The sequence below is a fragment of the Pseudomonas sp. FSL W5-0299 genome, assembly GCF_005930655.1.
Lineage (GTDB): Bacteria > Pseudomonadota > Gammaproteobacteria > Pseudomonadales > Pseudomonadaceae > Aquipseudomonas > Aquipseudomonas mandelii.
The window spans coordinates 1-54,925 of the sequence record NZ_RXHX01000032.1; the positions used below are offsets into that span (position 1 = coordinate 1).

Consider the following 54,925-nt stretch of genomic DNA (forward strand, 5'->3'; position numbering starts at 1 on the left):
CGGCCTGACAGCCGACCAATGACTTGCAGGTGAACACCTGACCCTGTGGGAGCTGGCCTGCCAGCGATGACGGCCAAGCTGCAGGCGAGCTAACGCTCGGCCTGATGAATGGTGAAGAGCGAAGCGTGTACAGCGAACCCCTTGTAGGAGCGCGGCTTGCCCGCGAAGGCAGCCTGACAGCCGACCTGTTCTTGCGGATGTACGCAAGCTTTCCAAAGGCAGTGATCCTTTTGGCTTTGGCTTTGGCTTTGGCTTTGGCTTTGGCTTTGGCTTTTGACGTTGATCTTGATCTTGATCTTGTTCTCTCGCCCCTTCGGCAGACCTTAGGCGATGCCCCCTGATGGACGCCGTAGCGAGGGATCGCGGAGCCTCAGCGAGGCGCCGTACGTCGGGGCGAAGCCTTTTGGTTCCCTTTTGGCGTTTGAAAAAAGGACTCGCTGTAAGAGCGAAACCATAAGTAGCCGTTACCGCAGAAACGGATATGTACACAACCAAAAACCCAGTCGGCCCCTAGGCCGCTGAGACCGCACAAACAAAAACGGCCTCTATATAAATAGAGGCCGTTCCCGGTACAGCTTAAGACGTTATCGCAAGACAGGTCTTATTTGCGGTCTTCCAGCTTGGTGATGTCACGCGACTCGTAGCCGGTGTACAGCTGGCGAGGACGGCCAATCTTGTACGGGCTGGAGAGCATTTCTTTCCAGTGGGAGATCCAGCCGACAGTCCGCGCCAGGGCGAAGATCACGGTGAACATGCTGGTTGGAATGCCGATCGCCTTGAGGATGATCCCCGAGTAGAAGTCGACGTTCGGGTACAGCGAGCGTTCGATGAAGTACGGGTCGGTCAGCGCGATCTCTTCCAGGCGCATGGCCAGTTCGAGTTGCTTGTCGTGCTTGATACCCAGTTCCTTCAGCACTTCGTCGCAAGTCTGCTTCATGACGGTAGCGCGTGGGTCGCGGTTTTTGTAAACCCGGTGACCGAAGCCCATCAGCTTGAACGGATCGTTCTTGTCCTTGGCCTTGGCAATGTACTTGTCGATGTTCGACACATCGCCAATTTCATCGAGCATGGTCAGAACAGCTTCGTTCGCGCCGCCGTGGGCAGGGCCCCACAGTGCAGCGATGCCGGCGGCGATACAGGCGAACGGGTTGGCACCCGAAGAACCGGCCAGGCGTACAGTGGAAGTCGATGCGTTCTGCTCGTGGTCGGCATGGAGGATGAAGATCCGGTCCATGGCCTTGGCGAGTACCGGGCTGATCGGTTTGATCTCGCACGGGGTGTTGAACATCATGTGCAGGAAGTTTTCCGCGTACGTCAGGTCGTTGCGCGGGTACATCATGGGTTGGCCCATGGAGTACTTGTAAACCATCGCTGCCAGGGTCGGCATCTTGGCAACCAGGCGGATCGCGGAAATTTCGCGATGCTGCGGGTTATTGATGTCGAGGGAGTCGTGGTAGAAGGCCGAGAGGGCGCCGACTACGCCGCACATGACGGCCATTGGGTGAGCGTCGCGACGGAAGCCGTTGAAGAAGGTCTTCAGCTGCTCGTGAACCATGGTGTGGTTCTTCACGGTGCTGACGAACTGGGCCTTCTGTTCTGCGGTCGGCAATTCGCCGTTGAGCAGCAGATAGCAGGTTTCCAGGTAGTCCGATTTTTCAGCGAGCTGTTCGATCGGGTAACCGCGGTGCAGCAGAATGCCGTTGTCGCCGTCGATATAGGTGATCTTCGACTCGCAGGAAGCTGTCGACATGAAACCAGGGTCAAAGGTGAAACGGCCCGTGGCCGTCAGGCCCCGAACGTCGATTACATCGGGACCAACGGTGCCGGTTAAAATGGGCAGCTCGACGGGGGCTGCGCCCTCGATGATCAACTGCGCTTTTTTGTCAGCCATGTGGCCTCCTATTTATGCTTGAAATCATCAGACAGACCCCCCACGCAGGGCCCGCACCACTATAGTGAGATAAATTCGAATGTCAATTTGCCTAAAGTCTTGCTCCAGAAGGCTTTAACCGGACTTTTTCCTCGAAATTGACTGCCATTTACGCCTTTTATCCAACTTGTGCAATGAGCTATTAGGGGAAGGTGAACGCGTTGTCATTAGTAGCCTAACTGTCTATACTCGGCCTCCGACCGCCAGGGGCTTTTGGGCCTGCTTTACTGGGGGTCGCACTCCCTGGGTGGTGGGTACCTGACCAGTGCACTCCCCAACAACTTTGCCCTGATTGTTAGGGGCTCTTCAGTGTGAAAAAAAGCCGTGAATAGCCAACGACCTGTAAACCTAGACCTAAGGACCATCAAACTCCCAGTCACTGCTTACACGTCCATTCTTCACCGAATCTCCGGAATCATCCTCTTTGTCAGCCTGGCCATCATGCTTTATGCATTGGACAAGTCGCTCGACTCGGAAGAAGGCTTCGGTCAGGTGAAAGCGTGTCTGACCAGTCCGCTAGCCAAGCTAGTGATTTGGGGCATCCTGTCCGCCTTGCTGTATCACCTGGTTGCCGGTGTGCGCCATTTGATCATGGACATGGGCATCGGCGAGTCGCTTGAAGGCGGCAAACTGGGCTCGAAAATCGTTATCGCCGTTTCCGTGGTGGTAATCGTTCTGGCAGGAGTTTGGATATGGTAACTAACGTCACGAACCTGTCCCGTTCGGGCCTCTATGACTGGATGGCACAACGTGTGTCTGCGGTCGTTCTCGCGGCTTATTTCATTTTCCTGATCGGATACGTCGTCGCCAACCCTGGCATCGGCTACGCCCAATGGCATGAACTGTTCGCAAGCAACTGGATGCGTATTTTCAGTCTCCTGGCCCTCGTTGCCCTCGGCGCTCACGCCTGGGTCGGCATGTGGACCATCGCGACCGACTACCTGACGCCAATGGCGTTCGGCAAGTCCGCAACTGCAATACGTTTCCTTTTTCAGGCGGTATGCGGCGTTGCGATGTTCGCTTACTTCGTCTGGGGTGTGCAGATTCTCTGGGGTATCTGATTCATGTCTACTACAGTTAATACGCTTTCGTTCGACGCCATCATCATTGGCGGCGGCGGTGCTGGCATGCGTGCTGCGCTGCAACTGGCACAAGGTGGTCACAAGACTGCCGTAGTTACCAAGGTTTTCCCGACTCGTTCGCACACCGTATCCGCCCAGGGTGGCATCACCTGCGCCATCGCCTCGGCAGATCCGAACGATGACTGGCGCTGGCACATGTACGATACCGTCAAGGGTTCCGACTACATCGGTGACCAGGACGCTATCGAATACATGTGTTCCGTAGGCCCGGAAGCCGTTTTCGAACTCGAGCACATGGGTTTGCCGTTCTCCCGTACCGAACAGGGCCGCATCTATCAGCGTCCGTTCGGCGGTCAGTCGAAAGACTTCGGTAAAGGTGGCCAGGCTGCACGTACATGCGCCGCTGCCGACCGTACCGGTCACGCACTGCTGCACACCCTGTACCAGGCCAACCTCAAGGCTGGCACCGTATTCCTCAACGAATACTACGGTGTGGATCTGGTGAAGAACGAAGACGGTGCCTTTGTCGGCATGATCGTCATCTGCATCGAAACCGGCGAAACTTCCTACGTACGCGCTAACGCCACCGTATTGGCGACTGGCGGTGCAGGTCGTATCTACTCGTCCACCACCAATGCCCTGATCAACACCGGTGACGGCGTCGGCATGGCTCTGCGTGCTGGCGTGCCGGTACAAGACATTGAAATGTGGCAGTTCCACCCGACCGGCATCGCCGGCGCCGGTGTATTGGTGACTGAAGGTTGCCGCGGTGAAGGCGGTTACCTGATCAACAAGCACGGCGAGCGTTTCATGGAGCGTTATGCTCCGAACGCCAAAGACCTTGCAGGTCGTGACGTTGTTGCCCGTTCGATGGTTAAAGAAATCATCGCCGGCAACGGTTGCGGTCCGGATGGCGACCACGTAATGCTGAAACTCGATCACCTCGGTGAAGAAGTTCTGCACAGTCGTCTGCCAGGCATCATGGAACTGTCCAAGACTTTCGCCCACGTCGATCCAGCCGTGGCGCCGATTCCGGTCGTTCCAACCTGCCACTATATGATGGGCGGCGTTGCCACCAACATTCATGGCCAGGCAATCACCCAGGACGCAGACGGCGTCGACCAGATCATTCCTGGTCTGTTCGCAGTGGGCGAAGTGGCCTGCGTATCGGTTCACGGTGCCAACCGTCTGGGTGGCAACTCGCTGCTCGACCTGGTGGTATTCGGCCGTGCGGCCGGTCTGTTCCTGGAGCAGACCCTGAAAGAAGGCGTTGATTACGCCCGTCCTCGCCAGTCCGACATCGACGCAGCCCTGGCTCGTCTCGATGGCCTGAACTCGCGTACAGAAGGCGAAGACGTCGCCACTCTGCGTAAAGAACTGCAAAGCTGCATGCAGAACTACTTCGGTGTATTCCGTACCGGTGAATACATGCAGAAGGGTATTGCCCAGCTGGCTGACCTGCGTGGCCGTATCGCCAACGTCAAGATCAACGACAAGAGCCAGGCGTTCAACACCGCTCGAATCGAAGCCCTGGAACTGCAAAACCTGCTGGAAGTGGCCGAAGCCACCGCCATCGCTGCAGAGATCCGCAAAGAGTCCCGCGGCGCTCACGCCCGTGAAGACTACGAAGATCGCGACGACGAAAACTGGCTGTGCCACACCCTGTACTTCCCGGGTGACAAGCGCGTGACCAAGCGTGCCGTGAACTTCTCGCCGAAAACTGTTCCGACTTTTGAACCTAAGATTCGGACTTATTAAGGGTGGCCGCCATGTTGCAAGTCAGTGTTTATCGCTACAACCCTGATCAGGACGCTGCGCCGTTCATGCAGGAATTCCAGGTCGACACCGGTGGTAAAGACCTGATGGTGCTGGACGTGCTGGCCCTGATCAAAGAGCAGGACGAAGGTTTCTCCTATCGTCGCTCTTGCCGTGAAGGTGTTTGCGGTTCCGACGGCATGAACATCAACGGCAAAAACGGCCTGGCCTGCGTCACGCCGCTGTCTTCTGTCGTAAAAGGTAACAAGCTGATTGTTCGTCCGCTGCCAGGTTTGCCGGTTATCCGTGACCTGGTCGTCGATATGAGCATCTTCTACAAGCAATACGAGAAGGTTAAGCCATACCTGCAGAACGACACGCCGGCTCCGGCCATCGAACGTCTGCAGACCCCGGAAGAGCGTGAAAAGCTCGACGGTCTGTACGAGTGCATCCTGTGCGCTTGCTGCTCGACCTCTTGCCCGTCCTTCTGGTGGAACCCGGACAAGTTCCTGGGCCCGGCTGCACTGCTGCAAGCGTACCGCTTCCTGGCAGACAGCCGCGACACCAAGACTGCCGAGCGTCTGGCTTCGCTGGATGACCCGTTCAGCGTATTCCGCTGCCGCGGGATCATGAACTGCGTCAACGTCTGTCCGAAAGGCCTGAACCCGACTAAGGCCATCGGTCACGTGCGTAACATGCTGCTGCAAAGCGGCGTGTGATTCAGCTGTAACTGCAAGACCGCTGTACCCGTAGATGCTACGGCGCAGGCTTCAACCGGCGCCGTAGTTTTAACCTGGGCAGCAGCTTACAAGGCTGCGGCTCTTATTTTGAAGAAATGAGACAAGCAGGGGCATCCGGGCTGGTACCCGGACTATCAGCGTGATCCTAAGTGGCTTGTTTTGGTCGCTGCATTCGGACTTCTGCAAGTTTGCTCGGTGTCGACGCCGGTGGTGTTCCCCTAACCGAGGGTGACCAAGCATGCAAGAAAGCGTGATGCAGCGCATGTGGAACAGCGCCTACCTTTCAGGTGGAAACGCTGCCTATGTGGAAGAGCTTTATGAGCTCTACCTGCACGACCCTAACGCTGTGCCAGAAGAGTGGCGCACCTACTTTCAGAAGCTGCCTATTGACGGCAGCTCTGCCACCGATGTTTCGCACTCCACAATTCGCGATCATTTCGTCTTGCTGGCAAAGAACCAGCGCCGCGCCCAACCGGTTTCCGCCGGCAGCGTGAGCAGTGAGCACGAGAAGAAGCAAGTTGAAGTGCTGCGATTGATCCAGGCCTACCGTATGCGTGGCCACCAGGCAGCCCAGCTTGACCCGCTGGGGCTGTGGCAGCGTCCTGCACCTGCAGACCTGTCGATCAATCATTACGGCTTGACCAATGCCGATCTTGATACGACCTTCCGTGCCGGCGACCTGTTCATCGGCAAAGAGGAGGCGAGCCTACGCGAAATTCACGAAGCGTTGCAGCAGACATATTGCCGCACCATCGGCGCTGAATTTACGCATATCACCGATTCCGAGCAGCGCCAGTGGTTCCAGCAGCGTCTGGAAAGCGTGCGTGGTCGTCCGACGTACTCCGCCGACATCAAGAGCCACCTGCTCGAGCGCGTCACCGCCGGCGAAGGCCTGGAAAAATACCTGGGCACCAAATACCCGGGTACCAAGCGTTTCGGCCTGGAAGGCGGCGAGAGCCTGATTCCGATGCTCGACGAGTTGATCCAGCGTTCCGGTTCCTACGGTACCAAGGAAATCGTTATCGGCATGGCCCACCGCGGCCGTCTGAACGTGCTGGTCAACACCTTCGGCAAGAACCCGCGCGAGCTGTTCGACGAGTTCGAAGGCAAGAAGAAGGTCGAGCTGGGTTCCGGTGACGTTAAGTATCACCAGGGCTTCTCGTCCAACGTCATGACCACCGGCGGTGAAGTTCACCTGGCGATGGCGTTCAACCCGTCCCACCTGGAAATCGTATCTCCAGTGGTCGAGGGTTCGGTTCGCGCCCGTCAGGATCGTCGTAACGACCCTACCGGCGAGAAGGTTCTGCCGATCTCCATCCACGGTGACGCGGCATTCGCCGGTCAGGGCGTGGTGATGGAAACCTTCCAGATGTCGCAGACCCGCGGTTTCAAGACCGGCGGCACCGTGCACATCGTGATCAACAACCAGGTCGGTTTCACCATCAGCAACCCGCTGGACTCGCGTTCCACCGAGTACGCGACCGACGTTGCGAAAATGATCCAGGCGCCGATCCTCCATGTGAATGGTGATGATCCGGAAGCCGTATTGTTCGTGACCCAGTTGGCCATCGACTACCGCATGCAGTTCAAGCGTGACGTGGTAATCGACCTGGTCTGCTACCGTCGTCGTGGCCACAACGAGGCCGACGAGCCAAGTGGCACCCAGCCGATCATGTATCAGCAGATCACCAAGCAGCGCACCACCCGTGAGCTGTACGCCGATCGTCTGACCCAGGGCGGTGTACTCGACGCAGAGCGTGTTCAGGCGAAAGTCGACGAATACCGCAACGCGCTGGACAACGGCCTGCATGTTGTAAAAAGCCTGGTCAAAGAGCCGAACAAAGAGTTGTTCGTGGACTGGCGTCCGTATCTGGGCCACGCCTGGACCGCGCGTCACGACACGCGTTTCGATCTGAAAACCTTGCAGGAACTGTCCGCCAAGCTGCTGGAAATCCCGGAAGGCTTCGTGGTTCAGCGCCAGGTCTCGAAAATCTACGAAGACCGTCAGAAGATGCAAGCCGGCGGCCTGCCGATCAACTGGGGTTACGCCGAAACCATGGCGTACGCGACCCTGGCGTTCGAAGGTCACCCGATTCGCATGACGGGTCAGGACATCGGTCGCGGCACGTTCTCGCACCGTCACGCTGTCTTGCACAACCAGAAAGACGCGGGGACCTACGTCCCGCTGCAAAACCTGTACAAGGGCCAGCCACGTTTCGACCTGTACGATTCGTTCCTGTCCGAAGAAGCCGTGCTGGCGTTCGAATACGGTTACTCGACCACCACGCCTGAGGCGCTGGTGATCTGGGAAGCCCAGTTCGGCGACTTCGCCAACGGTGCCCAGGTAGTTATCGACCAGTTCATCACCAGTGGCGAGCACAAGTGGGGCCGTCTTTGCGGTCTGACCATGCTGCTGCCGCACGGTTATGAAGGTCAGGGGCCGGAGCACTCGTCGGCGCGTCTGGAGCGTTACCTGCAACTGTGCGCCGAGCACAACATTCAGGTAGCCGTACCGACCACTCCGGCCCAGATCTACCACTTGCTGCGTCGTCAGGTGATTCGCCCGCTGCGCAAGCCATTGATCGTTCTGACTCCGAAGTCGCTGCTGCGTCACAAACTGGCCATATCGACCCTGGAGGATCTGGCCGAAGGTTCGTTCCAGACCGTGATCCCGGAAATCGATGCCCAAGACCCGAAAAAGGTCGAGCGCATTGTTCTGTGTAGCGGCAAGGTCTACTACGACCTGCTGGAAAAACGCCGTGCCGAAGGTCGTGATGACATCGCCATCGTGCGTATCGAGCAGCTGTACCCGTTCCCTGAGGACGACTTGAATGAAGTCCTGGCTCCGTACACCAACCTCAAACATATCGTTTGGTGTCAGGAAGAGCCGATGAACCAGGGTGCCTGGTACTGCAGCCAGCACCACATGCGCCGCATCGTGGGCAATCACAACAAGGCACTCGTTCTCGAGTACGCCGGCCGTGATGCTTCTGCTGCACCTGCTTGTGGTTATGCATCGATGCACGCTGAGCAGCAGGAAAAACTGCTGCAAGACGCCTTTACTGTTTAACGCCTTCGCGCACCTGAAACCGAATTTAAGGACCCACAGATAATGGCTATCGAAATCAAAGCCCCCACTTTCCCGGAATCGGTTGCCGATGGCACCGTTGCCACCTGGCACAAAAAACCGGGCGACGCTGTAAAGCGTGACGACCTGATCGTCGACATCGAAACCGACAAGGTTGTGCTGGAAGTGTTGGCTACCGCTGACGGCGTGCTGGGCGCTATCGTCAAGAACGAAGGCGACACCGTTCTGTCCGACGAAGTGCTGGGCTCCATCGAAGCGGGCGGCGCTGCTGCCGCTCCAGCTGCTGCCGCGGCTCCGGCTGCTGCACAAGCTGCTGCGCCAGCCGCCGAAGGCGAAGACGATCCTGTTGCTGCACCGGCTGCTCGCAAGCTGGCTGAAGAAAACGGCATCAACATCGCTTCCGTTGCCGGCACTGGCAAAGGCGGTCGTGTGACCAAGGAAGACGTGGTTGCAGCCGTTGCTGCCAAGAAAGCCGCTCCGGCTGCCGCGCCTGCCAAGGCTGCTGCTCCGGCTGCCGCTGCTCCTGTGTTCGCCGCTGGCGACCGCATCGAGAAGCGCGTTCCGATGACCCGCGTTCGCGCTACCGTGGCCAAGCGCCTGGTAGAAGCCCAGTCGAACATGGCGATGCTGACCACCTTCAACGAAGTCGACATGACTGAAGTCATGGCCCTGCGTTCGAAGTACAAAGACCTGTTCGAGAAGTCCCACAACGGCGTGCGCCTGGGCTTCATGTCGTTCTTCGTCAAGGCTGCCACTGAAGCGCTGAAACGCTTCCCGGCTGTCAACGCGTCGATCGACGGTGCCGACATCGTTTACCACGGTTATGCCGACGTCGGCGTGGCTGTTTCCAGCGACCGCGGCCTGGTTGTACCGGTTCTGCGTAACGCCGAACTGATGAGCCTGGCTGAAATCGAAGGCGGCATCGCCACCTTCGGCAAGAAGGCTCGCGACGGCAAACTGTCGATGGACGAAATGACCGGCGGTACGTTCACCATCACCAACGGTGGTACTTTCGGTTCGATGATGTCGACTCCGATCGTCAACCCGCCGCAAGCGGCCATCCTGGGCATGCACAACATTCTGCAGCGTCCTATGGCGATCAACGGTCAGGTCGTGATCCGTCCGATGATGTACCTCGCTCTGTCCTACGATCACCGTCTGATCGATGGCAAAGAAGCTGTGACCTTCCTGGTTACCATCAAGAACCTGCTGGAAGACCCGGCTCGTTTGCTGCTGGATATCTAAAAAGCAGCTGCAAGCTGCAAGCTGCAAGCCTCAAGCGCAAAACATGCGAATGGGCTTCAACTTGCAGCTCGCGGCTTGAAGCTTGCTGCTAAAAGGGAACCTTTTTTATGACTCAGAAATTCGACGTGGTAGTGATTGGCGCGGGCCCTGGCGGCTACGTGGCTGCCATTAAAGCAGCGCAACTGGGCCTCTCCACTGCCTGCATCGAGAAATACACCGACAAGGAAGGCAAACTGGCCCTCGGCGGTACTTGCCTGAACGTCGGCTGCATTCCATCCAAGGCGCTGCTGGACAGCTCCTGGAAGTACAAGGAAGCCAAAGAAGGCTTCGCGATCCACGGCATCAATCACGCTGGCGTGACCATGGACGTGGCGGCAATGGTTGGCCGTAAAGCCAACATCGTCAAAGGCCTGACCTCTGGCGTTGCCACCCTGTTCAAGGCGAACGGCGTCACTTCCCTGCAAGGCCACGGCAAGCTGCTGGCTGGCAAGAAAGTCGAGCTGACCAAGCCAGACGGCACCGTTGAAATCATCGAAGCCGAGAACGTGATTCTGGCTTCGGGCTCGCGTCCGATCGACATTCCACCGGCTCCGGTTGACCAGAACGTCATCGTCGATTCGACCGGCGCGCTGGAATTCCAATCCGTTCCCAAGCGTCTGGGCGTGATCGGCGCTGGCGTCATCGGTCTGGAACTGGGTTCGGTCTGGTCGCGTCTGGGTTCGCAAGTGGTTGTCCTGGAAGCGCTGGAAAAGTTCCTGCCAGCCGCTGACGAAGCCGTTTCCAAAGAAGCCTTCAAGACCCTGACCAAACAAGGTCTGGACATCAAGCTGGGCGCTCGCGTTACCGGTTCCAAAGTGAACGGCGACGAAGTCGTGGTGAACTACACCGATGCCAACGGCGAACAGAACATCACCTTCGACAAGCTGATCGTTGCCGTTGGTCGCCGTCCAGTGACCACCGAACTGTTGGCTGCCGACAGCGGTGTGAACATCGACGAGCGCGGTTTCGTATTCGTTGACGACCAGTGCGCCACCAGCGTACCGGGCGTTTACGCGATCGGTGACGTGGTTCGCGGCATGATGCTGGCGCACAAGGCGTCCGAAGAAGGCATCATGGTGGTTGAGCGCATCAAGGGCCACAAAGCCCAAATCAACTATGACCTGATCCCGTCTGTTATTTATACTCACCCGGAAATCGCGTGGGTCGGCAAGACCGAGCAGGTATTGAAGGCTGAAGGCGTTGAAGTTAACGTTGGCACCTTCCCGTTCGCAGCCAGTGGCCGTGCCATGGCAGCCAACGACACCGGCGGTTTCGTGAAAGTCATTGCTGATGCCAAGACTGACCGCGTATTGGGCGTCCACGTGATTGGCCCGAGCGCTGCAGAACTGGTTCAGCAGGGCGCGATCGGCATGGAGTTCGGCACCAGCGCTGAAGACCTGGGCATGATGGTTTTCTCCCATCCGACCTTGTCTGAAGCCTTGCACGAAGCTGCTCTGGCTGTGAATGGCGGCGCCATCCACATCGCCAACCGCAAGAAGCGTTAAGACAATAAGAAACCACGGCGGTATGGCCCGTCGTGAGCCTTGCATGCAAGACTCACCGCGGAATATCCGCTGGACGCAGTCTTGCGTAGCTGCACCGGTTGTCCGGAAAGACTACGCAAGCAGCAGTCACAGGTGGTGCGGCACTTGAACAAGTGCAGCACCGAATGCGCAGTACCTAACGAAGACGGTAATAAGCATGAATCTTCACGAGTATCAGGGTAAGCAGCTGTTCGCTGAGTACGGCCTGCCAGTATCCCAGGGTTTCGCAGTAGACACCCCGGAAGCAGCAGCAGAAGCTTGCGACAAAATCGGCGGCACCGAGTGGGTTGTCAAAGCCCAGGTCCACGCTGGTGGTCGCGGTAAAGCGGGCGGCGTAAAGCTGGTTCGCAGCAAAGAAGACGCCAAGGCATTCGCACAGCAGTGGCTGGGCAAGCGCCTGGTGACTTACCAGACTGACGCCAATGGCCAGCCAGTCACCAAGATCCTGGTTGAATCGTGCACTGATATCGCTAAAGAGCTGTACCTGGGCGCTGTCGTTGACCGTTCGAGCCGTCGCATCGTGTTCATGGCTTCCACCGAAGGTGGCGTGGACATCGAGAAAATCGCTCACGACACTCCAGAAAAAATTCTGAAAGCCACGATCGATCCACTGGTTGGCGCCCAGCCATTCCAGGGTCGCGAGCTGGCATTCCAGCTGGGTCTGGAAGGCAAGCAAGTTGCTCAGTTCGCCAAGATCTTCGTAGGTCTGGCCAAGCTGTTCAAGGATCACGACCTGGCTCTGCTGGAAGTGAACCCGCTGGTGATCAAGGCTGACGGCGATCTGCATTGCCTCGACGCCAAGATCAACATCGACGCCAACGCCATGTACCGTCAGCCTAAGCTGAAGACTTTCCACGATCCGTCGCAAGACGATCCGCGCGAAGCGCACGCTGCCAAGTTCGAACTGAACTACGTAGCGCTGGAAGGCAACATCGGTTGCATGGTCAACGGTGCTGGCCTGGCCATGGGTACCATGGACATCGTCAACCTGCATGGCGGCAAACCAGCCAACTTCCTCGACGTGGGCGGCGGTGCTACCAAAGAACGCGTTACCGAAGCGTTCAAGATCATCCTGTCCGACACTAACGTCGCTGCAGTATTGGTCAACATCTTCGGCGGCATCGTTCGTTGCGACATGATTGCCGAAGGCATCATCGGCGCTGTGAAAGAAGTCGGCGTGAAAATCCCGGTTGTTGTTCGCCTTGAAGGCAACAACGCTGAGCTGGGCGCTAAAGTACTGGCAGAAAGCGGTTTGAACATCATCGCTGCTACCAGCCTGACCGACGCTGCTCAACAAGTCGTTAAAGCTGCGGAGGGCAAATAATGAGCGTCCTGATCAATAAAGACACCAAAGTTATCTGCCAGGGTATTACCGGTTCGCAAGGTAGTTTCCACACCCAGCAAGCCATCGAATACGGCACCAAGATGGTTGGCGGCGTAACTCCAGGCAAAGGCGGCACCGAGCACCTGGGCCTGCCAGTGTTCAACACCGTGAAAGACGCTGTAGCTGCCACTGGCGCTACCGCCAGCGTGATCTACGTTCCGGCTCCTTTCTGCAAGGATTCGATCCTGGAAGCTGCTTTCGGCGGCATCAAGCTGATCGTCTGCATCACCGAAGGCATTCCTACCCTGGACATGCTGGACGCTAAAGTTAAGTGCGACGAGCTGGGCGTAGTCCTGATCGGTCCTAACTGCCCAGGCGTGATCACTCCAGGCGAATGCAAGATCGGCATCATGCCAGGTCACATTCACTTGCCAGGCAAGGTCGGTATCGTTTCCCGTTCCGGCACCCTGACCTACGAAGCTGTGAAGCAAACTACTGACGCCGGTTTCGGTCAGTCGACTTGCGTCGGCATCGGTGGTGACCCGATCCCGGGTTCGAACTTCATCGACATCCTGAAGCTGTTCCAGGAAGACCCGAAGACCGAAGCGATCGTCATGATCGGTGAGATCGGCGGTTCGGCTGAAGAAGAAGCGGCTGCCTACATCAAGGCACACGTGACCAAGCCGGTTGTTTCCTACATCGCTGGTGTGACTGCCCCTGCGGGCAAGCGCATGGGCCATGCTGGCGCAATCATCTCTGGCGGCAAAGGCACTGCAGACGAGAAGTTTGCTGCCCTGGAAGACGCAGGCGTTAAAACCGTGCGTTCGCTGGCAGACATCGGCAAGGCATTGTCCGAGCTGACCGGTTGGGCGATCAAATAAGCCTCGCGCTTAGCTGACGCTTCACCAAACAAAGGCCACCTTCGGGTGGCCTTTGTCGTTTCTGGTGTTTAGATATTTGCAGTGCTTTTTGTGGCGAGGGAGCTTGCGAAGCGGCCCCAAAACAGGCCGTCGAAGATTGTCCGGTACGCCGCATGCAATGGATTTACCACTGCTGCGCAGCCGAGCGGAAGCAAGTTCCCTCGCCACGGGGCTCTTCTTAGGTAAATTAGATATGTAAACGCGACACGGAAATGTCGCGTATCGGATAGATCGCCCCTTAACAGTGCGTTTGTCGGGCAAATTCGTTAGGCTAGCCGCCATTTTTGCGTTTGCGTCCCACAAGGAAGCGTCGCGCTAAACGGGTCAGTCCTATACGGACCGACAGCATTTCCCTCACCCCTCAGGGAAATCCCTCTCTAAATTCCGATTCAGTAGTGTGGTATTTCCTTAATGAAAGTCTTGAAAGGTCAGGACATCCTGGCACTTGGTTTTATGACGTTTGCCCTGTTTGTCGGGGCTGGCAACATCATCTTCCCGCCTATCGTCGGTTTGCAGTCCGGGCCCAATGTCTGGATGGCGGCGCTAGGCTTCTTGATCACGGCAGTCGGTTTGCCGGTGATCACCGTGGTTGCGTTGGCCAAGGTCGGTGGTGCGATGGATGCCTTGAGCAGCCCGATCGGCAAAATCGCCGGCGGCCTGCTGGCCGCTGCGTGCTACCTCGCGGTCGGCCCGCTGTTCGCCACGCCGCGTACCGCGACCGTATCGTTCGAAGTGGGTCTGGCGCCGCTGACCGGCGAGAGCCCGCTGGCGCTGTTCCTCTACAGCTCGGTGTACTTCCTGCTGGTGTTCTTCATTTCGCTCTATCCGGGCCGTTTGCTGGATACCGTAGGACGTTTCCTCGCCCCCCTGAAGATCATCGCCCTGGCCGCACTCGGCATCGCCGCATTCGCGCTGCCTGCCGGTGACATCGGCGTGGCGACGCCTGAGTATGTCGCGGCGCCGTTCTCCCAAGGGTTCATCAACGGTTACCTGACCATGGATACCCTTGGCGCGCTGGTGTTCGGCATTGTCATCGTCAACGCGATCCGCTCCCGTGGCGTCGAGTCACCAGCGCTGATCACCCGCTACGCGATCATTGCCGGGCTGATTGCCGGCGTGGGCCTGGCGCTGGTGTATGTCAGCCTGTTTCGTCTCGGTTCCGGCAGTCATGAAGTGGCGGCCGGTGCAGCCAACGGTGCCGCGGTGTTGCACGCCTATGTTCAGCACACCTTTGGTTCGCTGGGCAGCGGTTTCCTGGCGGTGCTGATCTCCCTGGCCTGTCTGGTCACCGCGGTCGGTCTGACGTGTGCATGCGCCGAATACTTCAGCCGTGTGCTGCCACTGTCCTACAAGACATTGGTCATCATCCTCGCCGTGTTCTCCCTGTTTGTGTCCAACCTGGGCCTCACCAAGCTGATTGCGTTCTCGATCCCGGTACTGACGGCGATTTACCCGCCGTGCATCGCCCTGGTAGCGCTGAGCTTCTGCAAAGACTTCTGGCATGAACAGGGCCGTATCGTTGGCCCCGTGATGTTGGTGTCGTTCATCTTCGGCATGATCGATGCGCTCAAGGGGGCGGGGCTGGCGGACTGGATGCCAGCTCAGCTGTCCCACCTGCCGTTGAGCGAGCAAGGTCTGGCGTGGCTGGTGCCGTCGGTGATGACCTTGGTGGTTGCGGTGGTTTGCGATCGTCTGCTGGGCAAGCGCGAAGAAGTGCTGGCTTAAGTTGCTTCATGGCCCGCCACAAGCGGGTCTTGAGTCGCTATAGAAATGCCCCGTATCAATCGATACCGGGCATTTTTTTATCACCAGTTACTACTCTCTGGTGGCTAGAAACCGCGCAACAGTCGCCCTGTCAAAAAAATACCGGCAGTCACCCGAAGCAATGATTTTTTGATCGGGTTGCACAACCACCGATTTCCAGAACTCGTAATCTTTTCCAAAGCGGGTATTCAGAAAGCCTTCGTCGCCGAACGTGATGTCGAGTTTTCCCGTAGCCTCATAACGGGCGATCAGCGTACTCTCTCTGCTTCTCGCGCCTGACAGGCCAACGACGACAATTCCATGTGCAGGGTCTCCGCCAATGTCGGACCATGCGTTGGCTGCGCTTGATGGCAACTCGGACACCACCGCTTTGCCACCGTTGAAAACAAGATTTGGCCAACCATTTCCATTAAACGCTGCAAGCACTCCCCGGCGGCCGTTGCCCCAAACATCGTTCGGGGTTCGGTCCAACGAGCCAGTCACGAACGTACTGCCATCTTCGCGCAGTAACAGGCCTGAAAATACTGTATCGGCTTCGTCGATGCGGATTTTCGTGATGCCGCTCGTCCCAAAGGAATTGTCTGGAGTTCCATCAGCTTTGAAGCGGGCGACGATACCTTCGTTCTGAGGGCTAAAGCCTACGGAGCTGGATCCGACGACAGTAATGGCGCCATCAGCGGACGCGCCGACTGCATGGATGACGAAATCGACATTGATGCTACCGCTTCCGTTAAATGACAGATCAAGTTTGCCGTCTGGGTCGTATCGAAAGATGCTCATCCAACCCGCCATTATGATCTCGCCATTTGGACCGATTGCAGTGTTGGAGGTTGGTTGAGTCATTGAAAGATGGGGTCTGGTTGAAACGGCCAGGTTACTCAAGTGGGTTGGGTAGGGATTCAGTACCAGACCTTCATCGCCAAACGTGTAATCAGGTTTGCCGTTTTCGAGAAAGCGCGCGAAAGCAAGATACTCAATATCGTCGCGGTGTGTACCAATGACCAGGATCTTCCCATCTTTGTAAAGTTGGGCGCCGTGTAGAGAGGCCCGAGATCCAACCTTAAACCCGCCCTTGAGTATTCCGTCATCCGCAAAATCAGGATCCCGGCTGCCATCTTCCAGCAGTTGTACAAGCTGGAAGTCTTGATGACCTTCCCAGTAGACGCCGCCTGCCAGAAGTAACTTCTCGTCGGGTCTTCTGGAAACAATTTGCAGTGGGTCACTTCCTGCAGAAAATTGATAGGCTACGCCAGCCTCCCCAAAAAACGGATCAAGCCATTGTTCATCAGGAGCCGCGGCTGATTTTTTTTGGGGGCTGAGCATAGGAATTCTCCAGGTGCCGATTGATAAAGTTCAAGAGGCTACGAGCGATACCTTGGAGGCTAACCGGTAAAAATAAGACTGAATAGCTGTCAAATATGACAGCTATTGATGATGTTCAATCGATAGAATTTAATGAAGTGCGCCCTTTTTCGACTTTGCATTGAACAAGCGCTTATGTAACGTTAAACGCGAGAGGTAGTGGTTGCCTTGCACAGCCAATTCGTATTGAAAACTCAGCTTCAGCCCACGTTTAAGGACCTGCATGTCGTTCATCCACGCCAATATCATCCACATCGTTGCCGCGCTGTGGTTTGTCATCTGCTGGGGCGGTTACACCCGCTATGCCTCATGGAAGGGCCGCGACACCGCATGCCTGGCCAGTGTGCTGCACCTGTACCGTGAAGACTGGATGCGCCGCATGCTCTTGCGCGACAACCGCATCGCCGACGCCAGCGTGGTCGGCAACCTGGAGCGTAACGCCTCGTTCTTTGCCTCCAGCACGCTGATTATCCTGGCTGGCATTCTCACCGTACTCGGTGCGTCGGAACGGGCCGTGTCGTTGCTGGCGGATATTCCAATGGTGCAACAGGCGTCGCAGGGGATGTCCGAGATCAAGTTACTGTGCCTGGCGCTGGTGTTTGTCTATGCGTTCTTCACCTTCAGCTGGTGCATGCGCCAGTACAACTTCGCCGCCATTTTGATCGGGTCGGCGCCGATGATTGGCGAACGTCACGTGTCCGAACAAGAGCGCAAAGCCTTCGCCGCCCGAGCCGCCCGGGTAATTTCCATGGCGGCCAACCAGTTCAACTTTGGCCTGCGTTCTTACTACTTTGGCATGACCATGCTGGCCTGGTTCGTCAGCCCATGGCTGTTCATGTTGATGAGTGCTGGCGTGGTGCTGGTGTTGTATCGCCGGGAGTTTCATTCCGACGTTCTCGATGTGATGGTCTATACCCCTACAGAGGCGCCATTGCCCGAAGCCAATAAAGAGGCCGCTTGATGAGTATTCCGTTCTGGTGCGTGTTTATCAGCGCCTTGCTGATCTACGTGGCCCGCATGCCCGTGACCAAGGCCATGAAAGAGCAGGGCGGTTACAACAATCACCTGCCGCGTCAGCAACAGGCGCAACTCACAGGTTTCGGCGCCCGTGCAGTGGCGGCGCATCAAAACAGCTTCGAGGCGTTCATATTGTTTGCGGTGGGGGTGTTGATGGCGCACACCACGCAGACGGCGGGGTGGCTGATCGATTCGCTGGCCATCATCTTTGTGATTTCCCGAATCATTTATTTACTGTGCTATTGGGCGGATCTTGCCTGGCAGCGCAGCCTGGTATGGATCGTCGGACTAGTGTGTTCGTTGCTGTTGATGATTAGTCCGACTTTTAGAACTGTTTTGCTCTAAAGGGTCGAATGACAGACAAAAGAAAACCCGCACTTGGCGGGTTTTCTTTTATCACGCTAAAAACTGTTTTAGTTTTTAGGTGCTTCAGCAGGAGCGGCTGGAGCCGACTCTTGAACAGCGGCTTTGTTCGATTCGGCCTGAGCTTTGGCAGCTTCGGCGTTTTCTTTCGCAGCTTCGTTCACTTTATCCTGAGCTTCGCCCATTTTTTCCTGAGCTTGCTCAGCATGTTGGTTAGCATCTTGAGCTTTGTCCTCGGATTTTTTATCGCAAGCAGCGAGACCGAGGGAAGCGGTCAACATCAAGGCAATAGCTAAAGTCTTACGCATGGGGTGTATCTCCTTATGGAAAATATCTACTGGCCTTTCGAGCACAGCCCCCAAGGTTAAGTTCCTCAAATCGTTCAGATATATAAGAATATTCCTGCGGGAACTTTTACGAATACGCCGAATACGATTTCCGACTATTAAGAAGAGTGTTTATCACATGGCCGAAAACCCCGTTTTTGAGCGCGCGACGCGATTTCTTTCGGCACTCAGGCATTGTCAGGTGTTGGGTTTGCGGGTTCACAGCGCCAGCAACGAAGGGCTGACGGTCATCCTGCCGTACAGCCCGCAAATCGTCGGCAACCCGCAGACCGGTGTGATCCATGGCGGGGCTTTGACCTCGCTGATGGACACCGCGTGTGGCATGTCGACCCTCTGCGTCCTGCCCGAATTTGAAGTCTGCCCGACCCTCGATTTGCGCATCGACTACATGCACGCCGCCGAGCCTCATAAGGATGTCTACGGTTTCGCCCAATGCTACCGGGTGACCACCGACGTGATCTTCGCCCGAGGCTTTGCCTACCAGGACGATCCCGAGCAGCCCATCGCCCATGTCGTCGGCACGTTCATGCGCATGGGCAAAGCCGTCAAAGGCGCCAAGGGTTTTGGCGGTGCAATCGCCGGAGGTGCGAAATGACTGACTCTTTCAAGGAGCAACTCCAGCAAGCCCACGCGCAGGGGGACTATGCCTCGCTGCTGCACCTGCTGCCTTACGCCAAACTGATCGGCATCGAGTGTTCCCGTGTCGGGGATGAGCTGCTGTTTCGCTTGCCGGCCAACAAGGACAACATTGGTAACCCTTTACTGCCGGCCATCCATGGCGGGGTGATCGCCGGGTTCATGGAGCTGTCCGCAGCGCTGCACCTGCTGATTTTCACCGGCTCGCCCGGTGTACCGAAGATCATCGATTTCTCCCTCGACTACCTGCGAGCCGGGCAGTTTCGCGATACGTGGGCCAAATGTCAGGTTTGCCGCCAGGGCCGACGCGTGGCAAACGTGGCGATTACAGCCTGGCAAACCACCGAAGCCGAGCCGATTGCCACCGCCCGCGGTCATTTCAAAATTGAAGAGCCCTTGAAATCCTGAACTCAGCCCCAAACTCTGATGACAACCCGCCGCCGACCCTTCAGGTCGCGGCCACTGCCATCTGATTGGAGTTTGATGACCATGAGTGTGGAAACTCAAAAGGAAACCCTGGGCTTCCAGACCGAGGTGAAGCAACTGCTGCACCTCATGATCCATTCGCTGTATTCCAACAAGGAAATTTTCCTTCGCGAATTGATCTCGAACGCCTCTGACGCTGTCGACAAATTACGTTTCGAAGCCCTGTCCAAGCCTGAACTGCTGGAAGGTGGCGCCGAACTGAAAATCCGTGTGAGCTTCGACAAGGACGCCAAGACCGTCACCCTCGAAGACAACGGCATCGGCATGAGCCGTGAATACGCGATTACCCACCTGGGGACCATCGCCAAATCCGGCACTGCTGATTTCATGAAACACCTGTCTGGCGATCAGAAGAAAGACTCGCACCTGATCGGTCAGTTTGGTGTCGGTTTCTACTCGGCCTTCATCGTCGCTGACAAAGTTGACGTGTTCAGCCGTCGTGCCGGTTCTGCTGCCAGCGAAGGCGTGCATTGGTCGTCCAAAGGTGAAGGCGATTTTGAAGTTGCCACCGTTGAGAAAGCCGAGCGCGGCACCCGTATCGTCCTGCACCTGAAATCCGGTGAAGACGAATTCGCCGATGGCTGGCGTCTGCGCAACATCATCAAGAAGTACTCCGACCACATCGCTCTGCCGATCGAGTTGCCGAAAGAAGTGGCAGCTGTCGAAGGTGAAGAGAAGCCTGCAGTTGAATGGGAAACCGTCAACCGCGCCAGCGCCCTGTGGACTCGTCCTCGCACCGAGATCAAGGACGAGGAATACCAGGAGTTCTACAAGCACATCGCTCATGACTTCGAAAATCCGCTGAGCTGGAGCCATAACAAGGTCGAAGGCAAGCTCGAATACAGCTCGCTGCTGTACGTGCCGACCCGTGCTCCGTTCGACCTGTACCAGCGTGAAGCGCCGAAAGGCCTGAAGCTCTATGTACAGCGCGTATTTGTCATGGATCAGGCCGAGTCGTTCCTGCCGCTGTACCTGCGCTTCATCAAAGGCGTGGTCGACTCCAACGACCTGTCGCTGAACGTGTCGCGGGAAATCCTGCAGAAAGACCCGATCATCGACTCCATGAAGTCGGCGCTGACCAAGCGCGTGCTGGACATGCTGGAAAAACTGGCGAAGAACGAGCCTGAGCAATACAAAGGCTTCTGGAAGAACTTCGGCCAGGTCATGAAAGAAGGCCCGGCAGAAGACTTCGCCAACAAAGAGAAAATCGCTGGCCTGCTGCGTTTCGCCTCCACTCAGGGTGAAGAAGGCGAGCAGGTTGTGGGGCTGGCCGAGTACCTGGCGCGCGCCAAGGAAGGTCAGGACAAGATCTACTACCTGACCGGCGAAACCTACGCGCAGGTCAAAAACAGCCCGCACCTGGAAGTCTTCCGCAAGAAAGGCATCGAAGTGCTGCTGCTGACCGACCGCATTGATGAGTGGCTGATGAGCTACCTCAGCGACTTCGACGGCAAGAGCTTTGTCGACGTGGCGCGCGGTGACCTGGACCTGGGCAACCTGGATTCGGAAGAAGACAAGAAAGCTGCGGAAGAAGTCGCCAAGTCCAAAGAGGGCCTGGTTGAGCGTCTGAAAACTGCACTGGGCGAATCCGTCGCCGAAGTACGGGTTTCCCACCGTCTGACCGATTCCCCGGCGATCCTGGCCATCGGCGAGCAGGACCTGGGCATGCAGATGCGTCAGATCCTCGAAGCCAGCGGTCAGAAGGTTCCGGATTCGAAGCCGATCTTCGAATTCAACCCGGCTCACCCGCTGATCGAGAAACTCGACAACGAGCAGAGCGACGAGCGCTTCGGCGACCTGTCGCACATTCTCTTCGATCAGGCGGCACTGGCAGCCGGCGACAGCTTGAAAGACCCGGCCGCGTATGTGCGCCGCCTCAACAAGCTGCTGGTTGAACTGTCGGTTTAACCGAGTTGTAAAAAAACCCGCTTCGGCGGGTTTTTTCATTCTGGTGCCTTTTACTGGGAGTTAGTCATGAGCCAAATCACTGTTCGTTCCGTCGCTTATCAGCTTGATGGCCAGTCGTATGAAAGCCGTCTGGCGTTCGATGCCGACCACAAAGGCCCGCGCCCCGGTCTGTTGATGGCGCCGAACTGGATGGGTGTCAGCGCCGGTGCCGAGGAGATCGCCAAATCGGTGGCGGCCAAGGGTTATGTGGTGTTGATCGCCGACCTGTACGGCCAGTCGGTGCGTCCACAGAATGGCGACGAGGCGGGTGCAGCGATGATGCCGCTCAAGAACGACCGCGCCTTGCTGCGCAAGCGCATGCAAGCGGCGTTCGAACAGTTGCAAGGGCAGGGCGAGGCGGCGGTTGATACCTCGAAACTGGCGAGCTTCGGTTTCTGCTTCGGCGGTTGCTGCGCACTGGAACTGGCCCGCACGGGCGCGCCGGTAAAAGCGGCGGTTTCGTTCCATGGCACGCTGGATACGCCGAACGTCAACGATGCTAAAACCATCAAGGGCTCGGTGCTGGTGTTGCACGGTGCATCCGACCCGCTGGTGCCGAAAGAGCAATTGCCGGCGTTTGAAGAGGAAATGAATGCGGCGGGCGTGGATTGGCAACTGCTGAGTTACGGCGGCGCGGTGCATTCGTTTACTGACCCGCATGCGAATGTGCCGGGCAAGATGATGTATGACGCGAAGACGGCGGCTCGGGCGTTTACTTCGATGCACAATCTGCTGGATGAAGTTTTTAAAGACTGATAGCTGATTCCGCCCTGACACTCTCGGTGTCAGGGCCGACCTCATCGCGAGCAGGCTCACTCCTACAATTGGAATGCATTCTCCCTTGTAGGAGTGAGCCTGCTCGCGATGGCGGTGTTACTGCTACCGACGATGCTAAGGCAGCTCGATCCGCTCGCTTTCCCCCGGCACCGTCGGCCAATCCCCAGCCGCCCAGCGTCGTCGCGCTTCATCGATCGCCGCCGGATCGCTCGCCACAAAATTCCAGTTGATTCGCCGCGGCCCGTCCAGCGGTGCCCCGCCAAACAGCACGGCATGACAGTCGCTCTCGGCGAACAACGTCATTTCCTCTCCGACAGGCAGCACCACCAGCGCATGCGGCTCCAGCAGCTCGCCATCAAGCTGTGCGTCGCCGCTGAGCACGTACAGTGCCCGCTCTTCATGCTCGGTCGGGATCAGCAAGGTGGTCGCCGTTTGCAGGTTCAATTCCGCATACAGCGTGGGAGAAAGCACCGGCACCGGCGATTCCAGGCAAAAGCCTGACCCGGCAATCATGCGGATCTTCACGCCAAGGTTATCGCTGACCGGCAACGTCGCCGCCGGATGATGGCTGTAGTGGCCGGGCCCCTGTTCCTGCGTCTTGGGGGAGGCGAGCCAAACCTGCAAACCGTGCATCGTGAAGCCGCTTTGCTTCAAGGTTTCAGGCGTGCGTTCAACGTGAGCAATTGCACTGCCCGCCGTCATCCAGCTGACATCGCCGGCATCGACCACCTGATCGGAGCCGAGGCTGTCCTTGTGCTGGATTTTTCCTTCGAACAAATACGTGAGGGTGGACAGGCCAATGTGCGGGTGCTGACGGATGTTCATGCCTGTTCCCGCCGCATAACGGGTTTCGAGCATGTGGTCGAAAAAGACGAAAGGCCCGACGCTGCGGCATTTGGCTGACGGCAGCGGGCGCAGAATCGGTTGGCCCTCGACATCTTCGGCGCGAGGGCGGATCACGAGTGGCGTGTTCATGGTGCATTCCAGGCTGAGCGGGTGACGCGTGGAGCATAACCCGCTTGCGCAGCCCTTGCCGCTATTGGCTGAAGGCACCTTCGGAGAGATGGGTTTCGATGCTCACCTCGGTGCTGGTCATCAGCTTGTGTACCGGGCAGCGGTCGGCCACGCGGTGCAACTCGTCGCGCTGGGCGTCGGTGAGCACGCCCTTGAGGGTCAGTTTGACGTGCAGGGCATATTTGCCTTTCTGCTCTTCGCTGTTGTCACGTTTGACTTCAACCGTGACGCCGGTCAGCGGAATGTCTTTCTTCTTTGCGTACAGCTTCAGTGTCAGGGCCTTGCAGGCACCCAGGGCCGCGTCGAAGTAGTCGTGTGGCTCAGGGGCCGAGCCTTCGCCGCCAGACGTGGTCGGCACATCGGCAAAAAGCTCGTGGTCATCGATCTGGACGCTGTGGCGAAAACCTTCGGCGGAAACGGTATTGACGGTAACGGTCATTGGGAGCCTCCCAGGCTAAAAAGTCATTCGATCAAAACAGACCTCGAAGTTATAGAGCATTCCTGACGATGCGCGTTCCACTTTCTTACCGGCTGAACCGTCTTGAGTGTGCAAAGGTCTACGTCTTTCCTGCCCCCGGAGAATGCCCGTGCCCCTGTTCCGTTTGAGCCTTTCCTGTTTGCTGGTGCTATCCAGTGCTTACGTCAATGCACGCGAATACGCCTACAGCGATGCGCACCTGCATTACGTGGACTTTTTTCAGGAAACCGCCGGCATGCCGACATTGCTCAAGGCCATGGACGACAATGCCATTGATCATGTGATGATTTCCGGGATCCCGGTGGCGAAGAAATGGCACGAAGACGAACCGAAGCGCCCGCGCTATTACGCCGGTGATGACGCCGATGCCTATTGGTACAGCGCGACGGATGTGATCGTCGCGGCAGCGGTAAACAAATTGACCCCCGAGCAGCGTCAGCGCTTTCACCCGTTCCTGTCCGGTTTCAACCCCAACGACAAAAACTCCGCAGCGCACATCCAGCGAATGCTCGATCTCAATCCGGGGCTGTGGCAGGGGATCGGCGAAGTGTTTACCCGGCACGATGACCTGACCGCGCTGACCGCTGGCGACACGCCACGGGCCAACAACGAAGCGATGACGCGGATCTATCACCTCGCGGCGGAGAACGACTTGCCGGTGATGCTGCACTCCAACATCACCTCCAAGCGTGAGAAAAATCCGCTGTACCTGTCGGAAGTCGAGGAGCCGTTGCGTAATCATCCGCATACACGATTCATTTGGGCGCACGCAGGCACCAGCGCCGAGGTCCATCGGCATCAAACCCGACTGGATTTTCTGTTGCCGACCCTGAGCCGAATGCTCGAGGCCTACCCCAATCTGTACATCGACCTGTCCTGGAGCATGCTGACGCCTTACCTGCTGGATGAGCAGGGCAAGCCTTCTGAAGCCTGGCTGGGACTGGTGGAGCGCTTCCCGGATCGCTTCATGCTCGGCTCTGATGTGGTGGGACGTTTCAACAAGCTGGGTAAGGAAATGCGCAGCTTCGACCCGTTTCTCGACGCCTTGCCTGAGCAGGTGGCGAGAAAAGTCGCGCGGGACAATTTTCTGTCGATTCTGCCGCGCAACCGTTAAGGCTGCGACGCTACCGGTTGGCTGCGCACGGTTGCGGATAGCGCATTCCCTGCCTATGTTCCTTGCGAGGCATTACTGGTGACTGGCGCACGAAGACCCGATGCCGGTTGCTGTCCATCCAGTGCGGATTCTCGCAGCGAGGTAACGACATGCCAAACGACTCCCGCCCTGCCGTGCTTGAACTGATTGGCAATACGCCGCTGGTGCGCGTCAGCCGTTTCGATACCGGCCCGTGTACGCTGTTTCTCAAACTCGAATCACAGAACCCCGGCGGTTCGATCAAGGACCGCATCGGTCTGGCGATGATCGACGCCGCCGAACGCGATGGCCGTCTGCAACCCGGCGGCACCATCGTCGAAGCCACCGCCGGCAACACCGGCCTCGGCCTGGCCTTGGTCGGCCGTGCCAAAGGCTATCGAGTGGTGCTGGTGGTGCCGGACAAAATGTCCACCGAGAAGGTGTTGCACCTCAAGGCCATGGGCGCCGAGGTGCACATCACACGTTCCGACGTCGGCAAGGGGCATCCCGATTACTATCAGGACGTGGCGGCGCGGCTGGCGCAGGAGATTCCCGATGCGTTCTTCGCCGACCAGTTCAACAACCCGGCCAATCCGCTGGCCCACGAATGCAGCACCGCGCCGGAGATCTGGGCACAGACCCAGCATGATCTGGATGCCATTGTCGTCGGCGTCGGTTCGGCCGGCACCCTGACCGGGCTGACGCGCTTCTTTCAACGCGTGCAACCGAACCTGGAAATGGTGCTGGCCGATCCGGTCGGTTCGGTGATGGCCGAGTACAGCCGCAGCGGCACCCTCGGCAAGGCCGGTTCATGGGCGGTGGAAGGCATCGGCGAAGACTTCATTCCATCGATTGCCGACCTTTCCAGCGTGCGCCACGCCTATTCGATCAGCGACGAGGAAAGCTTCGATCACGCCCGTCAACTGCTGCGCGCCGAAGGCATTCTCGGCGGTTCCTCGACTGGCACTTTGCTGGCGGCGGCGTTGCGTTACTGTCGCGAGCAGACCGAGCCGAAACGGGTGGTCAGCTTCGTCTGCGACACCGGCACCCGTTACCTGTCGAAGGTCTACAACGACCAGTGGATGAACGATCAGGGCCTGCTGCAATACAAGCGCTACGGCGATCTGCGCGACCTGATCGCGCGGCGTTTCGAGGATGGCCGCGTCATCAGCGTCGGCCCCGACGACACGCTGCTCACCGCCTTCCAGCGCATGCGCCTGGCGGATGTCTCGCAATTGCCGGTGCTGGCGGACGGCAAGCGGCTGGTCGGCGTGATCGACGAATCCGATATTCTGCTGGGCGTGCACGAAGACGCTTCGCACTTGCGCATGCCCGTAGCCAGCGCCATGACTGACAAGTTACAAACCCTGCCGGCAAACGCCAGCCTGGCCGAACTGCAGGCGGAACTCGATCGTGGGCTGGTGGCGATCATCGCCGACGCCTCGGGCTTCCATGGCCTGATTACGCGAGTCGACCTGCTTAATCACTTACGGAGATCGCTTACATGAGTCAGCACGATGAATCCGGCGCGCCCCGCGCCTTCGGCACCCGAGTGATCCATGCCGGACAGACGCCGGATCCTTCCACCGGGGCGCTGATGCCCCCGATCTACGCCAACTCCACTTACTTGCAGCAAAGCCCCGGCGTGCATAAGGGCCTCGACTATGGCCGCTCGCACAATCCGACGCGCTTTGCGCTGGAGCGTTGCGTGGCGGACCTTGAGGGCGGCACCCGGGCCTTCGCCTTTGCCTCCGGGCTGGCGGCGATTTCCACGGTGCTCGAATTGCTCGATGCCAACGCGCACATCGTCTCCGGCAACGACCTGTACGGCGGGACGTTCCGTCTGTTCGACAAAGTCCGTCAGCGCAGCGCCGGGCATCGCTTCAGCTACGTCGACCTGACCGACCTGTCCGCCTTCGAAGCGGCGTTGCAGGACGACACGCGGATGGTCTGTGTCGAGACGCCGAGCAATCCTTTGCTGCGCCTTTCTGATCTCGCCGCCATTGCGCGTATCTGTCGCGAGCGCGGCATCCTCTGTGTCGCCGACAACACCTTCGCCAGCCCGTGGATCCAGCGCCCGCTGGAGTTGGGTTTCGATATCGTGGTGCACTCGACGACCAAGTACCTGAACGGCCACTCCGACGTGATCGGCGGCATTGCGGTGGTCGGGCAGAACGCCGAACTGGCCGAGCGCCTGGGCTTTTTGCAGAACGCGGTAGGTGCCATCGCCGGGCCGTTTGACGCGTTCCTCACCCTGCGCGGCGTGAAGACCCTGGCGTTGCGCATGGAGCGTCATTGCAGTAACGCGCTGGAGCTGGCGCAATGGCTGGAGCGTCAGCCGCAAGTGGCACGCGTTTACTATCCGGGCTTGCCGTCGCACCCGCAGCACGAATTGGCGCGGCAGCAGATGCGTGGATTTGGCGGGATGATTTCCCTCGACCTGAACAGCGACCTGGCTGGCGCCAGACGCTTCCTTGAAAATGTGCAGATATTTGCCCTGGCCGAGAGCCTGGGCGGGGTGGAAAGCCTGATCGAGCATCCGGCAATCATGACGCATGCCACCATCCCCGCAGACACTCGTGCACAACTCGGGATCGGCGATGCGCTGGTGCGTTTGTCCGTGGGGGTCGAGGATGTCGAGGATCTGCGCGCTGACCTGGCTCAGGCGCTGGCGCGGATTTGACGTTCAGCAGGCATAAAAAAATCCGGAATCCCTGAGGGATTCCGGATTTTTGTTCAGACCCGGATCAGCTGCCTTTGACAGCCTTGCCGTTGACCGTACCGTCGAGGAGCATGATGTTGTACTCCTTGCCATCGGTTTCGACCTGTTGCAGGCGAACCAGCAGGTAATCCCAATCCTTGGCGAACCACAGGACGGTGATGCGCTTGCTTTGCGTCGGGTCGCGCACGCGCTCGACCTTGATCGCATCGATCTGGCCGGCCTTGGTGTCGACTTTCTCCGAACCCAGCACGCGGAAGTCATACGTATCGACTTCACCATCATCGACGACCTGATAGCTCATGCTTTTTTTGCCGGCGGCCACATCGTGTTGCAGGGCCAGCTGATAGGTGGATTTGTCGACCATGCCACGGTTCAGCGGGATCTTGACCGCATCACCGCGATCGGTGCCAGTGACCATTTTGTTGGTCCAGTCGAAGTCCAGGTCGGCTTTCTTGGCTTTACCCAGACCACCGCGTTCGAAGTGGTAGGACTGGGGCAGCAACGTGTCCTTGTCCAGGGTCAGGGTGCTTTCTTCTGTCAGGCTGGCGATCATCATCGAGGCCTTGAAGCTGAGCTTCCAGACACCGTTGGCACCCTGGGTCAGGCTGCGTTCAGCCGTGCCACTCATGGGCAGCTGCTTCCAGTCGGCGGTGTAGCTGGCGGAGAAAGGTTGAAGGTCTGCAGCCTGCGCGAAAGGCAGGGCAAACAGAGCGCAAGCGAAGAGCAGGGCGCGACGCATAAAATCTCCTAGTTTCGAATCAAGTGGCCGCTGGCCGCGAGTAACTTTCCATCCAGTAAAGCACCTTGCTCACCGAGCGATAAACGGCCTTCGGCAAACCAGCGTACAGCCATCGGGTAGATCAGGTGTTCCTGAACATGGACTCGCTGCGCCAGACTCTGCGGCGAATCGTGCAACTCTACCGGTATTACTGCCTGTACGACCAGTGGTCCGCCATCGAGTTCCTCGGTGACGAAGTGCACGGAGCAGCCATGTTCCGTGTCGCCGGCTTCCAGCGCGCGCTGATGAGTGTGTAACCCTTTGTATTTGGGTAGCAGCGAGGGATGGATGTTGAGCAGGCGACCCGCGTAGTGGCGCACGAAGTCAGCGCTGAGAATGCGCATGAAACCGGCCAGTACCACGAGTTTGGGGTTGAAGGCGTCGATCAGTTCGATCAGCGCGGCATCGAAGGCTTCGCGGCCTTCGAAAGCCTTGTGATCCAGGGAGCGGGTGTCGATACCCGCGTCCCTGGCGCGTTGTAGGCCGTAAGCGTCGGCGCGGTTGGAAATCACCGCGGCGATGCGGACCGGGCTGTCGCCGGTCCGCGTGCTGTCGATCAGGGCCTGCAAGTTACTGCCGGTGCCGGACAACAGCACCACCACATCACAGGTCTGGGACATCAATGAGCCTTGAGGTTCTTCAGTTCAACCTGGGCTGCGCCTTCGGCAGCGGTGGCGATCTGACCGATAACCCATGGCTGCTCGCCGGCTTCACGCAGGACGTTCAGGGCAGTTTCAACGTGCTCTTGAGCCACGCAGATGACCATGCCCACGCCGCAGTTCAGCACGCGGTGCATTTCGTTTTCGTCGACGTTGCCTTTCTCTTGCAGCCAGTCGAACACGGCAGGGCGGGTCCAGCTTGCGACGTCAACCACGGCTTGGGCGCCTTTTGGCAGTACGCGCGGGATGTTGTCCAGCAGGCCGCCACCGGTGATGTGGGCCATGGCTTTGACCGCGCCGGTGTCCTTGATCAGCTTGAGCAACGGTTTCACGTAGATGCGGGTCGGGGCCATCAGCAGGTCGGTCAGCGGTTTGCCGTCGAGCTGGATGTTTTCGATATCGGCACCGGAGACTTCGATGATCTTGCGGATCAGCGAGTAGCCGTTGGAGTGCGGGCCGGAAGACGGCAGGGCGAGCAGGGCATCGCCGGCAGCGACTTTCGAACCGTCGATGATTTCGGATTTTTCCACGACGCCGACGCAGAAGCCGGCCAGGTCGTAGTCTTCACCTTCGTACATGCCAGGCATTTCAGCGGTTTCGCCGCCGACCAGGGAGCAGCCGGACAGTTCACAGCCAGCGCCGATGCCGGTCACGACCTGGGTCGCGGTTTCGACGTTCAGCTTGCCGGTGGCGTAGTAGTCGAGGAAGAACAGCGGCTCGGCGCCGCAGACCACCAGGTCGTTCACGCACATGGCCACCAGGTCGATGCCGATGCTGTCGTGCTTGTTCAGGTTCAACGCCAGGCGCAGCTTGGTGCCCACGCCGTCGGTGCCGGAAACCAGTACGGGCTGCTTGTAGCCGGCCGGGATTTCGCAGAGGGCGCCGAAACCGCCCAGGCCGCCCATGACTTCCGGGCGCGCAGTGCGCTTGGCGACGCTCTTGATGCGTTCGACCAATGCTTCACCGGCGTCGATGTCTACACCGGCGTCCTTGTAGCTCAGGGAGGGTTGCTTGCTCATGATCCAGGCCTTTAGGGGGGATTCAGGGGTAACGACCGAGTCCAGTGGGACCGCTGAAATAAACGAAGGCGAGCGCCTTGCACGAATTTCAGGGTGCCCGGCTGTTGCCGGTCTGCGAAGGCGCGCGATTTTATCAGGCTTGAAGGGCAGCGGCCATCCTCACGCCGACGGCAGGGGCATATCGGCTGAAAAAAACCTTTATTGCCCGTGTTGGTCGCCGCCTCGATGGCTGTATAAGGTATCGCGATTAACCGTCTATCGTTATGACAGTGCGAAAAACTTAGTCAGATCGTGGTGAATGTTTTGCGCAGGGATGTGGTCACAGCCTTGCTCGATCATCTTCATGCGGTCTGTTCCAGCCGCTCTCGTCGTCAGGAATCTCCCATGCGTTTTTTTTCCAGATTTTTATTTGCAGGCTGTTTTTCACTGGTCAGCCTGGCGAGTCATGCCGAAACCGTCAAAGGCCTGTATCAAGTGCGCGAGCCTGTCAGCAGTCAATCGTCAGAGGAGCGCGACCAGGCGACCCAGCGCGCGCTGGACACCCTGGTGCTGCGCCTGACCGGTGATCCCAAGGCTGCGCAAAGTCCGGGGTTGGCGGCGCTGCGCAAAGACCCGCAACAGATCATCAGTCAATACGGTTTCGACGCCGGTCCGCCGGAAGTGCTGAAAGTCGATTTCGACCCGGCCAGCACCGAACAAGCCTTGCGCCGCGCCGGGTTGTCTTTGTGGGGGACGAATCGGCCGTCGATCCTGAGTTGGTGGTTGAACGACTCCGCCGAGGGATCGAGCCTGGTGGGCGATGGCCAGTCCAGCGCCGCGCCGTTGCGTCGCGCAGCCCAGCATCGTGGTCTGCCGTTGCGGTTGCCGTTGGCGGACCTGAGTGAGCAACTGGTGGCTACGGCACCCAACCTTGAAGGGGCAGATGCAACGCCGTTGCGCGCTGCCTCGGACCGTTACAACGCCGATGCCTTGCTCGCGGTGCATGCCCGGGAAGAGGGCGGCCAGTGGCAGGCCAAATGGAACATGTGGCTGGGCGACAAGAAAGAGGCGGGCAGCGTACAAGGGGCGGATCAGGCTGCTGTGGCCGATGCGGTGATGCTGGCGGTCAGTGAACGCCTGGCACCGCGGTTTGTCGTCAAGCCGGGCGCTTCGGGCGAACAATTGCTGGAAGTGCAGGGCATGAACCTGGAACGCTACGCCGCCCTTGGACGCTTGCTGGAGCCTTTTAGGGCGCGCCTGCAAACGGTTGATGGCGAGCGCATTCTCTATCGGGTCAGTGGCAGCGCCGAGCAGTTACGTTCGCAGCTGTCCCTCGCGAAGTTGCAGGAAGTTCCAGCCGGTGAGGCGCCTGCACCGGCAGCGCCTGCGCAGCCAGCCGAGGGTGCGGCGCCGGTCGTTGCACCAACCCCGGCACCGGTGCCACAGCTGAGATTCCGTTGGTAAGGTTTTCTTTCTTTATATAGATGCATATGGAGTGGTACATGGCGGATACGCGGCGTTGGTTCTGGTTGGGTGGGGTGGTTCTGCTCTGCGTGTTTGTCTGGTTGTTGCATCCGATCCTGACGCCCTTTCTGGTCGCGTTGCTGCTGGCCTATCTGTTCGATCCGCTGGTGGATCGGCTGGAAAAGGCCGGTCTGTCACGCACCTGGGGCGTAGTGGCGGTGTTTGCGCTGTTCACCTTGATCTTCACCACATTGCTGCTGGTGCTGGTGCCGATGCTCGCCAAGCAGTTATTTCGCTTGTATGAACTGGCGCCGCAGATGCTCGACTGGCTGCAGCACACTGCACTGCCGTGGGCGCAATCAAAATTCGGACTCTCGGATAACTTCTGGAAGTTCGACAAGCTCAAGGCCGCGATCAGCGAACACATGGGCCAGACCACCGACATCGTCGGGGTGGTGCTGAGTCAGGCGACGGCGTCCGGGCTGGCGTTGATCGGCTGGCTGGCGAATCTGGTGCTGATCCCTGTCGTGAGTTTCTACCTGCTGCGGGACTGGGACCTGATGATGGCCAAGATCCGCAGCCTGCTTCCCCGTGATCGTGAAGAACGCGTGGTGACCCTGGCGGGCGAATGCCATGAAGTGCTGGGGGCATTTGTGCGCGGGCAGTTGCTGGTGATGCTGGCGCTGGGCGTGATCTACGCTGCGGGCTTGATGCTGGTGGGGCTGGAGCTGGGGTTGTTGATCGGTCTGATCGCAGGCCTGGCGGCCATTGTGCCGTACATGGGGTTTGTCATCGGGATCGGCGCGGCGTTGATCGCCGGCCTGTTCCAGTTCGGTGGCGATCTGTATCCCATGATCGGCATCGTTGCGGTGTTCATGGTCGGGCAGGCACTGGAAGGCATGGTGCTGACGCCGTTGCTGGTGGGCGATCGTATCGGTCTGCACCCGGTGGCGGTGATCTTCGCGATTCTGGCGGGGGGCGAACTGTTCGGCTTTACCGGCGTGTTGCTGGCGTTGCCGGTGGCGGCGGTGATCATGGTGCTGGTGCGCCATGTGCATGATTTGTATAAGGATTCTGATATCTACAGTGGTGTCGACGAACCGGAGCTGTAAGAGTCGTTGAAGTCCTGTGGCGGGCGGCCTGGTTCCATGCCAGGTTGGCCCGTATCCCTCGCGCGGCTGTCACATGCGCCGCCAAAGAAACTGTCATGAAACCAGGGCGTTAACGCAAACCTTTGATTTTGCTTGTGGTCTGTCGCATTGTGCGACCCGCCTCACGGGTATAAACTTCGCAAACTTTACACAGAGGCCACTAACGGTTCCTTTGGAACTGTTCAGTCAGCATGAAACCGATTCAGCTGCCCCTAGGTGTGCGTCTGCGTGATGACGCTACCTTTATCAATTACTACCCAGGCGCCAATGCCGCTGCACTCGGCTATGTCGAGCGGCTATGCGAAGCCGACGCCGGCTGGACAGAAAGCCTGATTTATCTCTGGGGCAAGGACGGGGTAGGGCGCACGCACTTGTTGCAGGCCGCCTGCCTGCGCTTCGAACAACTGGGGGAGCCGGCGGTGTATCTGCCGCTGGCCGAGCTGCTGGACCGCGGCATCTCGATCCTCGACAACCTCGAACAATACGAACTGGTCTGCCTGGATGATTTGCAGGCCGTGGCCGGCCGGGCGGATTGGGAAGAGGCGTTGTTCCATCTGTTCAATCGTCTGCGCGACAGCGGTCGGCGTCTGTTGATTGCTGCATCAACCTCGCCGCGCGAACTGCCGGTGAAACTGGCTGACCTGAAATCGCGCCTGACCCTGGCACTGATCTTCCAGATGCGTCCGCTCTCTGACGAAGACAAATTGCGCGCCTTGCAACTACGTGCATCCCGTCGCGGCCTGCACCTGACCGATGAAGTCGGGCATTTTATTTTGACTCGCGGTACCCGCAGCATGAGCGCGCTTTTCGAGCTGCTTGAGCGTCTCGATCAGGCCTCCCTTCAAGCTCAGCGCAAGCTGACGATTCCTTTCCTGAAAGAAACCCTAGGCTGGTAAAACCTAAGCTTGGCGGGGGTTTTTGGCATATTTCAGGCGCCAGAAAATCCGCTTTCCTGCAGGGTGCAGGCTGCGCGAGTGTCTAAATGGGGCTTAAGCGCTTAGATGTAATCGCGAAACCGGGAAGTCACATAAAGTTCGATTGAATTTGCAAATGAGGATGATAGCGGGCATAGTCTCGGCTTCTTTACAACTATCAGCCACGGTCGTGCCCATGCTAAAGCGCTTCGCACCCCTCGTGCCTCTCGCACTCGTCACCCTGTTGTTCGGTTGCGCTGCCCACTCCCCAGTGACTCAGCAAGAGCAACAACAGCAGGTCAAGAATTCAGTTACTGCGCAGTCTTCTTCCGTTCTTTTCCAGGAAGAGCTAGCCACCGATAAAGAACTGGCAAACTTCGCCGATGGCAAGTCGTACCAGCTTCCGGTTCTGGCTGACAGCATCCTCGAGCGTGGCATGTCCCTGATCGGTACCCGTTACCGTTTCGGCGGCACCTCCGAGGCTGGCTTCGATTGCAGCGGTTTCATCGGTTATCTGTTTCGTGAAGAAGCCGGCATGAACCTGCCGCGCTCCACTCGCGAAATGATCAACGTCGACGCTCCGCTGGTAGCTCGCAGCGCGCTGAAGCCGGGTGATCTGCTGTTCTTCGCCACCAATGGTCGTCGTGGTCGTGTCAGTCACGCCGGGATCTACCTGGGTGACAACCAGTTCATCCACTCCAGCAGCCGCAAAAGCGGTGGTGTCCGGGTCGACAGCCTGGGCGACAGCTACTGGAGCAAGACCTTCATCGAAGCCAAACGTGCCCTCGCGATGGCTCCGACCGTGGTCACTGCACGCAAATAAGGCTTAACCTGTCGCCACGTGGGTGGCGACAACTAGCTCTTCGCAACGAAGTAGGCGGACACTTTGTAAGGCGAACTTAAAGTCTTACTTGAAGTTTGGCCCATAGCCGCTAGAATCCAGATCTATTATTGATGGCAAACCGCCTGCGTCCTGCGCAGGCGGTTTTCTTTTCTGCCTTCCCGGCAGAAAAAGCCGCAGCCAGATCAGGATGTTCTGCTTATGACGATGTCGGCCCGCCTCGCAATCATGTTCTTCGCAGCGCTGCTCAGCGCCTGCGCCAGTCGCACACCGCCGCCTGCGCCGGTGGTTCGTGCACCCATTGTTTTCGGTAACCCGCAACCCTTTTCCCCCGAGGCAGAAGACGTGCTGTTCCGCGCGCTGGGCCTGGTGGGCACGCCGTATCGTTGGGGGGGCAACACGCCGGATTCGGGTTTCGATTGCAGCGGCCTGATCGGTTACGTCTACCATGACGTCACCGGTATTTCCCTGCCGCGTACCACCCGCGAAATGATCAGCATGCAGGCGGCCAACGTCGGCAAGGAAGGCCTGCAAACCGGTGACTTGATCTTCTTCGCCACCAATGGCGGATCCCAGGTCAGTCATGCCGGTATCTACGTCGGTGAAGGTCGCTTCGTTCATGCGCCGGCCACTGGCGGCACGGTGAAGCTCGACAGCCTGTCCAAGGCTTACTGGCAGAAGGCTTATCTGAGCGCCAAGCGCGTTCTGCAGCCTGAACACCTGGCGCGTAATCCGTAGCGTCCTGTCCGAAGAGGTTGTCATGACCGCTCGCACTCTCAATCTCGACGATGCCCTGTATCAATACCTGCTCGACGTTTCCCTGAGGGAAACGCCGCTGCTCAAGCGCTTGCGCGACGAAACCCAGGCGATGCCAATGGCGCGCTGGCAGGTAGCGCCGGAGCAGGGGCAGTTCCTCGCGTTATTGGTCAAACTCATTGGTGCCAAGCGCTTGCTGGAAGTCGGTACATTTACCGGTTACAGCGCCCTGTGCATGGCCGCTGCATTGCCGCAGGGCGGTTCGCTGATTTGCTGCGACATTCCCGGCGACTACAACGCTATCGCACGCCGTTATTGGCAGGAAGCGGGGCTGGCCGAGCGAATTGACCTGCGGCTGGCCCCTGCACTGGAAACGCTCGCCATGCTGGATCAGCCGGAGGCGTTCGACCTGATCTTCATTGATGCCGACAAGTCCAACTATCCGAACTATCTGGAGCATGCACTGCGTCTGCTGCGCGTCGGCGGGCTGGCGGTGTTCGATAACACGCTGTGGAGTGGGCGGGTGCTTGAGGAGAATCCCGAGAGTGCAGACACCCGAGCCATCCAGGCGCTCAATCGCGCCTTGAAGAATGACGTGCGTGTGGATCTGTCGTTGTTGCCGTTGGGTGATGGGCTCACGCTCTGTCGTAAACGCTGATCCTTGTAGGAGCGAGGCTTGCCCGCGAGGGCGTCGGCACATCCAACATTGATGTTGCCTGTCCTACAGCCTTCGCGGGCAAGCCTCGCTCCTACACGGTGGCTATTTAGCGGCCGAAACGCGCCACACCTTGTTCCCCACATCATCGGCCACCAGCAAAGCGCCCTGCTGATCAATCACCACGCCTACGGGCCGACCCATGGCTTTTTCATCTTCGTTGAGGAAGCCTGTCAGTACATCAACCGGTTGACCGGTCGGCTTGCCACCCGCGAACGGGACGAAAATCACTTTATAGCCACTGTGCGGCTTGCGATTCCAGGAGCCGTGCTGGCCGATGAAGGCGCCTTCCTTGAATTGCGCGGGAAGTGTGTTGCCCTCGGCAAACGACAGGCCCAGCGATGCGGTATGTGGGCCGACCGCATAATCCGGGGCAATGGCCTTGGCCACCAGATCAGGGTTTTGCGGCTCGACGCGGATATCGACGTGCTGGCCGTAGTAGCTGAAGGGCCAGCCGTAGAACCCGCCGTCCTTCACTGACGTGATGTAGTCCGGCACCAGGTCGCTGCCGATTTCGTCGCGCTCATTGACCGCCGTCCACAGGGCGCCGGTCTGAGGTTCCCAGGCCAGGCCGTTCGGATTACGAATCCCCGAGGCGAAGATCCGGTGATTGCCGGTGGCGCGATCCACTTCCCAGATCGCCGCACGACCTTCCTCCTGATCCAGGCCGTTTTCGCCGACGTTGCTGTTGGAGCCGACGGTGACGTACAGCTTGCTCCCGTCCTTGCTGGCGATGACGTTTTTGGTCCAGTGGTGATTCAGCGTGCCGCCCGGCAGATCGACCACCTTGATCGGCTGCGACTTGATTGCGGTGTCGCCATTTTCATAATGAAAGCGCAGCAAGCGGTCGGTATCGGCGACGTACAGGTCATTGCCGACCAGGGTCATGCCGAAGGGCGAATTGAGGTTTTCCAGGAACACCGTGCGGGTTTCGGCGATGCCGTCGTGGTCCTTGTCCCGCAGCAGCGTGATGCGGTTGGGGCTAGGGACGCCGGCGCCGGCACGGCCCATGACTTTGCCCATCACCCAGCCGCGAATGCCTTTGCCGTCATCGGGTTTGGGAGGGGCATTGGTTTCCGCCACCAATACATCGCCGTTGGGCAGCACGTAGAGCCAGCGCGGGTGATCGAGCCCTTCGGCAAATGCCGCTACCTGAGTGCCTGCCGCAGCGGTGGGTTTTGCACCCTCCGGCCAGCCGATCGCCGGGGCGATATTCACCGTCGGGATCAGGGTCTTGTTCGGCTCGGGCAGCTTGGGTGACGGGCCGGTGCCGTCGGAGACTTGCAGGCTGGAGGTTTCACCACAGGCGGCGAGCCCTCCGGCGAGCGCGATGACGAGAACGAGCTGAGGCTTGCGCATGCTGGACTTCCCTATGAATGCATTGACTTAGTCATAGAGAAGCTTAGACGCGCGATGGTTCAACCGGTCAGCCGCGGGCTTCCTTGAGCAGCACGGCGATGCCGGGGTGATAGTGACCGGCTTCGTTGCGCAACTTGCGATAGGCGTACGGGAAATACCAGGCCACGGCGCAGCTGTGTTCCTTTTGCAGGTCGTCGACCATGTCCTGGAGTTCTTCCGGGGTCGCGCTCTGCTGGGCCTTTTGTGGCGCAACGAACAGGCAGCCGAGTTTCAGGTCGCTGGCGTAGCTGATGCGTTTGGCGTCGCTGGTGATGTCCTGCAGCGCCTGGCTCAGGTTCAGGCTGTTGACCTTCGGCCAGCGTTGAGTGGCCTGAAGGTAGGCGCGTTCTTCGGCGGTGGCGATAAACAGGTCGGCGCGGCTGTTGCGTTCGCCTTCTTCGTTCTGTTTACGGGTCGGCGTTTGTTGCAGCGTGACCATTTCCGCCATCCAGGCCGCGGCGCAGAGCAGGCCAAGGTTGGCTTTCTCGTCGTACCAATAAGGCGTGTCGTTATCGCCGCGCACGGCGTTAAAGCGGTCGATACAGTCAAACCAGCGTTCCAGCACCGGTCGCAGGAATTCCAGCTTCGGATTACTGATGATCATGCCTTGCATGTCGCTCACCCTTGTAATTGTGTTGTTGGGTTTATGGCGCTTTGATATCACTGCTGGCAGTATGGCGCAAGATTGACGTCAGGTTATTGATGGGCGGCAGTCTATCGAGAATCCGTGCCCTGTCTTCAATTGACGCTCCCCCCCCAACCCTCTAACCTTCGCGGCTTGTTTCAGGTGCTCTGTGGCGAAGCCGACAGAGTGAAACAGGGAAGCCGGTGAGTGACTCTCTTCAAGCGACGAAGAGTCATGATCCCGGCGCTGCCCCCGCAACGGTAAATGAGTAAAGACTGCGTCTTGAGCCACTGTGTCGACTGTCGATATGGGAAGGCGCGCAGTCCGGCGCAAGCCGCTCATGAGCCCGGAGACCGGCCTGATTCATCCAACGGCATCACGGTGGGCGATGCCAGGCTTGTTGCCGTCTATTCTTGTGCCTGCCCGCCGTTATCCAGCCTCAACGGAGAGCTCCCCATGACTGATTCCCCTGATCGTGACGAACGCCACCTGGCGCGCATGCAGCGCAAAAAAGCGGTGATCGACGAACGCATCGCCAACTCCCCGAACGAGTGCGGCCTGCTGCTGGTGCTGACCGGCAACGGCAAAGGCAAGAGCAGCTCGGCCTTCGGCATGCTCGCCCGGTCCATGGGCCACGGCATGCAGTGCGGCGTGGTGCAGTTCATCAAGGGCCGTAACAGCACCGGCGAAGAGCTGTTCTTCCGCCGCTTTCCGGAGCAGGTGCGTTTTCATGTGATGGGCGAGGGCTTCACTTGGGAAACCCAGGACCGCCAGCGTGACATCGCCGCCGCCGAGGCCGCATGGGCGGTGTCCCAGGAACTGCTGCGTGACCCGTCGATCGGTCTGGTGGTGCTGGATGAGTTGAACATCGCCCTCAAGCACGGCTACCTCGACCTCGATCAGGTACTCAGTGATTTGCAGGCGCGTCCGCCGATGCAACACGTGGTGGTCACCGGTCGCGGCGCCAAGCCAGAGATGATCGAACTGGCCGACACAGTCACCGACATGGGCGTGATCAAGCACGCGTTCCAGGCCGGCATCAAAGCGCAAAAAGGCGTCGAGTTGTGAGCCGCACTTTATGAATAGTCATCGTCATTGCCCGGCGGTATTGATTGCCGCGCCGGCCTCCGGTCAGGGCAAGACCACCGTCACCGCTGCGCTGGCCCGTTTGCACCGCAATCAGGGGCGCAAGGTCCGCGTGTTCAAATGTGGCCCGGACTTTCTCGACCCGATGATTCTCGAGCGCGCCAGCGGTGCGCCGGTGTATCAACTGGACATGTGGATGGTCGGCGAGCAGGAAAGTCGTCGTCTGTTATGGGAAGCGGCCGGGGAAGCCGACCTGATCCTGATAGAAGGCGTCATGGGCCTGTTCGACGGCACGCCGTCCAGTGCCGACCTGGCGCGGCACTTCGGTGTGCCGGTGCTCGGCGTGATCGACGGCACGGCCATGGCGCAGACCTTTGGTGCGTTGGCGCTGGGGTTGGCGAAGTATCAGCCGGACTTGCCGTTTGCCGGTGTACTGGCCAACCGCGTGGGCACGCTGCGTCATGCGCAATTGCTCGAAGGCAGCCTGACGGAAGGCTTGCGCTGGTACGGCGCCTTGTCGCGGGAAACCGCGATCGAATTGCCCAGTCGGCACCTCGGTCTGGTCCAGGCCAGCGAGTTGAATGATCTGGACCTGCGCCTCGATGCGGCGGCCGAATCGCTGGCCAGCAGTTGCGATGTGGCGCTGCCGCCTGCCGTGGAGTTCGCCGGGCCCGACGTGATCGCCGCCGAGCCTTTGCTTAAAGGCATCCGAATTGCCGTGGCCCGTGATGAAGCGTTTGCCTTCACCTACGGCGCGAGCCTGGACTTGTTGCGGGCCATGGGCGCCGAGCTGCTGTTCTTCTCGCCGATCCGCGATGCTGATCTACCGGAAGCTGACAGCCTTTATCTGCCGGGCGGTTATCCGGAACTGCACCATGTGGCGCTGTCACAGAACACCTCGATGCTCGACGCGATCCGCGCCCATCATGCCGCAGGCAAACCGTTGCTGGCCGAGTGCGGCGGGATGTTGTACCTGCTCGATTCGTTGACTGATGTCGAGGGTACTCGCGCCGAACTGGTGGGCTTGCTCAAAGGTGATGCGGTGATGCAAAAGCGTCTGGCCGCGCTGGCGTTGCAAGCGGTTGAGTTGCCGGAAGGTTCACTGCGTGGGCACACCTATCACCATTCGTTGACCAGCACCGAACTTGAGCCGATTGCCCGTGGACTCAGTCCGAACGGCGGGCGTGGGGCGGAGGCGGTTTACCGTGAGGGGCGGATGACCGCCTCTTATGTGCATTTTTATTTTCCGTCCAACCCCACCGCAGTCGCCGCGCTTTTTGCGCCTGACCTTGATGCCGTCTTCGCGAGCAGGCCGAATCGTCGCACCGTCGCTCCTACAATGGATCACCTAACCCCTGTAGGAGCGAGCCTGCTCGCGAAGAGGCCATGACCGACAACGCATTCTCCGAAGCCGAACGCGAAGCGGTCTACCGAGTCATCGCCGAACGTCGCGACATGCGCCACTTCAGCGGCGGCACCGTCGAGCCCGAGTTATTGCGGCGTCTGCTCGAAGCCGCCCACCAGGCCCCGAGCGTCGGACTGATGCAGCCCTGGCGCTTCATCCGCATCAGCGACCGGGCCCTGCGAGGCAACATCCAGCGACTGGTGGAAGAAGAACGCATCCGCACCGCCGAAGCCCTCGGCGAGCGCACTGACGAATTCATGAAGCTCAAGGTCGAAGGCATCAACGACTGCGCCGAGGTGTTGGTCGCCGCGCTCATGGACGATCGCGAGCGCCACATCTTCGGTCGTCGCACCTTGCCGGAAATGGACATGGCCTCGCTGTCCTGCGCGATCCAGAACCTCTGGCTGGCCTCCCGCGCCGAAGGTCTGGGCTTGGGCTGGGTGTCGCTGTTCGAACCGCAAGCGCTGGCGGACCTGCTGGGTTTGCCACCCGGGGCCAAGCCGTTGGCGGTTCTTTGCCTCGGCCCGGTCAAGGAATTCTATGCGGCGCCGATGCTGGTACTCGAAGGGTGGGCGCAGGCGCGTCCGCTCAGTGAGTTGCTGTATGAAAATTATTGGGGAGTGAGTCAATGAGTGTGGCGTTATTGAGCGTCGCCGCGGTTGCGCTGGACGCGCTGCTGGGTGAACCCAAACGCTGGCATCCGCTGGTGGCGTTCGGCCGTTTTGCCGACCGCATCGAGCAACGTTTCAACGGTGAGGGACGTGGCTGGCGCAGCCATGGCGTCACCGCGTGGGTGATCGCGGTCGTGCCGCTGACCTTGCTCGCCACGGCTTTTTCCTGGGCACCATATGTGGGCTGGATTGTCGAGATTCTCGCGCTCTATTGCGCCCTCGGCATGCGTAGCCTCGGTGAGCACGTCGAGCCGGTGGCCAAGGCTTTGCGCAGCGATGATCTGGACGAAGCCCGCAAGCGCGTGGGTTATTTGGTCAGCCGTCAGACCAGTGAACTGGATCAAACCGAAGTGGCCCGTGCCGCCACTGAATCTGTCCTGGAGAACGGCAGCGACGCAGTATTTGCTGCGCTGTTCTGGTTTGCCGTGGCCGGTGCACCCGGTGTGGTGCTCTATCGCTTGAGTAACACCCTCGATGCCATGTGGGGTTACCGCAACGAACGCTTCGAACGTTTCGGTTGGGCGGCGGCGAAGATCGACGATGTCCTCAACTACCTGCCTGCTCGCCTGGTGGCGTTGACCTACGCGCTGCTGGGCAAAACCCGGCTGGCCTTGAAATGCTGGCGCACCCAGGGCCCGACCTGGGACAGCCCCAACGCCGGGCCCGTCATGGCGGCCGGTGCCGGTGCGCTCGGCGTCGAGTTGGGCGGGGCGGCGATCTATCACGGTGAGTTGCATCAGCGTCCGCAACTGGGCGAAGGCGTGCCGGCGGATGCCGATTCCATCGACCGTGGCTGGCAATTGGTTCAGCGCGGGGTATGGTTATGGCTGCTGATTCTCTGCGTGGGAGCTGAATTCTATGCTTGAGCACGGAGGTCGCCTGCGCAAGGCCGCGCTCGAATACGGCATTGCCGAAGCTGACTGGCTGGACCTGTCCAGCGGCCTCGCGCCGTGGCCCTTCCCGATCCCGGACATTCCGTTGCGCGCCTGGGCGCGCTTGCCGGAAACCGATGATGGTCTGGAGCAGGCCGCTTGCGATTATTACGGCACCGGACAGGTGCTGCCGGTGGCCGGTTCGCAAATGGCCATCCAGTTACTGCCGCGTTTGCGTCGGGCCGGTAAGGTCGGCGTGCTGTCGCCGTGTTACGCCGAACACGCGCACGCATGGCGCAGCAATGGTTACATCGTGCGCGAGGTGCTGGAGCAGGAAGTCGACTTCTATATCGACAGCCTCGACGTGCTGGTGGTGGTCAACCCGAACAACCCGACAGGTTTGAGCCTGAGCCCGAGTCGCTTGCTCGACTGGCATGCCCGACTGGCCTCGCGCGGCGGCTGGCTGGTGGTGGACGAAGCGTTCATGGACAACACGCCGGCGTTGAGCCTCGCGCCGTTTGCCCATCAGGTCGGCCTGATCGTGCTACGTTCCTTCGGCAAGTTTTTTGGCTTGGCCGGTGTGCGGTTGGGCTTTGTGCTGGCTGAGCGCAAGTTGCTCAAGTTGCTCGCCGAGCAGGTGGGCCCGTGGGCGGTCAGCGGGCCGACACGGGTGTTGGGCCAAGCCTGTTTGCTGGACACCGAAGGCCATGCAAGGCAGCGCGCGCGCAGCGAAGAGGCCGGCAAACGCCTGGCACTTTTGCTTGGGCAGTATGGTTTGCAGCCGCAGGGTGGCTGCGCCTTGTTTCAATGGCTGATGACCGAGCATGCCGAAGCGCTTCACGAGTTCATGGCCAGGCGCGGCATCTTGCTGCGGCTGTTCGCCCACAACAGCAGCGTGCGTTTCGGCTTGCCGGCGGATGAAGCCGATTGGCTGCGTCTTGAGCAAGCGCTTCAAGCCTTCGTGAAGGAAGCCCAATGACAACATTGATGGTACAGGGCACCACCTCCGACGCCGGTAAAAGCACGCTGGTGACGGCGTTGTGTCGCTGGGTCACGCGTCAGGGCGTGCGCGTCGTGCCGTTCAAGCCGCAGAACATGGCCCTCAACAGTGCCGTGACCGCCGACGGCGGCGAGATCGGCCGCGCCCAGGCGGTGCAGGCCCAGGCGGCCAACCTGGAACCGCACACTGACATGAATCCGGTGCTGCTCAAGCCCAACAGCGACACCGGCGCCCAGGTCATCATCCATGGTCGCGCGGTCACGACCATGAACGCCGTCGCCTATCACGACTACAAAGCCATCGCCATGCAAGCCGTGCTGGCTTCCCATGAACGATTGAGCGCGGCGTATCCGGTGGTCATGGTCGAAGGCGCGGGCTCGCCGGCCGAGATCAATCTGCGTGCCGGCGACATTGCCAACATGGGCTTTGCCGAAGCGGTGGATTGTCCGGTGGTGTTGATCGCCGACATCAATCGTGGCGGGGTGTTCGCGCATCTGGTGGGCACACTGGAACTGCTGTCGCCGACCGAGCAGGCGCGGGTCAAAGGCTTCATCATCAACCGTTTTCGCGGTGACCTCGCCTTGCTGCAACCCGGCCTCGATTGGCTGGAAGCGCGCACCGGCAAACCGGTGATCGGCGTGCTGCCGTATGTGATGGATTTGCACCTGGAAGCCGAGGACGGCATCGATCAGCGCCAGGCCGACAAGGCTGAACGCGTGCTCAAAGTGCTGGTGCCGGTGCTGCCGCGCATCAGCAACCACACCGATTTCGATCCGCTGCGCCTGCATCCGCAAGTCGACCTGCAATTCATCGGCCCCGGCCAGGCAATCCCGCCGGCTGATCTGATCATTCTTCCCGGCTCGAAAAGTGTGCGCAGTGATCTTGCGTACCTGCGGGCCAATGGTTGGGACACGGCCATCAATCGCCATCTGCGTTATGGCGGAAAAGTGCTGGGGATTTGCGGCGGTCTGCAGATGCTCGGTGAGCAGGTGCACGATCCGCTGGGCCTCGAAGGCGCGCCGGGTTCCAGTGCTGGCCTGGGCTTGCTGGCGTTCGAAACACAGCTCGAAGAAGAGAAGCAATTGCGCAATGTGCGCGGTCGTCTGGCGCTGGAGGATGCGCAGGTCAGTGGCTATGAAATCCATGCCGGGGTGACCACCGGGCCAGCGCTGGAAAACGCTGCGGTGCAGCTGGACGATGGTCGCTGCGATGGCGCGCAAAGTGTTGACGGGCAGATTTTCGGCACCTACCTGCATGGCCTGTTTGAATCCCCGGCGGCGTGCAGTGCGCTGCTGCGCTGGGCGGGTTTGCAGGAGGTGCAGGACGTGGATTACCACGGGTTGCGCGAGCGGGATATCGAGCGGTTGGCGGATCTGGTGGAGAAGCATTTGGATACCGCGTTGTTGCGTGAGCTCTGCGGTTTTTGAGAGGACGCTTTCGCGGGTAAGCCTCGCTCCTACAAGGTCAAGAGCGGCTCAGCCCTGTAGGAGCGAGGCTTGTCCGCGAATAGGCCAGCAGCTACACCGCATATTTAAGGAATGAACCATGCTGCAACTGATCCTCGGCGGCGCCCGCTCCGGCAAAAGCCGACTGGCTGAAAAACTTGCGTTAGACAGTCACCTCCAAGTGACTTACATCGCCACCAGCCAACCGCTGGACGGTGAAATGAACGAACGGGTCGCCCATCATCGGGCCCGTCGTCCAGCCGAATGGGCGTTGATCGAAGAGCCAATCGAACTCGCCCGCGTATTGCGCGAAAGCGCCCGCGCCGAGCGTTGCCTGCTGGTGGATTGCCTGACCCTGTGGATGACCAATCTGCTGATGCTCGACGATGCCGAACGTCTCAACGTCGAACGCGAAGCCCTGTTGGACTGCCTGGCCTCCTTGCCGGGTGAAATCATTTTTGTCAGCAACGAGACCGGAATGGGTGTCGTGCCGCTGGGCGAATTGACTCGCCGCTATGTCGATGAAGCCGGTTGGCTGCATCAAGCCCTGGCCGAGCGCTGCCAACGAGTCGTCCTGACCGTCGCCGGCCTGCCCCTGACTTTGAAAGGAACCGCGTTATGACTCAATCCTGGTGGCTGAACCCGTGCAAGCCGATCGACGCGCAAGCCGTCGAGCAGGCGCAGGCACGTCAACAGCAACTGACCAAACCCGCTGGCTCTCTTGGCCGACTGGAATCGGTGGCCGTGCAAATGGCGGGGCTGCAAGGGCAGGTCAAACCGAGTCTCGATCAGCTGTGGATTGCCATCTTTGCCGGCGATCATGGTGTAGTTGCAGAAGGCGTGTCGGCGTTCCCTCAGGAAGTCACCGGGCAGATGCTGCACAACTTCGTCAGCGGCGGTGCAGCGATCAGCGTGTTGGCGCGCCAGCTCGGGGCTTCCCTCGAAGTGGTCGACCTCGGCACGGTAACGCCGTCGTTGAATTTGCCAGGCGTGCGTCACCTCAACATCGGCGCGGGTACCGCCAATTTCGTCGAAAGCCCGGCCATGACGGCTACCCAGGGTGAACTCGCCTTGCAGGCTGGTCGCGACAGCGTGCAACGTGCGGTCGCCAATGGCGCGCAGCTGTTCATCGGCGGCGAGATGGGCATCGGCAACACCACGGCGGCCAGCGCGCTGGCCTGTGCCTTGCTCGATTGCCCGGTGGTGCATCTGGCCGGGCCGGGCACCGGTTTGAACGCGGCGGGGGTCAGCCACAAAGCCCAGGTCATCGAGCGTGCCCTGGCATTACACGGTGCTCAGCGCGGTGATGCGTTGCAAACCCTGTTCAATATCGGCGGTTTTGAGATTGCGGCGCTGGTCGGCGCATATCTGGCGTGCGCCCAGAAGGGTGTTGCGGTGCTGGTGGACGGCTTTATCTGCAGCGTCGCTGCGTTGGTGGCGGTGCGTTTGAACCCTGGCTGCCGCGAATGGCTGTTGTTCGGCCATCGCGGTGCCGAGCCGGGTCATCGTCATGTACTGGAAACCCTCAATGCCGAGCCGCTGTTGGATCTGGGGCTGCGTCTGGGCGAGGGCAGTGGCGCCGCGTTGGCCGTGCCGTTGCTGCGTCTGGCCTGCGATCTTCACGGGCAGATGGCAACCTTCGCCGAAGCAGCGGTGGCGGATCGTCCGGCATGACGTTGCGACTGGATCTTCTGCGCCACGGGGAAACCGAACTGGGCGGCGGTTTGCGCGGCAGCCTCGACGATGCGCTGACCGACAAGGGCTGGGCGCAGATGCGCGCGGCGGTGGTCGAGCAAGGGCCATGGGATCGGTTGATCAGTTCGCCGCTGCAACGATGTGCGCGGTTTGCGCATGAGCTCGGTGCGCAGTTGGAGTTGCCTGTGCACCTGGACAAGGATCTGCAAGAACTGCATTTCGGTGCCTGGGAAGGGCAGAGCGCGGCGGCGCTGATGGAGACTGACGCCGAGGGGTTGGGGCTGTTCTGGGCCGATCCGTATGCCTTTACGCCGCCGGAAGGTGAGCCGGTCGAGGATTTCTCAGCGCGGGTGCTGGCGGCGGTAGCGCGTCTGCACGCGGCGTATGCGGGTGAACGGATCTTGCTGATCAGTCATGGCGGTGTCATGCGTTTGTTGCTGGCTCAGGCACGTGGTTTGCCCCGTGAGCAGTTGCTGAACGTCGAGGTCGGGCATGGCTCGCTGTTTTCGTTGAGCGTCGAGTCAGGCGTCCTCCTCAAGGAAGCGATCTGACCATGCTGCCCTTCTGGATCGCCCTGCAATTTCTCAGCTGTTTGCCGATTCGTCTGCCGGGCATGCCGGCGCCTCAGGAACTGGGTCGGTCGCTGCTGTTTTATCCGCTGGTGGGGCTGCTGTTCGGCGCGCTGTTATGGGCACTGAACTGGCTGCTACTGGGCACGCCTTCGTTGCTTCACGCCGCGCTTCTGCTGAGCGCTTGGGTATTGCTCAGCGGCGCGTTGCACCTGGACGGTCTCGCCGATAGCGCCGATGCGTGGCTCGGGGGCTTCGGCGACCGCGAGCGCACGCTGACAATCATGAAAGACCCGCGCAGCGGACCGATTGCGGTGGTGACGCTGGTGTTGGTGTTGCTGCTCAAATTCGCCGCGTTGCTGGCATTGATCGAGCAGCAGCACAGTCTTTTTCTGATGATCGTTCCGCTGATTGGCCGCAGCGCGATGCTGGGTTTGTTCCTGACCACGCCGTATGTGCGTGCCGGCGGGTTGGGGCAGGCGCTGGCGGATCATTTGCCGCGTTTGGCGGGTAAGCGGGTGCTGGCAGTCAGCGCGTTGGCGTGTGTGCTGATCGCAGGGTTCAGTGGTGTCTGGGCGCTTGTGCTGGCGGGCGGGATGTTCGTTTGGTTGCGGCAGGTGATGCTGCGGCGATTGGGCGGGATGACGGGGGATACGGCCGGGGCGATGCTGGAATTGCTGGAGATGGTGGTGCTGGTGGGATGGGCGTTGGTCTGATGGTTTGTGGGCAGGATGTGCCGGCCTCATCGCGAGCAGGCTCGCTCCCACGTTGATGGCGTCTTGCATAAATTTAACGTCCACTGAAGATCCACTGTGGGAGCGAGCCTGCTCGCGAAGGCGGTCGACCAAGCACCTCGAATATTTATCAATGAACTCATCTGTAACTTGATTTAACACACTCGCGGGTATATACACGCACCATGCTCGATTCCCAATGTTTATGCATCAACCTGCGTCGCGCCGCCCGTGGCGTCAGCAGGCATTACGACGGCGCTCTCGATGGCTTCGGGATCAACGTTGCCCAGTATTCTTTGCTGTGTAATCTGCAGCGTCTGAATGAACCGAGTATTTCCACCCTGGCCGAAGCCATGGGGCTGGACCGCAGCACCTTGGGGCGCAATCTTCGGGTGCTGGAAGGTGAGGGCCTGGTGGCGCTGGTCGAGGGTGAGGACATGCGTAATCGCATCGTCCGGCTGACCGAGGCGGGCGCAGCTCGCCTGGCCGCGGCCTTGCCTGCGTGGGAGGCGGCGCAGCAGCGGCTGGTCGATCGTCTGGGCGCCGAAAAACGCGAAACCTTGTTGCGACTGCTGGACGAACTGGCGTGATGCCGGTTTTTCCGATCTTAAGCGGGTATATACCCGCTACCGGAGAATAAGAATGACCTCGATGTGGCGTACATGCGGTTGGGTGTTGGTGGGGAGTGCGCTGATCCTGGCATTGTCGTTGGGCGTGCGACACGGCTTCGGGCTGTTCCTGGCCCCGATGAGTGCCGAATTCGGCTGGGGGCGTGAGACGTTCGCTTTTGCCATCGCCCTGCAAAACCTGATCTGGGGTCTGGCGCAGCCGTTCACCGGCGCGCTGGCCGATCGCTTTGGCGCGGCGAAAGTGGTGTTCGTCGGCGGTGTGCTGTACGCGTTGGGCCTGGTGTTCATGGGCTTGTCCGACTCGGCGGTGACGTTGTCCCTGAGTGCGGGCCTGTTGATCGGCATCGGCCTGTCGGGCACTTCGTTCTCGGTGATCCTTGGCGTGGTCGGTCGCGCCGTGCCCCCGGAGAAACGCAGCATGGGCATGGGCCTCGCCAGCGCTGCCGGCTCTTTCGGTCAGTTCGCCATGTTGCCCGGTACGCTGGGGCTGATCGGCTGGCTGGGCTGGTCCGCGGCATTGCTGGTCCTGGGCCTGCTGGTAGCGCTGATTATCCCGCTGGTGAGCATGCTCAAGGACAAACCGCTGCCAGTGCTCGGCCATGAACAAACCCTCTCTGAAGCGCTGCGGGAAGCCTGCTCCCATTCGGGGTTCTGGCTGTTGGCGTTCGGCTTTTTTGTCTGCGGTTTCCAGGTGGTGTTCATCGGGGTGCATTTGCCGGCCTATCTGGTGGATCAGCACCTTCCGGCCACAGTGGGCACCACGGTGCTGGCGCTGATCGGGTTGTTCAATATCTTCGGCACCTACACCGCAGGATGGCTCGGCGGTCGCATGTCCAAGCCGCGCTTGCTCACCGGTCTGTACCTGCTGCGGGCGGTGGTGATTGCGCTGTTTCTGTGGGCGCCGGTGACCACGACCACCGCGTACCTGTTCGGCATGGCGATGGGCTTCCTGTGGTTGTCGACCGTGCCATTGACCAACGGCACCGTGGCGACCTTGTTTGGCGTGCGAAACCTGTCCATGCTCGGCGGGATTGTTTTCCTCTTCCACCAGCTCGGTTCGTTCCTCGGCGGCTGGTTGGGTGGCGTGGTGTATGACCGAACCGGGAGCTATGACTTGATCTGGCAAGTAGCGATTCTCTTGAGTCTGTTGGCCGCCGCCCTGAACTGGCCGGTGCGTGAGCAGCCGGTGGCGCGTCTGCAAACCCGGTTGAGTGCGATATGAACCGTCTCTGGCCGCGAGTGGCGGTGGTCGCTGTCGGTGCCTTGCTGCTGGCCTTGGCCTGGTGGGGCTGGCATCAGGGCGGATTGGCGCTGATGCAGTTGGGCATGGGCGCTTGCTAGGAACAGGCGAGGGCGAGTAACTTCGTTTGTGACCATTAATCAAGGATGCTCCGACATGCTGATGCGCTGGATTGCAGTCCCCGCGTTGCTGGTGGCGTTTACCGGATTGGCACAAGCGGCCGAGTGCCCGGAGCTGTTGCAGGGCTCGTTGCCCAAGCTGCGCGCCAAGGAATCCATCGACCTGTGCCAGCGGTTTGAGGGTAAGCCGCTGGTGGTGGTCAATACCGCAAGCTTCTGTGGCTTTGCCCCACAGTTCAAAAGCCTTGAGGCTCTGAATCAGCGTTACAAGGATCAGGGGCTGGAGGTGATCGGCGTTCCGTCCAATGACTTCAAGCAGGAATCCAAGGACGGCGCTGAGACCGCCAAGGTCTGCTACGTGAACTATGGGGTGACGTTCACCATGACCGAGCCGCAGAAAGTCCGCGGCGATGACGCGACTCACCTGTTCAAGGTCCTCGCCAAACAGACCAGCGCGCCGAAGTGGAATTTCTACAAATACGTGGTCGATCGCAAAGGCAAGGTGATCGCCAATTTCTCCAGCCTGACCAAACCCGACGATCCCGAGTTCATTGCCGCGGTGGAAAAAGCCCTGGCCTCGCAACCCTGATTGAACGCCCATGAAAAAGCCCCGCCTCTGTACAAGAGAGCGGGGCTTTTTTGATTCAGGCGGCGAGCGTTTCAGGCTCGCCGGGCTTCATCAGAAGCGGTAGGTCGCGCCTACGCCGAAACCATTCGCATAGTTTTCATACTTGGCGTTGTAGTTCTGGCCACGGTCGTTGCTGTTGGTGACCTTGACGGACTCTTCACGCAGGTACGAATACGCTACGTCGATGGTCAGGTCGTCGGTCGGGCTCCAGCCGGCGCCCACGCTGAAAATCTTGCGATCGCCCGTCGGGATGCGTGGAGAACGGTCGACGTTGTTGGTCGGCGCCTGGTCGAAGGACAGACCGGTACGCAATACCCATTGCTTGTTCAACTGGTAGGAGGCGCCGATGGCGTGAGCCCAGGTGTCGTGCCAGTTCTGATCTTCGGTGATGGTCCCGAACTGACCGTTCAGGATGGCCGGAACACCTTTGTTATCGACGGTGATTTCTTTCAGGCGGCTCCAGCGCGTCCAGGTGCTGCCTGCGTAGAGTGTCCACTGGTCGTCCAGCTTATGAGTCACCGAGAAGTCCACCGATTCAGGCGTGGTCAGGTCCAGCGAGGCGTCGTACTTCTGGCTTGGGTTCTGGCCGACCAGGCCCAGGACGTTGTAGTTGACCTTGGTGTCACCCTCGAGCTTGTACTTCACTTTCGAGTGGTAGGTCAGGCCGACGCGAGTGCTGTCGGTGGCTTGCACCAGAACACCGATGTTGTAGCCCAATGCGGTGTCATCACCCTTGATCTTGACCTTGCCGTCCGGAGCGGCCTGGGTGATCGACAGGTTCGATTCCAGGGTGCCGTCGATGCGGTTGATGGTCGGGCCGAAACCGATGGAGACCTTGTCGTTGAAGGCGTAGCTGACAGTCGGTTGCAGGGTGACGATCTTGACTTCGCTTTTGCTGCCGAAGTAACGGCCGGCGAAGCCATTCTCGTAGTCGGTCACCAGGCCGAATGGCGCGTACATGCCGATACCGAAAGCCCAGTGGTCGTCGATTGGCTTGACGTAGTAGCCCATAGGCACGGCGATGAACGGAACCATGTCGCCGTCGTTGCTGCCGCTGTTCGGGCTGGAGCTGGCGTGGCTGATGTCAGTGTGTGCGTCGAGAAATGCAGCACCGCCGGTGACTTGTTCGCGCTTGAGGCGGGACATGCCGGCAGGGTTGCCAAAAATTGTGCTTGCGTCATCGGCAGAGGAAGATCGCCCGGCAAAACCTGTACCCATCCCGCTGATGCTCTGTTCGTTGATGGCGAAGCCACTTGCGAAAATCTGGGTGGATGCCAAGGTAACAGCGAGGCTAAGTGTGGTTTTGAGCATTACTTTTTTCATTATTAGAACTCCTGGTGATCACCGGGGCGAAAATTACCAACATTTTCGTCCCAGCGCTATAGGCTGTATGGCTTGAGTTAGAGCGGTTTTGTAGGACAATCCGACCAGATTCGCGTCCCGTTGCGGGATCTTTGGAAATCGGTGGATCAGCAGGCAACCTGATTCAGGGGTGAAACACAGGTTTGCCAGGCGTAGGTGAAATCGCGCAGGCGTCCTTGAGGCTGAAAAGTCTGGCGCCAGATTCGGGCCATTCCCAACAAGTCATCCGCGGCGGGGAGGGGAGTGTTCTGTTCTTCTACCAGCATCCAGGCGATGGCAGTGGCGTAACGCAGGTTGACGATCAATTCCAGGTGAGGCCCGCTGAGAAAGGCATGCTGACTGGCGAGGCCGCGCACGAGGCTCGCGCGCTCCGGGTCCAACGCCAGGTAGTGATCCCAGAGGGCCTGGTGGCGGGGTTCGGCAATTCGGTACAGGCCGTGTCCACGGCGGTCATGCAGGGCGGAACCAAGGGCTGACTGGCTGGCGGCAATGCCCAGCAGAAGGGATTCGGCAGTTGCGCTATGGCGCCCGAGGTAAATCAATGTCGGACGGATCACATAACGGCACAGTTCGCTGGCAGCGATACCCATAAAGCCCTCGAAACATCAAATGGGCGGCGATACCTGAAGGGAGCGTTGGCAGCAGGTGGATCGACTCAGGCTCGCCGGAAGCGGATCAAGCCGCTTGAGTTGAAGTGTAGTGTCATATTCGCGCTGTAAAGGCCTGTTTTTAAAATATTTCCGGCTTCGAGTTATAACCGTTATATCGTTTGGAACTTAGTCGAAGGCTGCGCAATGAGAAATATCGGGCAATAAAAAGCCCCGCTTTTTGAGCAGGGCTTTTGAGGTTTTCAGTCTTTCTGGCGTATCAGGCAACCAGTGCCTGACGGGTACGCTCGATCACGGCCTGCAGCGGTTCTGCGCTGGAGTATTGATCGGGGTACAGGCGTTCGCTGTGACGAGCGATGCCGTGTTCGTTGACCAGGGTGAAGCTGAAGCAGCCTTTGCGAGCGGCCATGATCAGGCAGTTCATTGGAGCAAAAGCGTTGGTTAGGGTGCGGATTGCATCCTGAGTGTGGATTTGAGTAGTCATGATTGGGTGTTCCTACAAGCGACACGGATAAGAGCCGTGCAAAATTAAAACGTTCCAGTGACGACGACCACCATTGGTCGAACGAAGAACCCGACTGGAACAAAGCAGCCAGTTTGAAGCGCTGATAATTGGCGCGCTTGGGCTGGCAGGTAGGTACTTAGGAGGGCAGGCAACACATCAAGGGCAAAGGTTCTGGGCCCGGGGTGAAGATCCTGATCAATTTGCAGGCTGGTTCGGTCAGAGTAAGTGAGCTTCGCAACACCCTTTGCATTCGATTCAAAGGCAGTGTTGGCGCAAGGTTTACCTGGAAACCATCGAGGTGGTCGATCCCGCTTGTTCGGTAGAGGCTTCCGTTGGGAAGGCTGACCGGGAGGATTTGTTCGACCAGAATTGACTTTCAGCTTGGTACTAACGCCGCGGATAGTAACGAATTGAATGGGCGAAGGGAAGCGTTAAAGCAAAATAATTGCCATGCCCTGCTGACACGCTGGATAACAGGATCATTTCCGACCATTGGTCGTCGCTCGGGCAAACGCCTGGAACAAGGGTTTGCCAAGGTTATCCCCAGAAAATGCCTACAAAACGCTCCGAAAAAACGCATCGATATAACTGCCGCGAAGGTACTTGTGCACATAAGTTGCGCAGACTGTAACCGGACTGTCATCCACGCCACGACCCCAGTGGGTGCCTGTATTGAAAATTTAAGTCAATGAAAAACATCGCTTTTTTTTACTGGTGAAAAAATCGTCAGTTTGACTGCGAGCCCCATTCCACAGGGCTTTGCGCGAGTTCAAGGGCGGTTGTCCACTGAGTTATCCACAGCTTCTGTGGATTGTCCCGAGCGCTTGCTCTAGGACGGGCGTGCCGGGTTTTTTTAGGCTTTACCTGTAAGAAAAAAAGAGTAGAGTGGCGCGCCTTCCGATCTGCCCCACAGTGCTTTATGAAGTTTCGCTCCGTATCAGTTTCTGCTACCTCAACACCTCCCAGTGTTACCCCTCCCAAACGCTTTTCGATGCGCGTGGCGGAGTGGCTGCTCGATAGCCCGCGCCTGGGTGAAAACACCAACGTCAAACATTTCGCCGGACGCTTGCTCAAACAGCCTGCCCGTGAAGGCGTGGTGGCCGCGCAAAGTCGTCTCGGCCAGCTGATGTGCCGCGAATGCGGCAATGCCCGCGATCGCCGCATTGGTCAGGATCTGTTGCGCCAGGCGGCGCGGGCAGGGGACCGGCGTGCTCAACAGGAACTGGGCCTGGTCGAAGACTGAGCTGTCCAAGTCCTGACGCCTTGGTTACCCTTCAAGCTTTATCTCATCGGCAGGAGTCGCTATGGCTATGGACTTGACCAGCATTTTGCTGGGTCTGGCGGGTGCCGCACTGCCCTTGCTGGTACTGGCCTGGCAAATCCAGCGTCGGGCGAGCGTGGGGCAAGCCGAGGTGGCTTTGCTGGAAGAGCGTCTGGCCATGTCGCTACTGGCGCAGGACGGCTTGAACGCTCAGCTCGAAGCCTGCCGCGATGAAATCGGTGATCTTGGCCAGGCCAACGCCGCCAAGCAGGCAGAGCTGGCCGCCATGCGCCGTGAAATCGAACTGCTACAGATAGAGCGCGACGATGCCCGCGATGCGGCTCACGCCTGGAACATCGAGCGCGCCGGCAAAGAAGCCGAACTGCGGCGTCTGGACTCTCAAGCGGCCTCGCTCCAGGCCGAGCTGCGTGAGCAGCAGGACAGCCATCAACAACGCCTCAACGACCTGCAAGGCTCGCGTGACGAGCTGCGAGCGCAATTCGCCGAACTGGCGGGCAAGATCTTCGACGAGCGCGAGCAGCGTTTCGCCGAAACCAGCCAGCAGCGCCTGGGCCAGTTGCTCGATCCTTTGAAAGAACGCATTCAGTCTTTCGAAAAACGCGTTGAGGAAAGCTATCAGGCCGAGGCCCGTGAACGGTTTTCCCTGGCCAAAGAGCTGGAACGCCTGCAGCAACTGAACCTGCGCCTGAGCGACGAAGCCACCAACCTCACTCGTGCGTTGAAAGGGCAGAAAACCCAAGGCAACTGGGGCGAGTTGATTCTCGAGCGCGTGCTTGAACACGCCGGGCTGGAAAAGGGTCGCGAGTACCAGACTCAGGTCACTCTCAAGGGGCCGGACGGTGAGCGTTTCCAGCCGGACGTGATCATTTATCTACCGGGCGACAAGCAGGTGGTGGTCGATTCCAAGGTCAGCCTCACGGCCTATCAGCAATACGTGTCGGCCGACGACGATGCCATCGGCCAGATCGCCATCAAGCAGCACGTGCTGTCGCTGCGCAATCACGTCAAAGGCCTGTCAGGTAAGGATTACAAGCGACTCGACGGCTTGCACAGCCTGGATTTCG

55 protein-coding genes and 1 riboswitch (1 of these 56 cut by a window edge) are annotated in these 54,925 nt (G+C 59.3%); of the genes, 42 read left to right on the plus strand and 13 right to left on the minus strand.

The features are described from left to right. Nucleotides 1-125: 125 nt before the first annotated feature. Nucleotides 126-341 (plus strand): hypothetical protein, encoded by a 216-nt coding sequence (locus tag FHL16_RS26745; RefSeq protein ID WP_138739078.1) that lies wholly within the window; start codon nucleotides 126-128, stop codon nucleotides 339-341. A 260-nt stretch (nucleotides 342-601) separates the two neighbouring features. Here the strand turns inward: FHL16_RS26745 and gltA are convergent, their stop codons facing one another. Then, nucleotides 602-1,891: a citrate synthase gene (gene gltA, locus FHL16_RS26750; protein WP_010456856.1), complete on the minus strand. Its 1,290-nt coding sequence runs from the start codon at nucleotides 1,889-1,891 to the stop codon at nucleotides 602-604. 363 nt (nucleotides 1,892-2,254) lie between these two features. Here gltA and sdhC point away from each other — a divergent pair, with 363 nt between their 5' ends. From sdhC to brnQ, 10 genes are all read left to right on the plus strand, one after another. Beyond that, complete coding sequence (gene sdhC, locus FHL16_RS26755) at nucleotides 2,255-2,629, plus strand: succinate dehydrogenase, cytochrome b556 subunit (protein ID WP_010456855.1); 375 nt, start codon at nucleotides 2,255-2,257, stop codon at nucleotides 2,627-2,629. Next, nucleotides 2,623-2,991, plus strand: a complete 369-nt coding sequence (gene sdhD, locus FHL16_RS26760) for a succinate dehydrogenase, hydrophobic membrane anchor protein (protein WP_007945134.1) — start codon at nucleotides 2,623-2,625, stop codon at nucleotides 2,989-2,991. Before sdhC ends, sdhD begins: the two co-directional genes overlap by 7 nt. 3 nt (nucleotides 2,992-2,994) lie before the next feature. Continuing rightward, nucleotides 2,995-4,770 carry a succinate dehydrogenase flavoprotein subunit gene (gene sdhA / locus FHL16_RS26765; protein WP_008032662.1) on the plus strand — a complete coding sequence of 592 codons (1,776 nt, stop codon included), beginning with the start codon at nucleotides 2,995-2,997 and terminating at the stop codon, nucleotides 4,768-4,770. A gap of 11 nt (nucleotides 4,771-4,781) precedes the next feature. Further along, nucleotides 4,782-5,486: a succinate dehydrogenase iron-sulfur subunit gene (locus FHL16_RS26770; RefSeq protein WP_010456852.1), complete on the plus strand. Its 705-nt coding sequence runs from the start codon at nucleotides 4,782-4,784 to the stop codon at nucleotides 5,484-5,486. 259 nt (nucleotides 5,487-5,745) lie between these two features. Further along, nucleotides 5,746-8,577, plus strand: coding sequence for a 2-oxoglutarate dehydrogenase E1 component (locus tag FHL16_RS26775; RefSeq protein ID WP_077749771.1), 2,832 nt, complete (start codon nucleotides 5,746-5,748; stop codon nucleotides 8,575-8,577). Nucleotides 8,578-8,619: 42 nt separating this feature from the next. After that, the gene (gene odhB, locus FHL16_RS26780) at nucleotides 8,620-9,840 is read left to right on the plus strand and encodes a 2-oxoglutarate dehydrogenase complex dihydrolipoyllysine-residue succinyltransferase (RefSeq protein WP_010456848.1); all 1,221 of its coding nucleotides are present in this window, start codon (nucleotides 8,620-8,622) and stop codon (nucleotides 9,838-9,840) included. Nucleotides 9,841-9,947: 107 nt separating this feature from the next. After that, a complete protein-coding gene (gene lpdA / locus FHL16_RS26785) occupies nucleotides 9,948-11,384 on the plus strand; it encodes a dihydrolipoyl dehydrogenase (protein WP_077749772.1) in 1,437 nt (478 codons plus the stop codon). 196 nt (nucleotides 11,385-11,580) lie between these two features. Beyond that, on the plus strand, nucleotides 11,581-12,747 hold the full coding sequence (gene sucC, locus FHL16_RS26790; protein WP_008148602.1) for an ADP-forming succinate--CoA ligase subunit beta: 1,167 nt from the start codon (nucleotides 11,581-11,583) through the stop codon (nucleotides 12,745-12,747). Then, nucleotides 12,747-13,628, plus strand: coding sequence for a succinate--CoA ligase subunit alpha (sucD, locus tag FHL16_RS26795; RefSeq protein ID WP_008148605.1), 882 nt, complete (start codon nucleotides 12,747-12,749; stop codon nucleotides 13,626-13,628). Before sucC ends, sucD begins: the two co-directional genes overlap by 1 nt. Nucleotides 13,629-14,078: 450 nt before the next feature. Further along, complete coding sequence (gene brnQ / locus FHL16_RS26800) at nucleotides 14,079-15,392, plus strand: branched-chain amino acid transport system II carrier protein (protein WP_010456842.1); 1,314 nt, start codon at nucleotides 14,079-14,081, stop codon at nucleotides 15,390-15,392. A 90-nt stretch (nucleotides 15,393-15,482) separates the two neighbouring features. Here the strand turns inward: brnQ and FHL16_RS26805 are convergent, their stop codons facing one another. Further along, entirely contained in the window at nucleotides 15,483-16,754 is a 1,272-nt protein-coding gene (locus FHL16_RS26805; RefSeq protein WP_077749773.1) for a hypothetical protein, read from the minus strand. Between the two features lie 262 nt (nucleotides 16,755-17,016). Between FHL16_RS26805 and FHL16_RS26810 the strand changes: the two genes are divergently transcribed. Next, entirely contained in the window at nucleotides 17,017-17,754 is a 738-nt protein-coding gene (locus FHL16_RS26810) for a DUF599 domain-containing protein (protein WP_010456838.1), read from the plus strand. Beyond that, nucleotides 17,754-18,155 carry an MAPEG family protein gene (locus FHL16_RS26815; RefSeq protein ID WP_010456836.1) on the plus strand — a complete coding sequence of 134 codons (402 nt, stop codon included), beginning with the start codon at nucleotides 17,754-17,756 and terminating at the stop codon, nucleotides 18,153-18,155. Before FHL16_RS26810 ends, FHL16_RS26815 begins: the two co-directional genes overlap by 1 nt. Nucleotides 18,156-18,223: 68 nt before the next feature. On the opposite strand, the gene FHL16_RS26820 is transcribed toward FHL16_RS26815, so the two are convergent. Next, entirely contained in the window at nucleotides 18,224-18,481 is a 258-nt protein-coding gene (locus FHL16_RS26820) for a hypothetical protein (protein WP_010456834.1), read from the minus strand. Between the two features lie 157 nt (nucleotides 18,482-18,638). On the opposite strand from FHL16_RS26820, the gene FHL16_RS26825 reads away from it, so the two are divergent. The 4 genes from FHL16_RS26825 to FHL16_RS26840 all read left to right on the plus strand — a co-directional run bounded on the left by FHL16_RS26825 (nucleotide 18,639) and on the right by FHL16_RS26840 (nucleotide 22,345). Then, nucleotides 18,639-19,115 (plus strand): PaaI family thioesterase, encoded by a 477-nt coding sequence (locus FHL16_RS26825; RefSeq protein ID WP_077749774.1) that lies wholly within the window; start codon nucleotides 18,639-18,641, stop codon nucleotides 19,113-19,115. Beyond that, a complete protein-coding gene (locus FHL16_RS26830) occupies nucleotides 19,112-19,564 on the plus strand; it encodes a PaaI family thioesterase (RefSeq protein ID WP_010456830.1) in 453 nt (150 codons plus the stop codon). Before FHL16_RS26825 ends, FHL16_RS26830 begins: the two co-directional genes overlap by 4 nt. A gap of 81 nt (nucleotides 19,565-19,645) precedes the next feature. Next, a complete protein-coding gene (htpG, locus tag FHL16_RS26835) occupies nucleotides 19,646-21,550 on the plus strand; it encodes a molecular chaperone HtpG (protein ID WP_077749805.1) in 1,905 nt (634 codons plus the stop codon). Between the two features lie 66 nt (nucleotides 21,551-21,616). Further along, on the plus strand, nucleotides 21,617-22,345 hold the full coding sequence (locus tag FHL16_RS26840; RefSeq protein WP_077749775.1) for a dienelactone hydrolase family protein: 729 nt from the start codon (nucleotides 21,617-21,619) through the stop codon (nucleotides 22,343-22,345). A gap of 135 nt (nucleotides 22,346-22,480) precedes the next feature. On the opposite strand, the gene FHL16_RS26845 is transcribed toward FHL16_RS26840, so the two are convergent. After that, on the minus strand, nucleotides 22,481-23,341 hold the full coding sequence (locus tag FHL16_RS26845; RefSeq protein ID WP_077749776.1) for a pirin family protein: 861 nt from the start codon (nucleotides 23,339-23,341) through the stop codon (nucleotides 22,481-22,483). A 61-nt stretch (nucleotides 23,342-23,402) separates the two neighbouring features. Next, nucleotides 23,403-23,819, minus strand: coding sequence for an OsmC family protein (locus FHL16_RS26850; protein WP_010456822.1), 417 nt, complete (start codon nucleotides 23,817-23,819; stop codon nucleotides 23,403-23,405). 142 nt (nucleotides 23,820-23,961) lie between these two features. On the opposite strand from FHL16_RS26850, the gene FHL16_RS26855 reads away from it, so the two are divergent. The 3 genes from FHL16_RS26855 (at nucleotide 23,962) to FHL16_RS26865 (ending at nucleotide 27,673) form a co-directional block, all read left to right on the plus strand. Then, nucleotides 23,962-24,972 (plus strand): amidohydrolase family protein, encoded by a 1,011-nt coding sequence (locus FHL16_RS26855; RefSeq protein WP_077749777.1) that lies wholly within the window; start codon nucleotides 23,962-23,964, stop codon nucleotides 24,970-24,972. Between the two features lie 149 nt (nucleotides 24,973-25,121). After that, entirely contained in the window at nucleotides 25,122-26,498 is a 1,377-nt protein-coding gene (locus FHL16_RS26860; RefSeq protein ID WP_077749778.1) for a pyridoxal-phosphate dependent enzyme, read from the plus strand. Then, nucleotides 26,495-27,673, plus strand: a complete 1,179-nt coding sequence (locus tag FHL16_RS26865) for a trans-sulfuration enzyme family protein (RefSeq protein WP_077749779.1) — start codon at nucleotides 26,495-26,497, stop codon at nucleotides 27,671-27,673. Before FHL16_RS26860 ends, FHL16_RS26865 begins: the two co-directional genes overlap by 4 nt. 64 nt (nucleotides 27,674-27,737) lie before the next feature. On the opposite strand, the gene FHL16_RS26870 is transcribed toward FHL16_RS26865, so the two are convergent. The 3 genes from FHL16_RS26870 to purM are packed head-to-tail and all read right to left on the minus strand — an operon-like array spanning nucleotide 27,738 to nucleotide 30,168. After that, entirely contained in the window at nucleotides 27,738-28,451 is a 714-nt protein-coding gene (locus FHL16_RS26870) for a DUF3108 domain-containing protein (RefSeq protein ID WP_077749780.1), read from the minus strand. A gap of 8 nt (nucleotides 28,452-28,459) precedes the next feature. Next, a complete protein-coding gene (gene purN / locus FHL16_RS26875; RefSeq protein WP_077749781.1) occupies nucleotides 28,460-29,110 on the minus strand; it encodes a phosphoribosylglycinamide formyltransferase in 651 nt (216 codons plus the stop codon). Then, a complete protein-coding gene (gene purM, locus FHL16_RS26880; RefSeq protein WP_010456810.1) occupies nucleotides 29,110-30,168 on the minus strand; it encodes a phosphoribosylformylglycinamidine cyclo-ligase in 1,059 nt (352 codons plus the stop codon). Before purM ends, purN begins: the two co-directional genes overlap by 1 nt. A 384-nt stretch (nucleotides 30,169-30,552) precedes the next feature. Between purM and FHL16_RS26885 the strand changes: the two genes are divergently transcribed. The 6 genes from FHL16_RS26885 to FHL16_RS26910 all read left to right on the plus strand — a co-directional run bounded on the left by FHL16_RS26885 (nucleotide 30,553) and on the right by FHL16_RS26910 (nucleotide 35,931). Beyond that, nucleotides 30,553-31,611, plus strand: coding sequence for a DUF2066 domain-containing protein (locus FHL16_RS26885; protein WP_077749782.1), 1,059 nt, complete (start codon nucleotides 30,553-30,555; stop codon nucleotides 31,609-31,611). Nucleotides 31,612-31,649: 38 nt separating this feature from the next. Further along, nucleotides 31,650-32,723, plus strand: a complete 1,074-nt coding sequence (locus FHL16_RS26890) for an AI-2E family transporter (protein WP_077749783.1) — start codon at nucleotides 31,650-31,652, stop codon at nucleotides 32,721-32,723. A 230-nt stretch (nucleotides 32,724-32,953) separates the two neighbouring features. Further along, a complete protein-coding gene (hda, locus tag FHL16_RS26895; RefSeq protein ID WP_010456804.1) occupies nucleotides 32,954-33,658 on the plus strand; it encodes a DnaA regulatory inactivator Hda in 705 nt (234 codons plus the stop codon). Between the two features lie 214 nt (nucleotides 33,659-33,872). Further along, nucleotides 33,873-34,499, plus strand: a complete 627-nt coding sequence (locus tag FHL16_RS26900; RefSeq protein ID WP_010456802.1) for a C40 family peptidase — start codon at nucleotides 33,873-33,875, stop codon at nucleotides 34,497-34,499. 219 nt (nucleotides 34,500-34,718) lie between these two features. Then, nucleotides 34,719-35,255, plus strand: coding sequence for a C40 family peptidase (locus FHL16_RS26905; RefSeq protein ID WP_010456801.1), 537 nt, complete (start codon nucleotides 34,719-34,721; stop codon nucleotides 35,253-35,255). 22 nt (nucleotides 35,256-35,277) lie between these two features. Further along, nucleotides 35,278-35,931 carry an O-methyltransferase gene (locus FHL16_RS26910; RefSeq protein WP_077749784.1) on the plus strand — a complete coding sequence of 218 codons (654 nt, stop codon included), beginning with the start codon at nucleotides 35,278-35,280 and terminating at the stop codon, nucleotides 35,929-35,931. Between the two features lie 102 nt (nucleotides 35,932-36,033). On the opposite strand, the gene FHL16_RS26915 is transcribed toward FHL16_RS26910, so the two are convergent. Beyond that, the gene (locus FHL16_RS26915) at nucleotides 36,034-37,347 is read right to left on the minus strand and encodes a PQQ-dependent sugar dehydrogenase (protein ID WP_077749785.1); all 1,314 of its coding nucleotides are present in this window, start codon (nucleotides 37,345-37,347) and stop codon (nucleotides 36,034-36,036) included. Nucleotides 37,348-37,414: 67 nt separating this feature from the next. Then, complete coding sequence (locus tag FHL16_RS26920) at nucleotides 37,415-37,999, minus strand: hypothetical protein (RefSeq protein ID WP_077749786.1); 585 nt, start codon at nucleotides 37,997-37,999, stop codon at nucleotides 37,415-37,417. Nucleotides 38,000-38,154: 155 nt separating this feature from the next. Next, nucleotides 38,155-38,387: riboswitch (cobalamin riboswitch) on the plus strand. A gap of 80 nt (nucleotides 38,388-38,467) precedes the next feature. On the opposite strand from FHL16_RS26920, the gene cobO reads away from it, so the two are divergent. The 14 genes from cobO (at nucleotide 38,468) to FHL16_RS26985 (ending at nucleotide 50,065) form a co-directional block, all read left to right on the plus strand. After that, nucleotides 38,468-39,079 carry a cob(I)yrinic acid a,c-diamide adenosyltransferase gene (gene cobO / locus FHL16_RS26925; protein ID WP_077749787.1) on the plus strand — a complete coding sequence of 204 codons (612 nt, stop codon included), beginning with the start codon at nucleotides 38,468-38,470 and terminating at the stop codon, nucleotides 39,077-39,079. 10 nt (nucleotides 39,080-39,089) lie between these two features. Next, nucleotides 39,090-40,487 carry a cobyrinate a,c-diamide synthase gene (locus tag FHL16_RS26930; protein ID WP_077749788.1) on the plus strand — a complete coding sequence of 466 codons (1,398 nt, stop codon included), beginning with the start codon at nucleotides 39,090-39,092 and terminating at the stop codon, nucleotides 40,485-40,487. Next, complete coding sequence (bluB, locus tag FHL16_RS26935; protein WP_077749789.1) at nucleotides 40,484-41,134, plus strand: 5,6-dimethylbenzimidazole synthase; 651 nt, start codon at nucleotides 40,484-40,486, stop codon at nucleotides 41,132-41,134. The genes FHL16_RS26930 and bluB overlap by 4 nt, the downstream gene beginning before the upstream one ends. Continuing rightward, the gene (gene cbiB, locus FHL16_RS26940) at nucleotides 41,131-42,039 is read left to right on the plus strand and encodes an adenosylcobinamide-phosphate synthase CbiB (RefSeq protein WP_010456786.1); all 909 of its coding nucleotides are present in this window, start codon (nucleotides 41,131-41,133) and stop codon (nucleotides 42,037-42,039) included. The genes bluB and cbiB overlap by 4 nt, the downstream gene beginning before the upstream one ends. Next, entirely contained in the window at nucleotides 42,032-43,024 is a 993-nt protein-coding gene (gene cobD / locus FHL16_RS26945) for a threonine-phosphate decarboxylase CobD (RefSeq protein ID WP_010456784.1), read from the plus strand. Before cbiB ends, cobD begins: the two co-directional genes overlap by 8 nt. Next, nucleotides 43,021-44,472 (plus strand): cobyric acid synthase, encoded by a 1,452-nt coding sequence (locus FHL16_RS26950; protein ID WP_077749790.1) that lies wholly within the window; start codon nucleotides 43,021-43,023, stop codon nucleotides 44,470-44,472. Before cobD ends, FHL16_RS26950 begins: the two co-directional genes overlap by 4 nt. A 118-nt stretch (nucleotides 44,473-44,590) precedes the next feature. Further along, complete coding sequence (gene cobU, locus FHL16_RS26955) at nucleotides 44,591-45,112, plus strand: bifunctional adenosylcobinamide kinase/adenosylcobinamide-phosphate guanylyltransferase (protein ID WP_077749791.1); 522 nt, start codon at nucleotides 44,591-44,593, stop codon at nucleotides 45,110-45,112. Further along, nucleotides 45,109-46,164 carry a nicotinate-nucleotide--dimethylbenzimidazole phosphoribosyltransferase gene (gene cobT / locus FHL16_RS26960; RefSeq protein WP_077749792.1) on the plus strand — a complete coding sequence of 352 codons (1,056 nt, stop codon included), beginning with the start codon at nucleotides 45,109-45,111 and terminating at the stop codon, nucleotides 46,162-46,164. The genes cobU and cobT overlap by 4 nt, the downstream gene beginning before the upstream one ends. After that, the gene (gene cobC / locus FHL16_RS26965) at nucleotides 46,161-46,736 is read left to right on the plus strand and encodes an alpha-ribazole phosphatase family protein (RefSeq protein ID WP_077749793.1); all 576 of its coding nucleotides are present in this window, start codon (nucleotides 46,161-46,163) and stop codon (nucleotides 46,734-46,736) included. The genes cobT and cobC overlap by 4 nt, the downstream gene beginning before the upstream one ends. Nucleotides 46,737-46,738: 2 nt before the next feature. After that, entirely contained in the window at nucleotides 46,739-47,470 is a 732-nt protein-coding gene (locus FHL16_RS26970; RefSeq protein WP_077749794.1) for an adenosylcobinamide-GDP ribazoletransferase, read from the plus strand. A 203-nt stretch (nucleotides 47,471-47,673) separates the two neighbouring features. Continuing rightward, entirely contained in the window at nucleotides 47,674-48,078 is a 405-nt protein-coding gene (locus FHL16_RS26975) for a MarR family winged helix-turn-helix transcriptional regulator (RefSeq protein WP_010456776.1), read from the plus strand. A 52-nt stretch (nucleotides 48,079-48,130) separates the two neighbouring features. After that, complete coding sequence (locus FHL16_RS26980; protein WP_077749795.1) at nucleotides 48,131-49,339, plus strand: MFS transporter; 1,209 nt, start codon at nucleotides 48,131-48,133, stop codon at nucleotides 49,337-49,339. Continuing rightward, nucleotides 49,336-49,458: a hypothetical protein gene (locus tag FHL16_RS34775; protein WP_010456772.1), complete on the plus strand. Its 123-nt coding sequence runs from the start codon at nucleotides 49,336-49,338 to the stop codon at nucleotides 49,456-49,458. The genes FHL16_RS26980 and FHL16_RS34775 overlap by 4 nt, the downstream gene beginning before the upstream one ends. Nucleotides 49,459-49,513: 55 nt before the next feature. Beyond that, complete coding sequence (locus FHL16_RS26985) at nucleotides 49,514-50,065, plus strand: glutathione peroxidase (RefSeq protein ID WP_010456770.1); 552 nt, start codon at nucleotides 49,514-49,516, stop codon at nucleotides 50,063-50,065. 90 nt (nucleotides 50,066-50,155) lie between these two features. On the opposite strand, the gene FHL16_RS26990 is transcribed toward FHL16_RS26985, so the two are convergent. The 3 genes from FHL16_RS26990 to FHL16_RS27000 form a co-directional block, all read right to left on the minus strand. Continuing rightward, nucleotides 50,156-51,427 carry an OmpP1/FadL family transporter gene (locus FHL16_RS26990; RefSeq protein ID WP_077749796.1) on the minus strand — a complete coding sequence of 424 codons (1,272 nt, stop codon included), beginning with the start codon at nucleotides 51,425-51,427 and terminating at the stop codon, nucleotides 50,156-50,158. 146 nt (nucleotides 51,428-51,573) lie between these two features. Next, nucleotides 51,574-52,056 (minus strand): hypothetical protein, encoded by a 483-nt coding sequence (locus FHL16_RS26995; RefSeq protein WP_077749797.1) that lies wholly within the window; start codon nucleotides 52,054-52,056, stop codon nucleotides 51,574-51,576. 277 nt (nucleotides 52,057-52,333) lie between these two features. After that, nucleotides 52,334-52,558: a hypothetical protein gene (locus tag FHL16_RS27000; RefSeq protein WP_008031832.1), complete on the minus strand. Its 225-nt coding sequence runs from the start codon at nucleotides 52,556-52,558 to the stop codon at nucleotides 52,334-52,336. Between the two features lie 940 nt (nucleotides 52,559-53,498). Between FHL16_RS27000 and FHL16_RS27010 the strand changes: the two genes are divergently transcribed. Together FHL16_RS27010 and rmuC are read left to right on the plus strand one after the other, a co-directional pair. Then, a complete protein-coding gene (locus FHL16_RS27010) occupies nucleotides 53,499-53,822 on the plus strand; it encodes a sel1 repeat family protein (RefSeq protein WP_077749798.1) in 324 nt (107 codons plus the stop codon). Between the two features lie 175 nt (nucleotides 53,823-53,997). Further along, nucleotides 53,998-54,925, plus strand: the 5' portion of a protein-coding gene (gene rmuC, locus FHL16_RS27015; RefSeq protein ID WP_169857066.1) for a DNA recombination protein RmuC. 437 nt of this gene lie beyond the right edge of the window; 928 of the gene's 1,365 nt are visible here — the first part of the coding sequence; the start codon lies at nucleotides 53,998-54,000; its stop codon lies beyond the right edge, outside the window.

Bases quoted from the DNA above. Each gene is read 5' to 3' on its own strand.
- gltA (WP_010456856.1), bottom strand. From the start codon at position 1,891: ATGGCTGACAAAAAAGCGCAGTTGATCATCGAGGGCGCAGCCCCCGTC.
- sdhD (WP_007945134.1), top strand. From the start codon at position 2,623: ATGGTAACTAACGTCACGAACCTGTCCCGTTCGGGCCTCTATGACTGG.
- sdhA (WP_008032662.1), top strand. From the start codon at position 2,995: ATGTCTACTACAGTTAATACGCTTTCGTTCGACGCCATCATCATTGGC.
- FHL16_RS26770 (WP_010456852.1), top strand. From the start codon at position 4,782: ATGTTGCAAGTCAGTGTTTATCGCTACAACCCTGATCAGGACGCTGCG.
- FHL16_RS26775 (WP_077749771.1), top strand. From the start codon at position 5,746: ATGCAAGAAAGCGTGATGCAGCGCATGTGGAACAGCGCCTACCTTTCA.
- odhB (WP_010456848.1), top strand. From the start codon at position 8,620: ATGGCTATCGAAATCAAAGCCCCCACTTTCCCGGAATCGGTTGCCGAT.
- lpdA (WP_077749772.1), top strand. From the start codon at position 9,948: ATGACTCAGAAATTCGACGTGGTAGTGATTGGCGCGGGCCCTGGCGGC.
- sucC (WP_008148602.1), top strand. From the start codon at position 11,581: ATGAATCTTCACGAGTATCAGGGTAAGCAGCTGTTCGCTGAGTACGGC.
- sucD (WP_008148605.1), top strand. From the start codon at position 12,747: ATGAGCGTCCTGATCAATAAAGACACCAAAGTTATCTGCCAGGGTATT.
- brnQ (WP_010456842.1), top strand. From the start codon at position 14,079: ATGAAAGTCTTGAAAGGTCAGGACATCCTGGCACTTGGTTTTATGACG.
- FHL16_RS26805 (WP_077749773.1), bottom strand. From the start codon at position 16,754: ATGCTCAGCCCCCAAAAAAAATCAGCCGCGGCTCCTGATGAACAATGG.
- FHL16_RS26810 (WP_010456838.1), top strand. From the start codon at position 17,017: ATGTCGTTCATCCACGCCAATATCATCCACATCGTTGCCGCGCTGTGG.
- FHL16_RS26815 (WP_010456836.1), top strand. From the start codon at position 17,754: ATGAGTATTCCGTTCTGGTGCGTGTTTATCAGCGCCTTGCTGATCTAC.
- FHL16_RS26820 (WP_010456834.1), bottom strand. From the start codon at position 18,481: ATGCGTAAGACTTTAGCTATTGCCTTGATGTTGACCGCTTCCCTCGGT.
- FHL16_RS26825 (WP_077749774.1), top strand. From the start codon at position 18,639: ATGGCCGAAAACCCCGTTTTTGAGCGCGCGACGCGATTTCTTTCGGCA.
- FHL16_RS26830 (WP_010456830.1), top strand. From the start codon at position 19,112: ATGACTGACTCTTTCAAGGAGCAACTCCAGCAAGCCCACGCGCAGGGG.
- htpG (WP_077749805.1), top strand. From the start codon at position 19,646: ATGAGTGTGGAAACTCAAAAGGAAACCCTGGGCTTCCAGACCGAGGTG.
- FHL16_RS26840 (WP_077749775.1), top strand. From the start codon at position 21,617: ATGAGCCAAATCACTGTTCGTTCCGTCGCTTATCAGCTTGATGGCCAG.
- FHL16_RS26845 (WP_077749776.1), bottom strand. From the start codon at position 23,341: ATGAACACGCCACTCGTGATCCGCCCTCGCGCCGAAGATGTCGAGGGC.
- FHL16_RS26850 (WP_010456822.1), bottom strand. From the start codon at position 23,819: ATGACCGTTACCGTCAATACCGTTTCCGCCGAAGGTTTTCGCCACAGC.
- FHL16_RS26855 (WP_077749777.1), top strand. From the start codon at position 23,962: ATGCCCGTGCCCCTGTTCCGTTTGAGCCTTTCCTGTTTGCTGGTGCTA.
- FHL16_RS26860 (WP_077749778.1), top strand. From the start codon at position 25,122: ATGCCAAACGACTCCCGCCCTGCCGTGCTTGAACTGATTGGCAATACG.
- FHL16_RS26865 (WP_077749779.1), top strand. From the start codon at position 26,495: ATGAGTCAGCACGATGAATCCGGCGCGCCCCGCGCCTTCGGCACCCGA.
- FHL16_RS26870 (WP_077749780.1), bottom strand. From the start codon at position 28,451: ATGCGTCGCGCCCTGCTCTTCGCTTGCGCTCTGTTTGCCCTGCCTTTC.
- purN (WP_077749781.1), bottom strand. From the start codon at position 29,110: ATGTCCCAGACCTGTGATGTGGTGGTGCTGTTGTCCGGCACCGGCAGT.
- purM (WP_010456810.1), bottom strand. From the start codon at position 30,168: ATGAGCAAGCAACCCTCCCTGAGCTACAAGGACGCCGGTGTAGACATC.
- FHL16_RS26885 (WP_077749782.1), top strand. From the start codon at position 30,553: ATGCGTTTTTTTTCCAGATTTTTATTTGCAGGCTGTTTTTCACTGGTC.
- FHL16_RS26890 (WP_077749783.1), top strand. From the start codon at position 31,650: ATGGCGGATACGCGGCGTTGGTTCTGGTTGGGTGGGGTGGTTCTGCTC.
- hda (WP_010456804.1), top strand. From the start codon at position 32,954: ATGAAACCGATTCAGCTGCCCCTAGGTGTGCGTCTGCGTGATGACGCT.
- FHL16_RS26900 (WP_010456802.1), top strand. From the start codon at position 33,873: ATGCTAAAGCGCTTCGCACCCCTCGTGCCTCTCGCACTCGTCACCCTG.
- FHL16_RS26905 (WP_010456801.1), top strand. From the start codon at position 34,719: ATGACGATGTCGGCCCGCCTCGCAATCATGTTCTTCGCAGCGCTGCTC.
- FHL16_RS26910 (WP_077749784.1), top strand. From the start codon at position 35,278: ATGACCGCTCGCACTCTCAATCTCGACGATGCCCTGTATCAATACCTG.
- FHL16_RS26915 (WP_077749785.1), bottom strand. From the start codon at position 37,347: ATGCGCAAGCCTCAGCTCGTTCTCGTCATCGCGCTCGCCGGAGGGCTC.
- FHL16_RS26920 (WP_077749786.1), bottom strand. From the start codon at position 37,999: ATGCAAGGCATGATCATCAGTAATCCGAAGCTGGAATTCCTGCGACCG.
- cobO (WP_077749787.1), top strand. From the start codon at position 38,468: ATGACTGATTCCCCTGATCGTGACGAACGCCACCTGGCGCGCATGCAG.
- FHL16_RS26930 (WP_077749788.1), top strand. From the start codon at position 39,090: ATGAATAGTCATCGTCATTGCCCGGCGGTATTGATTGCCGCGCCGGCC.
- bluB (WP_077749789.1), top strand. From the start codon at position 40,484: ATGACCGACAACGCATTCTCCGAAGCCGAACGCGAAGCGGTCTACCGA.
- cbiB (WP_010456786.1), top strand. From the start codon at position 41,131: ATGAGTGTGGCGTTATTGAGCGTCGCCGCGGTTGCGCTGGACGCGCTG.
- cobD (WP_010456784.1), top strand. From the start codon at position 42,032: ATGCTTGAGCACGGAGGTCGCCTGCGCAAGGCCGCGCTCGAATACGGC.
- FHL16_RS26950 (WP_077749790.1), top strand. From the start codon at position 43,021: ATGACAACATTGATGGTACAGGGCACCACCTCCGACGCCGGTAAAAGC.
- cobU (WP_077749791.1), top strand. From the start codon at position 44,591: ATGCTGCAACTGATCCTCGGCGGCGCCCGCTCCGGCAAAAGCCGACTG.
- cobT (WP_077749792.1), top strand. From the start codon at position 45,109: ATGACTCAATCCTGGTGGCTGAACCCGTGCAAGCCGATCGACGCGCAA.
- cobC (WP_077749793.1), top strand. From the start codon at position 46,161: ATGACGTTGCGACTGGATCTTCTGCGCCACGGGGAAACCGAACTGGGC.
- FHL16_RS26970 (WP_077749794.1), top strand. From the start codon at position 46,739: ATGCTGCCCTTCTGGATCGCCCTGCAATTTCTCAGCTGTTTGCCGATT.
- FHL16_RS26975 (WP_010456776.1), top strand. From the start codon at position 47,674: ATGCTCGATTCCCAATGTTTATGCATCAACCTGCGTCGCGCCGCCCGT.
- FHL16_RS26980 (WP_077749795.1), top strand. From the start codon at position 48,131: ATGACCTCGATGTGGCGTACATGCGGTTGGGTGTTGGTGGGGAGTGCG.
- FHL16_RS34775 (WP_010456772.1), top strand. From the start codon at position 49,336: ATGAACCGTCTCTGGCCGCGAGTGGCGGTGGTCGCTGTCGGTGCCTTG.
- FHL16_RS26985 (WP_010456770.1), top strand. From the start codon at position 49,514: ATGCTGATGCGCTGGATTGCAGTCCCCGCGTTGCTGGTGGCGTTTACC.
- FHL16_RS26990 (WP_077749796.1), bottom strand. From the start codon at position 51,427: ATGAAAAAAGTAATGCTCAAAACCACACTTAGCCTCGCTGTTACCTTG.
- FHL16_RS26995 (WP_077749797.1), bottom strand. From the start codon at position 52,056: ATGGGTATCGCTGCCAGCGAACTGTGCCGTTATGTGATCCGTCCGACA.
- FHL16_RS27000 (WP_008031832.1), bottom strand. From the start codon at position 52,558: ATGACTACTCAAATCCACACTCAGGATGCAATCCGCACCCTAACCAAC.
- FHL16_RS27010 (WP_077749798.1), top strand. From the start codon at position 53,499: ATGAAGTTTCGCTCCGTATCAGTTTCTGCTACCTCAACACCTCCCAGT.